General features: G+C 52.8%; 45 protein-coding genes and 4 tRNA genes (1 of these 49 only partly in view). 45 read left to right on the forward strand and 4 right to left on the reverse strand.

The annotated features are described in order from the left end of the window. The 3 genes in view from FCS97_RS04305 to ttcA are tightly spaced (at most 15 nt apart) and all read left to right on the forward strand, a layout consistent with a single transcriptional unit that may run on beyond the window. Positions 1-385, forward strand: partial view of an SDR family oxidoreductase gene (locus FCS97_RS04305; RefSeq protein WP_138516929.1) — the 3' portion only. 380 nt of this gene lie to the left of the window's left edge; the window shows 385 of its 765 coding nt (coding positions 381-765); its start codon lies off the left edge, out of view; it ends in the stop codon at positions 383-385. Continuing rightward, positions 382-774: a dihydroneopterin aldolase gene (locus tag FCS97_RS04310; protein ID WP_138516931.1), complete on the forward strand. Its 393-nt coding sequence runs from the start codon at positions 382-384 to the stop codon at positions 772-774. Before FCS97_RS04305 ends, FCS97_RS04310 begins: the two co-directional genes overlap by 4 nt. A 15-nt stretch (positions 775-789) precedes the next feature. Beyond that, complete coding sequence (gene ttcA / locus FCS97_RS04315; RefSeq protein ID WP_138516933.1) at positions 790-1662, forward strand: tRNA 2-thiocytidine(32) synthetase TtcA; 873 nt, start codon at positions 790-792, stop codon at positions 1660-1662. A 1-nt stretch (position 1663) separates the two neighbouring features. On the opposite strand, the gene ilvA is transcribed toward ttcA, so the two are convergent. After that, positions 1664-3184, reverse strand: coding sequence for a threonine ammonia-lyase, biosynthetic (ilvA, locus tag FCS97_RS04320; protein WP_138516934.1), 1521 nt, complete (start codon positions 3182-3184; stop codon positions 1664-1666). A gap of 174 nt (positions 3185-3358) precedes the next feature. Between ilvA and FCS97_RS04325 the strand changes: the two genes are divergently transcribed. The 10 genes from FCS97_RS04325 (at position 3359) to glmS (ending at position 13736) form a co-directional block, all read left to right on the forward strand. Continuing rightward, on the forward strand, positions 3359-3937 hold the full coding sequence (locus FCS97_RS04325) for an SPOR domain-containing protein (RefSeq protein WP_138516936.1): 579 nt from the start codon (positions 3359-3361) through the stop codon (positions 3935-3937). Positions 3938-3943: 6 nt separating this feature from the next. After that, positions 3944-4585, forward strand: coding sequence for a thiol:disulfide interchange protein DsbA/DsbL (locus FCS97_RS04330; protein WP_138516938.1), 642 nt, complete (start codon positions 3944-3946; stop codon positions 4583-4585). Positions 4586-4615: 30 nt separating this feature from the next. Next, positions 4616-5599: a septal ring lytic transglycosylase RlpA family protein gene (locus tag FCS97_RS04335; RefSeq protein WP_171035164.1), complete on the forward strand. Its 984-nt coding sequence runs from the start codon at positions 4616-4618 to the stop codon at positions 5597-5599. Positions 5600-5657: 58 nt separating this feature from the next. Next, positions 5658-6221: an ATP-dependent protease subunit HslV gene (gene hslV / locus FCS97_RS04340; protein WP_138516941.1), complete on the forward strand. Its 564-nt coding sequence runs from the start codon at positions 5658-5660 to the stop codon at positions 6219-6221. A 4-nt stretch (positions 6222-6225) separates the two neighbouring features. Further along, positions 6226-7557, forward strand: coding sequence for an ATP-dependent protease ATPase subunit HslU (gene hslU / locus FCS97_RS04345; protein ID WP_138516942.1), 1332 nt, complete (start codon positions 6226-6228; stop codon positions 7555-7557). Positions 7558-7644: 87 nt separating this feature from the next. Continuing rightward, positions 7645-8532 carry an acetylglutamate kinase gene (argB, locus tag FCS97_RS04350; protein WP_138516943.1) on the forward strand — a complete coding sequence of 296 codons (888 nt, stop codon included), beginning with the start codon at positions 7645-7647 and terminating at the stop codon, positions 8530-8532. Between the two features lie 41 nt (positions 8533-8573). Beyond that, on the forward strand, positions 8574-9224 hold the full coding sequence (locus FCS97_RS04355; protein WP_138516944.1) for a PhaM family polyhydroxyalkanoate granule multifunctional regulatory protein: 651 nt from the start codon (positions 8574-8576) through the stop codon (positions 9222-9224). Continuing rightward, positions 9225-10496, forward strand: coding sequence for an FIST signal transduction protein (locus FCS97_RS04360; RefSeq protein WP_138516945.1), 1272 nt, complete (start codon positions 9225-9227; stop codon positions 10494-10496). Positions 10497-10510: 14 nt separating this feature from the next. Beyond that, a complete protein-coding gene (gene glmU, locus FCS97_RS04365; RefSeq protein WP_138516947.1) occupies positions 10511-11878 on the forward strand; it encodes a bifunctional UDP-N-acetylglucosamine diphosphorylase/glucosamine-1-phosphate N-acetyltransferase GlmU in 1368 nt (455 codons plus the stop codon). Positions 11879-11894: 16 nt separating this feature from the next. Continuing rightward, positions 11895-13736 (forward strand): glutamine--fructose-6-phosphate transaminase (isomerizing), encoded by a 1842-nt coding sequence (gene glmS / locus FCS97_RS04370; RefSeq protein WP_138516949.1) that lies wholly within the window; start codon positions 11895-11897, stop codon positions 13734-13736. Here the strand turns inward: glmS and FCS97_RS04375 are convergent. Together FCS97_RS04375 and FCS97_RS04380 are read right to left on the reverse strand one after the other, a co-directional pair. Then, positions 13723-14544 (reverse strand): SDR family NAD(P)-dependent oxidoreductase, encoded by an 822-nt coding sequence (locus FCS97_RS04375; RefSeq protein WP_138516951.1) that lies wholly within the window; start codon positions 14542-14544, stop codon positions 13723-13725. The two genes, glmS and FCS97_RS04375, sit on opposite strands and share 14 nt — an antisense overlap. Positions 14545-14564: 20 nt before the next feature. Continuing rightward, complete coding sequence (locus FCS97_RS04380) at positions 14565-15461, reverse strand: alpha/beta fold hydrolase (RefSeq protein ID WP_171035165.1); 897 nt, start codon at positions 15459-15461, stop codon at positions 14565-14567. A gap of 136 nt (positions 15462-15597) precedes the next feature. Here FCS97_RS04380 and FCS97_RS04385 point away from each other — a divergent pair, with 136 nt between their 5' ends. Beyond that, positions 15598-16593, forward strand: a complete 996-nt coding sequence (locus FCS97_RS04385) for an AraC family transcriptional regulator (RefSeq protein WP_171035166.1) — start codon at positions 15598-15600, stop codon at positions 16591-16593. On the opposite strand, the gene FCS97_RS04390 is transcribed toward FCS97_RS04385, so the two are convergent. Beyond that, entirely contained in the window at positions 16543-17766 is a 1224-nt protein-coding gene (locus FCS97_RS04390; protein WP_171035167.1) for an AmpG family muropeptide MFS transporter, read from the reverse strand. The two genes, FCS97_RS04385 and FCS97_RS04390, sit on opposite strands and share 51 nt — an antisense overlap. 50 nt (positions 17767-17816) lie before the next feature. Here FCS97_RS04390 and FCS97_RS04395 point away from each other — a divergent pair. The 31 genes from FCS97_RS04395 to rpl5 form a co-directional block, all read left to right on the forward strand. Next, positions 17817-17902 (forward strand) — tRNA-Tyr (locus FCS97_RS04395). Positions 17903-17955: 53 nt separating this feature from the next. After that, a tRNA-Gly gene (locus FCS97_RS04400) sits at positions 17956-18029 on the forward strand. Between the two features lie 17 nt (positions 18030-18046). Next, positions 18047-18121 (forward strand) — tRNA-Thr (locus FCS97_RS04405). 49 nt (positions 18122-18170) lie between these two features. After that, on the forward strand, positions 18171-19364 hold the full coding sequence (gene tuf / locus FCS97_RS04410) for an elongation factor Tu (RefSeq protein WP_138516957.1): 1194 nt from the start codon (positions 18171-18173) through the stop codon (positions 19362-19364). 14 nt (positions 19365-19378) lie between these two features. Beyond that, positions 19379-19454: transfer RNA gene (locus FCS97_RS04415), tRNA-Trp, on the forward strand. 57 nt (positions 19455-19511) lie between these two features. Then, positions 19512-19895 (forward strand): preprotein translocase subunit SecE, encoded by a 384-nt coding sequence (secE, locus tag FCS97_RS04420; RefSeq protein ID WP_138516959.1) that lies wholly within the window; start codon positions 19512-19514, stop codon positions 19893-19895. After that, positions 19895-20428: a transcription termination/antitermination protein NusG gene (nusG, locus tag FCS97_RS04425; RefSeq protein ID WP_008248014.1), complete on the forward strand. Its 534-nt coding sequence runs from the start codon at positions 19895-19897 to the stop codon at positions 20426-20428. Before secE ends, nusG begins: the two co-directional genes overlap by 1 nt. A gap of 115 nt (positions 20429-20543) precedes the next feature. Beyond that, positions 20544-20975 carry a 50S ribosomal protein L11 gene (gene rplK, locus FCS97_RS04430; protein WP_105028056.1) on the forward strand — a complete coding sequence of 144 codons (432 nt, stop codon included), beginning with the start codon at positions 20544-20546 and terminating at the stop codon, positions 20973-20975. Then, the gene (gene rplA / locus FCS97_RS04435) at positions 20976-21674 is read left to right on the forward strand and encodes a 50S ribosomal protein L1 (protein WP_105028057.1); all 699 of its coding nucleotides are present in this window, start codon (positions 20976-20978) and stop codon (positions 21672-21674) included. A 211-nt stretch (positions 21675-21885) separates the two neighbouring features. Continuing rightward, on the forward strand, positions 21886-22416 hold the full coding sequence (gene rplJ / locus FCS97_RS04440; protein ID WP_138516961.1) for a 50S ribosomal protein L10: 531 nt from the start codon (positions 21886-21888) through the stop codon (positions 22414-22416). Between the two features lie 47 nt (positions 22417-22463). Beyond that, positions 22464-22841 carry a 50S ribosomal protein L7/L12 gene (rplL, locus tag FCS97_RS04445; protein WP_105028059.1) on the forward strand — a complete coding sequence of 126 codons (378 nt, stop codon included), beginning with the start codon at positions 22464-22466 and terminating at the stop codon, positions 22839-22841. Between the two features lie 138 nt (positions 22842-22979). Then, complete coding sequence (gene rpoB / locus FCS97_RS04450) at positions 22980-27089, forward strand: DNA-directed RNA polymerase subunit beta (RefSeq protein ID WP_138516963.1); 4110 nt, start codon at positions 22980-22982, stop codon at positions 27087-27089. A 23-nt stretch (positions 27090-27112) separates the two neighbouring features. After that, positions 27113-31342: a DNA-directed RNA polymerase subunit beta' gene (gene rpoC, locus FCS97_RS04455; protein WP_138516965.1), complete on the forward strand. Its 4230-nt coding sequence runs from the start codon at positions 27113-27115 to the stop codon at positions 31340-31342. 143 nt (positions 31343-31485) lie between these two features. Continuing rightward, positions 31486-31869 carry a 30S ribosomal protein S12 gene (gene rpsL / locus FCS97_RS04460; protein ID WP_138517786.1) on the forward strand — a complete coding sequence of 128 codons (384 nt, stop codon included), beginning with the start codon at positions 31486-31488 and terminating at the stop codon, positions 31867-31869. Between the two features lie 104 nt (positions 31870-31973). Continuing rightward, entirely contained in the window at positions 31974-32444 is a 471-nt protein-coding gene (rpsG, locus tag FCS97_RS04465; RefSeq protein ID WP_008253357.1) for a 30S ribosomal protein S7, read from the forward strand. A gap of 18 nt (positions 32445-32462) precedes the next feature. After that, a complete protein-coding gene (fusA, locus tag FCS97_RS04470) occupies positions 32463-34565 on the forward strand; it encodes an elongation factor G (protein WP_138516967.1) in 2103 nt (700 codons plus the stop codon). Positions 34566-34599: 34 nt separating this feature from the next. Continuing rightward, positions 34600-35793, forward strand: a complete 1194-nt coding sequence (gene tuf, locus FCS97_RS04475; RefSeq protein WP_138516957.1) for an elongation factor Tu — start codon at positions 34600-34602, stop codon at positions 35791-35793. 99 nt (positions 35794-35892) lie between these two features. Next, positions 35893-36204, forward strand: a complete 312-nt coding sequence (gene rpsJ, locus FCS97_RS04480; protein WP_008253393.1) for a 30S ribosomal protein S10 — start codon at positions 35893-35895, stop codon at positions 36202-36204. 99 nt (positions 36205-36303) lie between these two features. Further along, positions 36304-36948, forward strand: a complete 645-nt coding sequence (rplC, locus tag FCS97_RS04485) for a 50S ribosomal protein L3 (RefSeq protein ID WP_138516969.1) — start codon at positions 36304-36306, stop codon at positions 36946-36948. A gap of 10 nt (positions 36949-36958) precedes the next feature. Next, positions 36959-37579 carry a 50S ribosomal protein L4 gene (rplD, locus tag FCS97_RS04490; protein WP_008253364.1) on the forward strand — a complete coding sequence of 207 codons (621 nt, stop codon included), beginning with the start codon at positions 36959-36961 and terminating at the stop codon, positions 37577-37579. Further along, positions 37576-37872 (forward strand): 50S ribosomal protein L23, encoded by a 297-nt coding sequence (gene rplW, locus FCS97_RS04495; protein WP_138516971.1) that lies wholly within the window; start codon positions 37576-37578, stop codon positions 37870-37872. Before rplD ends, rplW begins: the two co-directional genes overlap by 4 nt. Position 37873: 1 nt before the next feature. Beyond that, complete coding sequence (rplB, locus tag FCS97_RS04500) at positions 37874-38701, forward strand: 50S ribosomal protein L2 (RefSeq protein WP_138516973.1); 828 nt, start codon at positions 37874-37876, stop codon at positions 38699-38701. 15 nt (positions 38702-38716) lie between these two features. Next, positions 38717-38992 carry a 30S ribosomal protein S19 gene (gene rpsS, locus FCS97_RS04505; RefSeq protein WP_105028066.1) on the forward strand — a complete coding sequence of 92 codons (276 nt, stop codon included), beginning with the start codon at positions 38717-38719 and terminating at the stop codon, positions 38990-38992. A gap of 10 nt (positions 38993-39002) precedes the next feature. Continuing rightward, positions 39003-39332, forward strand: a complete 330-nt coding sequence (gene rplV, locus FCS97_RS04510) for a 50S ribosomal protein L22 (RefSeq protein WP_130557584.1) — start codon at positions 39003-39005, stop codon at positions 39330-39332. Positions 39333-39341: 9 nt separating this feature from the next. After that, positions 39342-40148, forward strand: a complete 807-nt coding sequence (rpsC, locus tag FCS97_RS04515) for a 30S ribosomal protein S3 (RefSeq protein ID WP_105028068.1) — start codon at positions 39342-39344, stop codon at positions 40146-40148. A 14-nt stretch (positions 40149-40162) separates the two neighbouring features. Continuing rightward, positions 40163-40579, forward strand: coding sequence for a 50S ribosomal protein L16 (gene rplP, locus FCS97_RS04520; RefSeq protein WP_008253343.1), 417 nt, complete (start codon positions 40163-40165; stop codon positions 40577-40579). 3 nt (positions 40580-40582) lie between these two features. Further along, positions 40583-40777 carry a 50S ribosomal protein L29 gene (gene rpmC, locus FCS97_RS04525; protein WP_008253344.1) on the forward strand — a complete coding sequence of 65 codons (195 nt, stop codon included), beginning with the start codon at positions 40583-40585 and terminating at the stop codon, positions 40775-40777. Continuing rightward, positions 40774-41046, forward strand: a complete 273-nt coding sequence (rpsQ, locus tag FCS97_RS04530; RefSeq protein ID WP_008253346.1) for a 30S ribosomal protein S17 — start codon at positions 40774-40776, stop codon at positions 41044-41046. Before rpmC ends, rpsQ begins: the two co-directional genes overlap by 4 nt. 108 nt (positions 41047-41154) lie before the next feature. Then, on the forward strand, positions 41155-41523 hold the full coding sequence (gene rplN, locus FCS97_RS04535) for a 50S ribosomal protein L14 (protein WP_008253348.1): 369 nt from the start codon (positions 41155-41157) through the stop codon (positions 41521-41523). Between the two features lie 7 nt (positions 41524-41530). Continuing rightward, entirely contained in the window at positions 41531-41845 is a 315-nt protein-coding gene (gene rplX, locus FCS97_RS04540) for a 50S ribosomal protein L24 (protein ID WP_008253350.1), read from the forward strand. Between the two features lie 10 nt (positions 41846-41855). Then, positions 41856-42169 (forward strand): large ribosomal subunit protein uL5 (gene rpl5 / locus FCS97_RS16655; RefSeq protein ID WP_246065824.1); only part of this gene is annotated, 314 nt, incomplete at its 3' end.

The raw sequence follows: 42169 nt of genomic DNA on the forward strand, positions 1-42169 counted from the left end.
GCACGTGCCTGACAATGAACAGGCAGTTGTTGTAAACCTGCTCGATCAAAAACTGAAAAATTTGAACCCCGATTTTTTAAGTTACACCCTGACCAAAGCCGGGCTTGAAACCGCCACCACCATGTTGGCGATGGAATTGGCACCGAAGGTGCGCGTGGTGGGCGTGGCACCCGGCCTTACCTTGATTTCCCACTTGCAAACCGATGCGCAGTTCGAGAGTACTCACCGAATTTCGCCTTTGAACAAATCTTCCGAGCCCCAGGACATCGCCAACACGGTTCTGTTCCTGGTGCAAAGCCGCGCAATCACCGGCACCACCATTCTTGTGGACGGCGGGCAGCATTTGGTGCCCATGGCGCGCGATTTCAGCATGATGACACCATGACAGACTGGTTTTTTGATTCTCGCCTGGCCGACTGCAGACGCGTTTTCATACGCGACTTCGATGTGTCGGCTGCCATTGGGGTATTTCCCCAAGAGTTGGGCCGTACGCAGGCTGTGCGCATCAACATCGATTTTTGGGTGAAGTGCGCCTCAACTCCTTCCGAGCGCGACCTGCTGGTCGATGTGGTGGATTACGATTTCGTGCGCCCTGGCATTCATGGCCTCATTCAATCGGGTCACATCGGTTTGCTTGAAACTTTGGTCGACAAAACCCTGGTGCTGGTGCTTGAGCACCCCAAGGTGGTGGCCGCCCGCGTACGCGCTGAAAAATCCGAGGTTTACCCCGACTGCGAATCCGCAGGCGTTGAGGTATTCCGCTTCAAATCCTAGAACGCTGTTTTAACCATGCAAACCATCACGATTTTCCCCAACAAGGCTGAGCAAAAAGAGGCCTTTGAGTTCAACAAGCTTGAGAAACGCCTGACCAAACAAGTGGGCCAGGCCATTGCCGACTTCAATATGATCGAAGACGGCGACAAGGTCATGGTGTGTGTCTCGGGTGGCAAAGACAGCTATGGTTTGCTCGATATATTGTTGTTGCTGCGTCAGCGCGCGCCCATCAATTTCGACATTGTTGCCGTGAATCTGGATCAGAAACAGCCCGGCTTTCCCGAAGAAGTGTTGCCCAACTACTTGCGCAGCATCAATGTGCCGTTTCACATCGAAGAACAAGACACTTATTCGATTGTGAAACGTGTGATTCCCGAAGGGAAAACCACCTGCTCGCTGTGCTCGCGTTTGCGCCGCGGTATTTTGTACCGTGTTGCCTCTGAACTTGGCGCCACCAAAGTGGCCTTGGGGCATCACAAAGACGATATTTTGCAAACCTTGCTGCTGAACCTGTTTTATGGTGGTCGAATCAAGGGCATGCCGCCCAAGCTGGTCAGTGACAACGGTGAGCACACGGTGATTCGCCCATTGGCGTATTGCCGAGAGCGCGATTTGGCCCGTTATGCCGAAGAAAAGAATTTCCCGATTATCCCGTGCAACTTGTGTGGCAGTCAGGAAAACCTCAAGCGCAAGGAAATGGCAGCGTTGTTGAAGCAGTGGGAAAAACACAACCCGCGCTGGATCGCCAACCTGTTTACCTCGCTTTCCACGGTGGTGCCTTCGCACCTGATGGACCGCAAGCTGTTTCCGTTTGAAACCATTCGCCCTGGCGCAGCGCTTGAAGAAGGCGCAGGTGACAAAGCGTTTGATGCGGATGACGAGTGCTAACTCACTTCAAAAACAGTTTGTAGGCCGGGTTCTCGGTTTCGTTCACCGCCGGGTAGCCCAGCTGCTTCACAAACTTGTCGAATTCAGCATGGTCAGCTGGCGGCACCTGAATACCCACCAAAATACGACCGTAGTCGGCACCGTGGTTGCGGTAGTGGAACAGGCTGATATTCCACCCAGGGTTTAGTGCGGTTAAAAATTTCGTCAACGCGCCGGGTCGTTCGGGGAATTCGAAGCGGTAAACCAGTTCATGATCGGCCAGGTTAGAACGGCCGCCCACCATGTGGCGCAAATGCAGCTTCGCCATTTCATCGTCAGTCAGGTTCAGTGCATCAAAGCCCGATGCAATAAAGCGCTGTTGCAATTCATCGGCCTGTGCGCGACTGCCAATTTGAATGCCCACAAAAATATTGGCTTTGGCTGAATCTGACATGCGGTAGTTGAACTCAGTCACATTGGTGGGTCCCAACAAGTCGCAAAACTTTCGGAAGCTGCCGCGTTCTTCAGGCACCGTGATTGCAAAAATTGCTTCACGCTGCTCACCCACCTCGGCACGCTCTGCCACAAATCGCAGGCGATCGAAGTTCATGTTGGCACCGCAAGAAATTGCAATCAGGGTTTGGTTGTGCAAGTCCATCTCGGCGGCATACTGTTTCAAGCCGGCCACAGCCAGCGCCCCCGCGGGCTCCAGAATGCTGCGCGTGTCCTGAAACACGTCTTTGATGGCCGCACAGGCTTCATCGGTGGTCACCCGCACAATGCCGTCCACGTACTTCTCGCACAGGCGGAAGGTTTCTTCGCCCACCAGCTTCACCGCTGTACCGTCTGAAAACAGTCCAACTTCGGCCAAAGTCACACGTTTGTGTTGTTCCATGCTTTGTGCCATGGCATCCGAATCCACGGTTTGTACACCAATAATCTTGATGTCCGGGCGCAACTGCTTCACGTAAGCGCCCACGCCCGCCGCCAAGCCACCCCCGCCAATCGCAATGAAAATGGCGTGTATCGGGCCTTGGTGTTGGCGCAAAATTTCCATACCCACAGTGCCTTGGCCAGCAATCACATCGGGGTCGTCAAAGGGGTGCACAAAGGTCAAGCCCTTGGCTTGTGCCAGTTCTGCGGCATGTCCGGCGGCATCGCTGTAGCTGTCGCCAAACAGAACCACATTCACCCAATCGCCGCCAAAGCGCTTCACCGCGTCAATTTTCAGGGCGGGTGTCGTGGTGGGCATGACAATGGTGGCCAGGCAGCGCATTTTTGCAGCAGAAAGCGCAACGCCTTGCGCGTGGTTGCCCGCAGAAGCGGCGATCACACCCCGTTCCAGTTGAATCGGGCTTAAGTGGGCCATTTTGTTGTAAGCGCCGCGCAGCTTGAAGCTGAACACTTCTTGCATGTCCTCACGCTTGAGCAGCACCTCATTGGCGGTGCGAACCGACAAGGAATGGGCACGTTCCAACGGAGTTTCAACGGCCACGTCGTAAACCTTGGCGGTCAGTATGCGTTTTAGATAGTCAAGACCCACAAAGCACCTATTTATTGCAAATTTTTAAGCAAATTTCGAGCTTTTGCCCATGAAGGCTACACTTTACAGTATGAGGGCAATCCCAAAAGCCGGCTTGCGCGTTTGGGCCGCATCTGCTGGTCGCCTTCGGGCATAATTTAGGCTCAGTTTCTCAAGGACAGGTTCGAACCCCCAATGGCATCCACGAAATCATCAAAACCCAAAGCGAAACCTCAAGTCAGAAAATCCCTAGGAAATACGATTCCGGCATTCGTGTTCGGCATGGTGTTCGGGCTTTTGATTGCGCTGGGTGTGGCTTTGTTCGTCAGCAAGTCCCAGTTGCCATTTTCTGGTGCTGAAACACAGGGTGCTGTGCCCAATGTATCGCCCGGTCCAGGCAACAGCCCGCCAGATCCCAATACAGCAATTTATGGCAAGGCCAATGCCAATCAGGGTGGTGTCGTTACCATTGATCCATTTCAGCAGGGTACGGAACCTCAGGCCGGTGACAACACTCCAACCCAACAAATTGAACCTGTGGCCCAAACCATTTACTTTCTGCAATTGGGCAGCTTTCGCAATCGCGAAGACGCTGAACAATTGCGGGCACAACTTGCATTTGTGGGCACAGAATCCGAAATTGCCGTGGGCGAAGTCAACGGCAATGTTGTAAACCGCGTTCGTGTGGGGCCATTTGGCAGCGCGAACGAAGCCTATCAGGCCCGAATACCCCTTACGAAAGGCGGATTCGAGGCAACTGTGGTCAAGGAGTAAAAAAACATGAAACGTCGTGAATTGATTCAAAGTGCAGTGGCCTTGGGTGTGGTGGGTGCTTTGGGTGGTTTGTCCCCAGCCCTGGCCCAAGATGCAGGCGCTTTCCGGAAAGTGCGCCGGGAAGTTCCCCGTTCCACACCGGGCAAAATCGATGTGGTCGAATTCTTCTGGTACGGCTGCATCCACTGTTATAACTTCGAGCCCAAGGTGAATGCCTGGTATAAAAAATTGCCCAGCGATGTCGTCTTCACGAAAATTCCCATCGCTTACCAAAGCCAGCGCGTGAACTTTCAAGGCCACCAACGCCTGTATTACACACTGGAGACCATGGGCAAGCTCGACATGGCACACAGCAAAGTGTTCGAGGCCATGCACAAAGACAAAAAGCAGTTGGCCAACGATGAGCAAATTTTCGATTTCGCCGAATCCATCGGTTTGAAGCGCGAAGAATTCGCCAACGTATTCAAGTCGTTTGGTGTGAATGCGAAGTGTGCCCAGGCAAAAACCATTTTCGAAGCCTACGGTGCCGACGGTGTTCCCACCTTGGGTGTCGATGGCAAGTTCTTTACCTCCGCATCCATTGCTGGTTCTGAAGACAATGCCATTCGCGTTGCGGAAGCCTTGATTCGACGACAGCGTCAGGCCTGACAAGCAGAAGAAAAGATGAGGGAGGATTTTATGCGCAGTGGTGTTGTCCGGTTTGTCGCGCTTGCGTCGCTGTCATTAATCCTTGCCGCTTGCTCCAGCGTCCCTCTGGACAAACCCGTTTCGCCTCCCCCGGCGAAAACTGTGGCCAAGCCCTCGGTGCCTCCCCCTGTCAAACATGAGAACTGGGAGCCCGCGCCGCAGGGTGGTGGTTATTATCTGGACGACGGTCCCGGCGACTTGCGCCCTGCCAACCTTGACGACTTGCCATCCGCTGTGCCCCAGCTTGAGCCGATTGCAATTCGCAACACCCGCCCCTACACCGTGATGGGCCAAAGTTTTACGCCACAAACCTCGCTTGAAGAGCCCTACCGCCAAAAAGGCCGGGCCAGTTGGTATGGCAAAAAATTTCATGGTGCGAAAACCGCCAACGGTGAAATTTATGACATGCACCAAATGACAGCGGCACACCCCACTTTGCCTTTGCCCAGTTATGCCAAAGTCACCAACCTGGCCAACGGCAAATCTGTGATTGTTCGTGTGAATGACCGCGGCCCCTTTTTGCGTGGCCGAATTATTGATCTCAGCTATGCCGCGGCCTTTCAGCTGGACTACATCAAGCAGGGCAGCGCCGAAGTGTTGGTCGAGAAAATGACCCCCGATGCAATAGCCCAGTACCACGCCGAGAAAAACCGCAACAACCTGGCCAAAAACGGTGTGCAGGTCGAGCAGGTTGCATTGGACAACGCCTCTTCACTGGTGCCGGTGCACCGAACCCCCTTGTACCTTCAAATTGGCGCGTTCGGCAACAAAAACAACGCTGAGGCTTTGGTGTCTCAAGTGTCTTCCAATCACGAGGTTTTCGGCAAAGCCAGCCAAATTCTCTCCGAATCGGGCGTTCACCGCGTTTTGGTGGGGCCGTTCAGCAGCATTGATCAAGCCAACGAGGCCGCAATCGAGCTTAGCGCCTTTGTCCAGGTTCAACCGGTTATCAAACAAGACTTGATCCTGCCCTGATTGTCCCCATATCGGGACATCAGCGCTCAAAGCGCAACACCCCAACCAAAGGATAGGCATGGAGCAATATCACGGCACCACCATATTGTCAGTACGCAGAGGCAAGCATGTCGCGCTGGGCGGCGACGGGCAAGTCACCCTGGGTCATATTGTGGTCAAAGGTTCTGCAAGAAAAGTCAGGCGCCTTCATCACAATAAAATTCTGGCGGGTTTTGCAGGCGGTACGGCCGATGCGTTCACCTTGTTTGAGCACTTCGAAGCCCAACTCGAGAAGCACCAAGGCCACCTTTTGCGCGCGGCAGTCGAACTGGCCAAAGAATGGCGCACCGATCGCATGCTTCGCAGGCTTGAAGCCATGCTGGCCGTGGCCGATGAAAATCATTCCCTGATCATTACAGGCAATGGCGATGTGCTCGAACCCGAACAGGGTTTGGTTGCCATTGGCAGTGGCGGCGCCTACGCGCATTCCGCTGCAAAAGCCCTGCTTGAGAACACCGAACTGGCGCCCGAAGAAATCGTCAAGAAATCCCTGACCATTGCCGGCGAACTTTGCATTTACACCAACCAACATCACACCATTGAAGTGTTGGGTGCTCCTGAAGCATCTGGCAGCAAAGGTTAACACCATGACTCAACTTACACCTTCAAACATCGTTGAAGAACTCAACAAGAACATCGTTGGCCAGGATGCCGCCAAGCGTGCCGTAGCGGTCGCACTGCGCAACCGTTGGCGACGCATGCAGGTGCCCATGCCCCTGCGCCAGGAAATTACACCCAAAAACATTCTCATGATTGGGCCAACTGGCGTGGGTAAAACCGAAATCGCCCGTCGCTTGGCCAGGCTGGCCAATGCCCCTTTCATCAAGATTGAGGCAACCAAGTTCACTGAGGTTGGTTACGTTGGGCGCGATGTGGACACCATTATTCGTGACCTGATTGAAATCGCTTTGAAGCAGGTGCGGGAAGAAGCGCAGCTAGGCGTGGTCGAAGAGGCGAAGTCTGCTGCCTTCGACCGTGTGCTGGATGCCTTGCTGCCGCCTGCCCGTGATTTCGGCTTTACCGAAAAAGCCCCCGAGCCCGATGAGAACCGAACCCGCATTCGTTTCCGGGAGAAATTGTTCGCCGGCGAGCTGGACGACAAGGAAATTGAAATTGAAGTGGCCGCCGCGTCGCCCTCTCTGGATGTGGTGGGCCCACCCGGCATGGAAGAGCTCACCGGGCAGCTGCAGTCCATGTTCCAGAACATGTCTGGTGGCAAGAAAAAACTGCGGAAAATGAAAGTGTCCGAGGCGCTCAAGGCAATTCAGGACGAAGAAGCTGTCAAGCGTGTGAACGAGGAAGAAGTACGTGCCAAGGCGATCGCCAAGGTTGAGCAAGATGGCATCGTGTTTCTCGATGAAATCGACAAAATTGCAACCAAGGCCGATGGGCGGGGTACCGACGTCTCGCGCCAAGGCGTTCAGCGCGATTTGCTGCCCTTGGTTGAAGGCACCACAGTCAATACCAAATACGGCATGATCAAAACTGACCACATTCTGTTTGTGGCCAGTGGCGCATTCCACCTGTCTCGTCCGTCCGACCTTATTCCTGAACTGCAAGGGCGTTTTCCGATTCGGGTTGAGCTGGAATCGCTGACCGTTGAAGATTTCAAACGAATCCTGACCAGCACCGACGCTTGTCTTACGGAGCAATACAAAGCCCTGTTGGCAACCGATGGTGTCGAGCTTGAATTCACCGACGAGGGCGTCCGCCGCTTGGCTGAAATCGCATTCACCGTGAATGAGAAAACCGAGAACATCGGGGCGCGTCGTTTGTACACCGTCATGGAGCGTTTGCTTGAAGAGGTGGCATTCGAAGCCAATGGCCAGGCAAAACAGGTGAAGATTACAGCCGAGTTTGTGGACTCCAGGCTGGGTGAGGCCGCCAAATCCGAGGATCTTGCCCAATTCATCCTCTAGAATCCGTCGATCGGCATTCTCGTCATCATTGTCCGGGTAGATTCGCTTTAAAATGAATTCTGTGCCCAGTTTTTACCCGGACAATTCATGACCACTGACAATCTCAACTCAGCCATCAAAGCCAAAGTTCTGTCCGAGGCTTTGCCCTACATTCGTCGTTTTCACGGCAAAACCGTGGTGGTCAAATACGGCGGCAACGCCATGACCGATGTCAACCTGCAAAAATCCTTTGCACACGATGTGGTGTTGCTCAAGCTGGTGGGCATTAACCCAATCGTGGTTCACGGCGGTGGTCCTCAAATTGACGAGGCCCTGCGCCGCATTGGCAAGCAGGGAACCTTCATTCAAGGCATGCGCGTGACCGACGAAGAAACCATGGAAGTGGTGGAGTGGGTGCTGGGTGGGCAGGTGCAGCAAGACATCGTCATGATGATCAACGAGCATGGCGGCAAGGCAGTGGGCTTGACAGGCAAAGACGGTGGGCTGATTCAGGCTCGCAAAATGAAACTGGCCGACAAAAGCGAACCGGGCAAGTTTCATGACATCGGTTTTGTGGGTGAAATTGCATCCATTGACCCGGCAATTGTAAAGGCCTTGCAGGATGACGCCTTTATTCCTGTTATTTCACCCATTGGTTTTGGCGAAGACGGCATGGCCTACAACATCAACGCCGACCTCGTCGCTGGCAAAATCGCTGAAATTCTGAAGGCTGAAAAACTCATCATGATGACGAACACGCCCGGCGTGCTTGACAAGGACGGCAAGCTGCTCACCGGGCTGACCGCCAAGCGGATTGACGAATTGTTCGAAGATGGCACCATTTCAGGCGGAATGCTGCCCAAGTTGTCTTCTGCCATTGAGGCGGCAAAAAGCGGAGTAAACTCAGTTCACGTGGTAGACGGTCGTGTTCCACACTGCCTTCTGCTTGAAATTCTGACAGACCAAGGCGTGGGCACCATGATTCGCAGCCACTGATAGATTCAGCAAGGCAATCCGCGTCAAACGCAGGGGGAAGCATGTCGAACAAAAGAATACCCAATTTGTCGGTCACCGATGGATTTGATTTCGTCAAGAAAATCTGGGGAAGTTTGCCGATCCCCAGCGTCATGAATCCGACCACCGATCTCGATGAGCTCGACAAGCGAATCTCCGATCTCAAAGCCGTCGAGCAATGGCTGAATGTCAATCTCAGCATGCTTCGCGCCACCATTCAGGGCCTTGAAGTGCAGCGCGGTACCATCGCCACCATCAAGTCGTTCAGTTCCAACCTGGGCTTGGGTGGTGATCGCACAAGCGATGTGAATCAAGCTGTGAATGAAGAAATTATCCGAAATGCCATGCAGGCTGCAGTGGCGCCGCCTGTGCCACGTGTAGAACCGGTTGCGCCCAAGATTCCCGATCCTGAGCCTGCCACAACTGCGCCCAGCGACGCAGCCACTCAGGAGTCAACCAAGGCCATCGTCTCCAACGCCACAGCATGGTGGGGATTGTTGCAAGACCAGTTCAACAAGGTGGTGGCCACTGCTGCCATGGCAGGCAATGGGCCCGATGCGGGTTCAAAAATCACGGAGCCCGCCAAGAAGCCGGTCAAACCCAAAGCCAAGCGCGCGGCCACACCTCGTAAAAAAACAGCAAGCAGCACTCGCCCTGCACGAACAAGGACCTAGATGTTTCGTTTTGGCCACGCCACACACCCCAACTGGAGAGAAGCACTTGAACTCGTGTTGGTGCAGCTCGAAGGCCAAATGCAACTGGAGCAGTTCGCAAGCGACATTTCCCGGCCACAAAAGCTGGGTTTGATCTACGCGACAGAGGCTTACGCAGATAACATGCCGCAAATTCTCCAGGGCTTGCGCCAGCGAACGGGCGTCAAAGAATGGGTTGGTGGTTTGGCGCCAGGTGTGTGCAGCAGCGGTGTGGAGTATTACCAAGAGCCTGCGCTAGCGGTCATGTTGATGGAGTTTCCCGCCGATTCTGCGCGTGTGTTTTCAGGCAAGTTGCCTTTGCCCAAGCCCGGTAGCGTCACGGCCTCTGGGCGCGATGCCATGTTTTCCGCACTCATTCACATCGATCCTCTGACCGAGGACATTGACGATTTGCTGGACGATCTGTCGCTCAAAGTCAGCACTCGCCAAATTTTTGGCGGTTTGGTGTGCGCTGGCACAGCCAACACGCACATTGCGCTTGAGCCCCTGTCCGGTGGCGTGTCAGGTGTGGTGTTTGCCAATGGATTACCCATCGAGGTACGCATGACCCAGGGTGTTCAAGTGGTGGGTACGGAGCACGAAATTACCGGAATTCGTGGCAATTTTGTGGAAGAACTCGACGGCATGCCAGCGCTCGACGTGCTGCTTGCCGATTTGGGGTTGCAACCCGACTCAGACGAAGGTGATCCCGCCAGTCAGGCTGCCGAGGTGTTGGCCAAACGTTTTGCCCATGGCCTCTTCGTTGGGCTTACCGACCGAGCACTTGCAGAATCGATTGCGTTGAAGGGCTTAACGGCAGGCCGCTCCGAGGCCCATCAGCTGAAAGTTCGTCCAGTGGTGGGCATGGACCCCAACAAGAAATCGCTGGCTGTGGCCGAGGATTTCAAACTGGGCGATCGCTTGTCTTTTTGCACCCGGGATGAAAATTCTGCTCGGGTTGACCTCACTCGCATGTGTGCGGAACTGCGCGAAGACCTCGATGCACCTGCACCCAAACTCAACGAGCTTCAGGCCGCCGGATTTTCTGGAATCCATTCTCAGCGCAAACCGCGCGGCGCAGTGTACATTGCATGCAATGGACGGGGTGCCGCCTTGTTTGGCCTGCAAGGCGTTGAGCAGCAAATTGTGCGAGAGCAGTTGGGTGACATTCCCCTGATTGGTTTTTCAGCCAACGGCGAAATTTTCCGTGGTGCTTTGTATGGCTACACGGGTGTGCTGGCCTTATTTTTCTAATTTTAATTATTGATATGAATATTCTGATACTCGCCGCTGGCAAGGGCACCCGCATGAAGTCAGCCCTGCCCAAAGTGTTGCACCCGGTGGGTGGCCAGTCCATGCTGGGCCGCGTGGTCAGCACCGCCATGCAATTTGACAATCCAAATGTGGTGGTGGTTGTTGGGCACGGCGCACAAGCCGTTCAAAATCATTTGTCCTCACAGTCCGGCATTCAATTTGCCACGCAGTCAGAGCAGCTGGGCACCGGCCATGCGGTTCAGTGTGCAAGCCCGGCCTTGGCTGATCATCCTGTCACCTTGATTTTGTATGGCGACGTTCCTCTCATTCAGTTTGAATCCTTGCTGCCCTTGGTTCAGGCCGCGCAAGCGGGGCAGATGGGATTGATGACCTTGAACATGTCCAATCCACACGGCTACGGCCGCATTCTTCGCGATGCAGAAGGGGCAGTGGTTGGCATTGTTGAGCAGAAAGACGCCACTGCCGCACAGTTGGCCATCACCGAGGTCAACACGGGCATTCTCGCCTGCCCCACTGCCCAATTGAAAAACTGGGTTAGCAAGCTCAGCAACAACAATGCCCAGGGCGAGTATTACCTCACCGACATCATCGCAATGGCGCATGCAGAGGGTCTCTTGGTTCGCACTTGCCAACCGGGACAAAGCTGGGAAGTGTCAGGTGTCAACTCCCGTGTTCAACAGGCCGAGCTTGAGCGCATCTGGCAACTTCACCAAGCTGAAAAATTAATGATCGAAGGTGTCCAGCTGCTCGATCCCGCACGGATCGATTTGCGCGGCACGCTGCACTGTGGCGCAGATGTATCCATCGATGTTGGCTGTGTGTTTCAAGGCGATGTCACCTTGGGCGATGGTGTATCGATCGGCCCGTACTGCGTGCTCAACAATGTCAGCATTGCAGCCGGTACCCGCATCGAAGCTTATTCGCATCTTGCTGATGCCACCGTGGGCGAAAAGGCGGTCATCGGCCCCTATGCGCGTTTGCGCCCTGGTGCCAAATTGGGCAACGAAGTCCACATCGGCAATTTTGTCGAAGTCAAAAACGCCAGCATTGCCAAGCAGTCCAAAGCGAATCACCTGGCCTACATTGGCGACGCTCAAATTGGAGAGCGTGTGAATGTCGGCGCAGGCACCATCACCTGTAATTATGATGGCGCCAACAAGCACCTCACCATCATCGAAGACGATGTATTCATTGGTTCTGACACGCAATTGGTTGCACCGGTCACCGTAAAAAAAGGGGCCACACTCGGGGCGGGTACCACCCTCACGAAAGATGCACCCGAGAGCGCGCTCACCGTGTCACGTGCCAAGCAAATTACGATCACGGGATGGAAACGCCCCGTCAAATCAACCAAAAAATAAAGGAATACCTCACACCATGTGCGGAATCGTCGGCGTACTCTCCAAAACCAACAGCGTGCCAGTGTTGATCGATGGCCTGAAAAAACTTGAATACCGCGGATACGACTCGGCCGGCTTGGCCATTCAGTCCGATACCGATCAATCCATTCATCGCGCGCGCAGCGTGGGCCGCGTGGTTGAACTCGATTCCAGCACCAAAACACTGAGCGCACGCATGGGTATTGCCCACACCCGCTGGGCCACGCACGGCGTACCCAGCGAGCGCAATGCACACCCTCACATCAGTGAAGGGCAGGGCGTGTCAGTCAGTGTGGTGCACAACGGAATCATTGAAAATCACGAGGAAATCCGCAAGGCGCTGACCGCCGAAGGTTACGTGTTCCAATCCGACACCGACACCGAAGTCATTGCCCACCTCACCCACAAGCATTTGGTTCAGGGGTTTGAGCTGAGGGCTGCCGTACAAGCCACAGTCCAAAAGCTGGAAGGTGCTTTTGCCATTGCGGTAATTTGCAACACTGCACCACTCACTTTATTGGCTTCCAAAAAAGGTGCGCCTCTCTTGGTGGGGCATGGCGAAGGCGAATACTTTTTGGCTTCAGATGCCTCTGCGCTAGTGGCTTACACCAAACAAATTACCTACCTCGAAGAAAACGACGTGGTGCAATTGCAAACCACCGGGGTTTCATTTTTTAATGGCACTGGTCAGCAAGTCGAGCGGCCCATTATTGAAAGTCAGCTGTCCGCCGATGCGGTGGAGCTGGGCCCCTATGCCCACTACATGCAAAAGGAAATTTACGAGCAGCCGGGGGCAATCGCGGCCACGCTCGAGATGGTCAGCAATGCGTCTGCGGTTAAGCCCGAGTTGTTCGGCGCAGAAGCGGGCAATATTCTTCCCGGCATTCAACAAGTGCTTATCTTGGCATGTGGCACCAGCTATCACGCTGCATCTGTTGCGCGCTATTGGCTAGAGTCGATTGCCGGCTTGCCCACCAATGTTGAAATTGCGAGTGAGTATCGCTATCGCACCAGTGTCAGTTTGCCCAACACCCTGGTCATCACGATTTCACAGTCTGGTGAAACTGCGGATACCCTGGCAGCGCTCGAGCACGCCAAATCTCAAGGCATGGTGAATGCGCTGTCCATTTGCAATGTGCCGGAGTCCGCGCTGATTCGCGCCAGTAACTTAAAATTCCTGACACGCGCAGGGCCCGAAATTGGTGTGGCATCCACCAAAGCTTTCACCACGCAGCTTGCTGCGCTTTTCACTTTCACCTTGGTCATGGCCAAGTTGCGCGGCAAACTCACCGTTGCGCAAGAAAAAACCTTGCTCACGCAACTGCGCCACTTGCCTTCGGCCATGCAAAACATTTTGGCGCTCGAGCCTGAAATCAAGGCCTTGGCAGCCAGCTTTGCAGAGAAGCGTCATGCCTTGTTTTTGGGGCGTGGCGTGCATTACCCCATTGCCATGGAAGGTGCATTGAAACTGAAGGAAATCAGCTACATTCACGCCGAGGCGTATGCAGCAGGGGAACTGAAGCACGGCCCCTTGGCGCTTGTAGATGCAGACATGCCAGTGGTGGCGGTTGCCCCCAAAGACACGCTGATCGAAAAGTTGAAGTCGAACTTGCAGGAAGTTCGCGCACGTGGTGGCGAGCTTTACATTTTTGCAGACCGCGACACCAAAATCGAAAAAGCCGATGGCGTGCACGTGATCAACCTGCTGGATCACGCCGGGCATTTGTCCCCGATTTTGCACACCTTGCCATTGCAACTGTTGTCCTATCATGTGGCGCTGGTGAAGGGCACTGATGTGGACAAACCCCGCAACCTGGCGAAGTCGGTTACCGTCGAGTAAGCGACTCACTCTCTTCGGCCTTGAATTTTTTCAAGGCTTGTTCCGAGCCCTGTAACCTGCTCAAGCCCTCTGCCACCCGGTGAAATAAACCGGGTGCCAACACAAGTGGGGCAATGGTTTTGGGCGCGATAATTTTACGCTGGCGTTTTTCAATGCCGCGGTACATCGCATCAATCACCTGCTTTGGTTCAATGGCACCAAATGCACCTTTGTGGCCGCCCCACAGCACGCCTGCATTCACTTCTTGAATCATGGCGGTGTTGGTAAACGTCGGGTGTACACAGCCCACGTCAATGCCGTCCAGTGCAAGCTCTTGGCGCGCAACATCCGCCAGCGCCTCAACCGCCGCTTTTGATGCCGCATAATGCCCCATCAATGGGGTGTGAATTGCAGCAGCCAGTGAGGAAATAACTTGCAAATAACCCTTGGTCTCGCGCAGGTAAGGAATGCCAGCGCGAATGGTGTTGAATGCGCCATTCACATTCACCTGCATCACAGCATCAAAATCAGCGGGGTTCATGTGTTCAATTGAACCCATTTTCAAAATGCCCGCATTCACAACCACCACATCAATCCGGCCAAAACGTTCTTTGCACTCCGCCATCGCAAGCTCAAGGTCAGCAGGCTTGCACACATTGGCCTGGCAGCCGGCAATTGCCTCGCCGCCCAATGTTTCCACTTGCTCGAACACGGCTTCAGCATTCAAATCCACAATAAAAGCCTTGCCACCCTTGCTAAGCACTTTCGCAGCCAAACCGGCACCAAGACCTCGAGCACCACCAGTAATAAACACCACTTTGTTTTTCATCTTGTTTGCCACCAATTCAGTTAAAGCGATTCAATAAAAGAAATACAATCCGCTGCGAAACGATCGGGCGTCTCTTCCATCGGAATGTGGCCCACCTCTCGATACACCTTCAGTTCAGAGTTTGGAATATCCCGGTTGAACCGCCCTGCCATTTCAATGCTCACCCATCGGTCGTCGCCGCCCCACACAATCAATGTCTTGCACTGAATTTCCGGCAAACGTTCCGAACCTAGCTCACCATCCGTGAATACACCCACCATCTGGCCCACGGCGCTTCGGTTCGGTTTGTGCATAAACAGCTCAAGGTATCTGTCCAGCACTTCCTTTTTAAGTTTGCGTTTGTCGCCGTACACATCCCGCACAGCCATTCGCAACAAAAACGCGGGCACCGTGTATCTGGTCAGCCAAGCAATCGGTTTGATCGTGAACAGGGTGATGTAAATCGGCAATGGCTGCTGGTAACCCACCGCGTCAGAAATAATCAAGCCTCGCACCCGCTCCGGGTGTCTTTGAGCCTGGTCCCAGCTCAAAAAACCACCAAATGAATTGCCGATCATGACGCATTTTTTAATCGCCAACTCATCCAGCACGGCATCGACGAACTGCTGATAAAAGGCCACATCCATTTTCCGAATATTGCCTTTCTCGTCCACTGCAGGCCCTGTCAAACCGAATGGGGGCAAATCGAAACGAATAATCCTGAATTGTTTGCTCATGTGCGCGCAAACATCGCTCCAGGTGTGCAAGCTGGCGGCAAAACCGTGAATCATCACCACATCCGGCCCACTGCCCTCAATACTCACATGCACTTTGATGCCCATACAGTCGAGAAATATCGATGTGGGCAAAGCATGTTTCTCAATCAGTGTTTTCTTGTCGGGACCGGCCCATCCAAACTCATTCAGCAATTGGTTCAAGCAATGTCTCCTGTGGTTTTGTTTCATGACAGTGTAGAAGCCACACACCCTGCCAGAACTTGATTACAATCAACCATGGTTGATATTTCCGGACAAAACCCGCACCCCTATGCCAGCTCGCCGAACCGTTGTTAGCGTGAAAATCCTCAGTGAACTGGGCGTAAGGCTCGGTTCTACGCGCAGTGCGCTGCTCACCGGCTCTTCCATATTGCCAGCCCAGCTCGATGATCCCCATGTTGAAATCGATCCTGATCAAGAATTGCAAGTGATCCACAATCTGGTTCGTCTGCATGGCAAAGTGCCTGGGCTGGGGCTTATGGCTGGCTCCGAATATCACCTGACCACCTATGGCATTTGGGGCTATGCCTTGATCACCAGCCCAACTTTCAGACAGGCTGTCGAGCTTGGCTTGCGATACCTTGATCTAACCTTTGCCTTTTCCAAAGTCGAGCTGACCTTGGGCAATGGTCTGGCATCCATGGTGTTGTCCGTGGATCATTTGCCCCCGGCGGTGCGTTCATTTGTCGCCGAGCGGGATTGTTCCGCCATTCAGGTTTTGCAGCGTGAATTGTTTGGTGTCACCTTGCCGTTGCGCGCAGTTGAATTTGCATTTGCGCCCAATGCACCCATGGCGCAGTACGAGGCCATGTTCGGCTGTATTCCGCAGTTCAATGCTGCCGTCAACCGGGCGACATTCGATGAGCAATGGCTGAACTTGCCCCTGCCCAAAGCCAACGAGCACAGCGCCAGATTTTGTGAAACCCAGCTGGACAATCTGCTGTCCCGCCGAATGCAAAGGGGGGGTGTGTCCGCCTGGTTGCGCAACAAATTGCTTGCTGATTTGTCGTCTTCCCCGAGCCTTGCCCAAATTGCCACCGATCACTTCATGACCGAGCGCACCCTGCGCAGGCGGCTCACGGACGAGGGCACCAGTTATCGCGACTTGCTCGCCGAAGTGCGTCAAACCATGGCCGAAGAACTGCTGAGTTCAACCGGGCTCAGCGTGTCAGAGGTCTCCGCCCGGCTGGGCTATTCATCACCCTCGGCATTTATTCACGCCTTCCAGAAATGGCACAACTGCTCACCTCGCCAGTTTCTGGATGCTCGATCGAAGCAAATAAAGCGCGATTAGCCCAGGCAGGGCGGCCAGCGTCGAGAAAACGAAAAAATCGCTCCATCCATAGGCGTCCACCACATACCCAGCAGGGGCTGCCAAATAAACACGACCCATGGCTGCAAGCGATGAAAGCAAAGCGTATTGCGTGGCCGAGAACTCTTTGCTGCACAGGCTGGTCAGCAAACCCACAAAGGCCGCCGTGCCCATGCCGCCACACAGGTTCTCGACAAATACTGCTCCCCCCATCGCCCAAATATTCGGCTCGATAACCGAGAGTACCCAAAACGACAGATTGGACACGGCTTGGAAAATACCGAAAAGCATCAACGAACCATACAAGCCCATCCGGGTCATCAGTGCCCCGCCCAGGAATGCGCCCATCAAGGTGGCAATCAGGCTCACTGTCTTGTTCACCGCTCCCACCTCGGTCAATGTAAAGCCCAGTCCCTTGAGCAAAAATGCGGTGGTCAATGATCCTGCAAATGCGTCCCCCACTTTGTAAAGCACAATCAGCAGCAAAATCCAGATGGCTGCTTCTTTGCTCATAAAGTTGCGTGTCGACTCTTTCACAATGTCAAACAGCTTTCTTTTTAGCTCGCGTTTTGCCAGGTCCTCAGGCGTGTCAGCTGTAGGGCTCAAGGCGGTAATCACGGCGCAGGCTGCAATCAGCCCTGCCATCAAGAGGTAAGTGCCAGTCCAGCCCAAGTATTCGCCAGCCAGTATCAGGGCCAGTCCACCCGACACCAGCATGGCTACCCGGTAGCCAGTCACGTAATAAGCTGCGCCAAGGCCCCGTTCCGGGGCAGGTAACAGGTCGGTACGGTAGGCGTCAATTGCCATGTCCTGGGTCGATGAACAAAAGGCGATTGCCACTGCCACCGCTGCAACGGTCCAGGCAGAGTGGGCATCCACAAATGCCATGGCAGCAATCAGTCCAGCGCAAGCCAATTGCATCAACGCAATCCAGCCTCGCCTTTGATCAAAAAAACCGGGCTTCAGATAATCCAGAAAGGGCGACCACAAGAATTTGTAGGTGTAGGGAAATCCCACCACGGCATACAAACCAATGGTTTTGATGTCCACATTTTCAACTGCGAGCCAGGCTTGCAGGGTGCTTCCTGTCAGCGCTAGTGGTAGTCCACTCGAAAAACCGAGAATTAATATACAAATAAGACGGAAAGGGGGCATGAGGTGTTGACGTTGTTTAAAAAAGCATCCATAATCCGGGGTTCTCTTTTGGAGAGATGCCCGAGTGGCTAAAGGGGGCAGACTGTAAATCTGTTGGCTTACGCCTACGTTGGTTCGAATCCAACTCTCTCCACCAAGAATTCAAGCAGTTTAACCGAGTGCGCCCTTGAAAAGGGGTTCACAAGGTGTGCGGGTGTAGCTCAATGGTAGAGCTGAAGCCTTCCAAGCTTAAGACGAGGGTTCGATTCCCTTCACCCGCTCCAGGCTTTAATAGAAAGTTGCTCATGTGGCTCAGTGGTAGAGCACTCCCTTGGTAAGGGAGAGGTCGGCAGTTCGATCCTGCCCATGAGCACCATACCGTTATAACCGCACTCGCATCGTTGGGTGCCCGCACCGAGGTCGTCATGGCAAAAGAAAAGTTTGAGCGTAAGAAGCCACACGTAAACGTTGGAACGATTGGTCACGTGGACCATGGCAAGACAACATTGACAGCGGCGATCACAACAGTATTGGCGCGCCTGAGCGGCCATGGTGAAGCCAAGGGCTACGACCAGATTGATGCGGCGCCAGAAGAGAAGGCACGCGGCATTACGATTAACACAGCGCACGTAGAGTACGAGACTGAGTCACGTCACTATGCGCACGTGGATTGCCCAGGCCACGCCGACTACGTCAAGAACATGATTACCGGTGCAGCGCAGATGGACGGCGCGATTCTGGTGTGTTCAGCAGCCGACGGCCCCATGCCCCAGACACGTGAGCACATTTTGTTGGCCCGTCAGGTTGGCGTGCCTTACATCATCGTGTTTTTGAACAAGTGCGACATGGTGGACGACGAAGAGTTGTTGGAACTGGTTGAAATGGAAGTGCGTGAGTTGTTGTCTTCCTACGACTTCCCGGGCGACGACGTGCCAATCGTAAAGGGTTCAGCCAAGCTGGCGCTGGAAGGCGACACAGGCGATCTGGGCGAAGGCGCGATCAAGCAGTTGGCCGAAGCACTGGACACCTACATTCCGACACCCGAGCGTGCCATTGACGGCGCGTTCCTGATGCCAATCGAAGACGTGTTCTCCATCTCCGGTCGCGGCACCGTGGTAACCGGTCGTATCGAGCGCGGTATTGTGAAGGTTGGTGAAGAAATCGAAATCGTGGGCATCAAGGACACGGTCAAGACCATTTGTACCGGCGTTGAAATGTTCCGCAAGTTGCTGGACCAGGGTCAGGCGGGTGACAACGTGGGTGTGTTGCTGCGTGGTACCAAGCGTGAAGACGTGGAGCGTGGTCAGGTGTTGGCCAAGCCAGGTACGATCAAGCCGCACACAGGCTTTAGTGCCGAAGTGTACGTGTTGAGCAAAGAAGAAGGTGGCCGTCACACGCCATTCTTTAACAACTACCGTCCACAGTTTTATTTCCGTACAACCGACGTAACAGGCTCAATCAGCTTGCCTGCGGACAAGGAAATGGTACTGCCAGGCGACAACGTGTCGATCAATGTTGAATTGATTGCCCCGATCGCGATGGAAGAAGGTCTGCGTTTCGCGATTCGCGAAGGTGGCCGTACGGTAGGTGCTGGCGTAGTTGCCAAAATTACCAAGTAATATTCGAGTTTTTTAGGGCAATAGCTCAATTGGCAGAGCGTCGGTCTCCAAAACCGAAGGTTGTGGGTTCGATTCCCTCTTGCCCTGCCAAATTTGGTAGGACCGTCGCCGCTGAAGCGATTCAGCGGCGGTTTACATTTTAAAAATATGGCACAAAACGACATTCAAACAGTATCTACAGGGCAGGACAAGCTGATGCTTGTGCTGGCGGTTGCCTTTGCAATCGGCGGTGCGGTGGCTTATCAGGTTTTGTCAGCAGAAGATTTCTTCATTCGCCTTGGCGTTGTCTTGTTGGGTGTTGTGCTGGCGGCAGGCAGTTTTCTGCTCTCTCAAACCGGCAAGCGGTTTGTGGGATTCGCCAAAGATTCCGTGAACGAAGCCAAGCGCGTTGTTTGGCCCACCCGCAAGGAAGGTATGCAAATGACCGGTGTGGTCTTTGTATTCGTGTTGATCATGTCGATCTATCTTCTTCTGGTGGACAAAACGCTTGAGTGGGTGTTCTACGATCTGATTTTAGGGTGGACAATATAATGTCAAAACGCTGGTACGTGGTGCACGCTTACTCAGGACTTGAGAAGAGTGTGCAGCGAGCACTGCAGGAGCGCATTGACCGTTCCGAGTTTTCGGACTTGTTTGGCCAAATCCTGGTTCCCTCCGAAGAGGTGGTTGAAATCAAGGGCGGTCAAAAGTCCATTTCCGAGCGTCGTTTCTTCCCGGGCTATGTGCTGGTTGAAATGGAAATGACCGATGACTCCTGGCACTTGGTCAAGAACACACCAAAGGTCACTGGCTTTGTGGGTGGTACGGGCAATCGCCCCACGCCAATTTCCCAGAAAGAAGTGGACAAGATCATGCAGCAGATGCAGGAAGGCGCTGAGAAGCCGCGTCCGAAAGTATTGTATGAGGTCGGTGAAATGGTTCGTGTCAAAGAGGGTCCTTTTGCCGATTTCAATGGCAACGTTGAAGAAATTAATTACGAGAAAAGTAAGCTGCGAGTGTCTGTCACCATTTTTGGTCGTGCCACACCCGTTGAGCTTGATTTTCATCAGGTTGAAAAGGTTTGACCTGAAAGCTGCACGTTTTCCCGCCGCCTGTATTTAATTGCTGACAGGAAGCACGGTAATTCAAGCAATAAGAGGAGCGGCCTTTGGCTGCGCTTGAACTCACGGAGAAATTTCAATGGCCAAGAAAATCATTGGCTTTATCAAGCTGCAAGTTCCGGCTGGTAAGGCAAACCCATCCCCACCCATCGGTCCAGCATTGGGTCAGCGTGGTCTGAACATCATGGAATTCTGTAAAGCGTTCAATGCCCAAACTCAGGGCATGGAGCCAGGCTTGCCAATTCCAGTGGTGATTACTGCATTCGCAGACAAGTCCTTCACGTTCATCATGAAGACTCCTCCTGCGACTGTGCTGATCAAGAAAGCAGCCAAAATCACGAAGGGTTCACCACGTCCTCATTTGGACAAAGTGGGCAAAATTACTCGTGAGCAGGCTGAAGAAATTGCAAAAACAAAAATGCCTGACCTGACCGCTGCTGACATGGATGCTGCCGTGCGCACCATCGCTGGTTCAGCTCGCAGCATGGGCATTGTGGTGGAGGGTCTATAAATGGCTAAGTTGTCTAAACGCACTCAAGCATTGCGCGCAAAAATCGATCGCAATGCGGTATACCCCGTAGATCAAGCCCTTGGTTTGATCAAAGAAACTGCAACTGCAAAGTTCGACGAGTCTGTTGACGCAGCCATTCAGTTGGGCGTTGATGCACGTAAATCTGACCAGGTTGTTCGTGGTTCAGTGGTGTTGCCTGCTGGTACTGGTAAAACAGTTCGCGTGGCTGTGTTTGCGCAGGGCGCAAAAGCGGAAGAAGCCAAGGCCGCCGGCGCTGATATCGTGGGCATGGATGATCTGGCTGCCGAAGTTAAAGCAGGCAACATGAATTTCGACGTGGTGATTGCCTCCCCCGACACCATGCGTATCGTGGGTACCTTGGGTCAAATTCTGGGTCCACGTGGCCTGATGCCAAACCCAAAGGTTGGCACGGTAACTCCTGATGTGGCCACAGCGGTTAAAAACGCCAAGGCAGGTCAAGTACAGTTCCGTACCGACAAGGCCGGCATTATCCATTGCACAATCGGTCGCGCTTCTTTTGATGTCGAAAAGCTGAAGTCCAACTTGTCCGCTTTGCTGGACGCGTTGAACAAATCCAAGCCAGCATCGTCCAAGGGTGTGTACCTGAGAAAAATTGCCGTATCCAGCACCATGGGTGGTGGTGTACGCGTTGACCAGACATCCGTGTTGGGTCAATAAAGAACTTTGGGCTGTGAATCCTGATTCGTCAGGGTTTGCAGGTTGTCAAAGACCGTTGGAAATTGAGGGTTTGTAGTTTAAATCCGATTTTTTAAAAAACCATCCAACCTAGATGGCGGTCCCGAGTAAAAGTAATGAATGAATGTTCAAAGCTTGATTTCGGTCGCCTGTTTTAAACAGTGCAATAAGCGCTTCTTTTTGGAGAAAGACCGTGGCATTGAATCGCCAAGAAAAAGCAGCAGTCATTGAAGAGATCACTGGTCAATTGGCCAGCGCTCAAGCAGTGGTTGTTGCTGAATATCGTGGTCTGTCTGTAGAAAGTGTGACGCAGCTCCGCAAGGATGCTCGTGCAGCAGGTGTTTATTTGCGTGTTCTGAAGAACACGTTGGCAAAGCGAGCCATTGCCGGTACAGCCTTCGAAGGTCTGTCCAGCAAAATGGCTGGCCCGCTGATTTACGGTATCAGTGCTGATCCCGTGGCAGCAGCCAAAGTGTTGGTCAATTTCGCGAAGACAAACGACAAACTCGTTCTGACCGGCGGTGCGCTGCCAGGTCAGGTGATGGGTGCAGATGGTGTGAAGGCCCTGGCCACCATGCCAAGTCGTGACGAGCTTCTGTCGAAATTGCTGGGCACGATGCAAGCACCTATCGCGACATTCGTACGTACGCTCAACGAAGTACCTACGAAATTTGTTCGCGGTGTTGCTGCCGTTCGTGATCAGAAAGAATCGCAAGCTGCTTAACTTTTTTCAAGATAGCCGAATCAAACTTTTAACTGGAGAATACTCAAATGGCAACTAAAGCCGAAATCCTCGACGCCATCGCTGGCATGACCGTACTCGAACTGTCCGAACTGATCAAAGAAATGGAAGAGAAGTTTGGCGTTTCTGCCGCTGCTGCTGCTGTTGCAGTTGCTGCTGCTCCTGCTGCTGGTGGTGCTGCTGCCGCTGAAGAGAAGACAGAATTCGACGTAATTCTGACTGCTGCTGGCGAAAGCAAAGTAAACGTAATTAAGGTAGTTCGCGCACTAACAGGTCTGGGCCTGAAAGAAGCGAAAGACCTGGTTGACGGCGCGCCCAAAGCTGTTAAGGAAGGCGTTTCCAAAGCTGAAGCCGATGACGTCAAGAAGCAACTTGAAGAAGCTGGTGCAAAAGTCGACGTTAAGTAATGTCGGTTTTTGAAATGCCCGGGGGTTTTTGCCTCCGGGCTTTTTGCGCTTGAAAGAGCGATTACAAACTAGAGTGTGTTAAGCCATGTGTAGAACACATGCATATCGCTTAATCCGCTCGACATCAGGACAGAAAATATGTCTTACTCTGCCACCGAGAAAAAACGCATACGCAAAAGCTTTGCGAAACGGCCTCCAGTTTTGGATGTACCGTACCTTCTCACCACTCAACTTGACTCTTACACTGACTTTCTTCAATTGGGTCTCCCCGTTGAAAAGCGTGCAGAACAAGGGTTACAGGCAGCATTTCAGTCTGTATTTCCAATTGTTTCGCACAACGGCTATGCCCGCTTGGAATTCGTTCAGTACGCACTGGGTGAACCTGCTTTTGACGTCAAAGAATGTCAGCAGCGCGGCTTAACCTTTTGCTCGCCACTGCGTGCACGCGTGCGCTTGGTGCTGTTGGACCGTGAGGCCAGCAAGCCCACGGTGAAAGAGGTCAAGGAGCAGGAAGTGTACATGGGCGAATTGCCGCTCATGACACAAAACGGTTCTTTCGTGATCAACGGTACCGAGCGTGTGATCGTGTCTCAGTTGCACCGTTCCCCCGGTGTGTTTTTCGAACACGACCGTGGCAAAACCCACAGCTCTGGCAAGTTGCTGTTCTCGGCTCGTATCATTCCGTATCGTGGCTCTTGGCTCGATTTCGAGTTTGATCCCAAGGACATTCTGTATTTCCGCGTAGACCGCCGTCGCAAGATGCCAGTCACGATTTTGCTCAAAGCCATTGGCATGAACAATGAGCAAATCCTGTCCACCTTCTTTGAGTTTGATCAGTTCGAGATCAAATCGGAAGGCGCCTCTATGGATCTCGTTACTTCGCGCCTGAAAGGTGAAGTTGCGAAATTCGACATTGTGGACAAGGCTGGCAAGGTTCTGGTTCAGAAGGACAAACGCATCAACGCCAAGCACATTCGTGACATCGAAGCAGCTGGCTTGAAGAAAATTTCTGTACCCGAAGACTTCCTGATTGGCCGTACATTGGCCAAAAACATTGTCGATGCAAGCACCGGTGAAGTGGTGGCCTCCGCCAATGACGAAATCACCGAAGAAATCATGGGCAAAATCCGTGATGCAGGTGTGAAAGTGGTTGAAACCATTTTCACCAACGAACTGGATCACGGTGCCTATATTTCGCAAACCCTGCGCACCGATGAAACAGCGGATCAAACCGCTGCGCGCGTTGCGATTTATCGCATGATGCGCCCAGGCGAGCCACCCACGGAAGAAGCGGTGGAAATGCTGTTCAACCGTCTGTTCTACAGCGAAGATTCTTACGATCTGTCGCGCGTGGGTCGCATGAAGTTCAACCGCCGAGTTGGCCGTCCTGAAGTGGAAGGTGCAATGGTGCTGCAAGACGACGACATCTTGGCCGTTATCAAGATTCTGGTTGACTTGCGCAACGGCAATGGCGAAATCGACGATATCGATCACTTGGGTAACCGTCGTGTTCGCTGCGTAGGCGAGCTGGCTGAAAACCAGTTCCGCGCTGGTTTGGTGCGTGTTGAGCGTGCAGTGAAAGAGCGTTTGGGTCAGGCGGAAGCCGAGAACCTCATGCCGCACGACCTGATCAACTCCAAGCCAATCTCTGCTGCAATCAAGGAGTTCTTCGGTTCTTCCCAGTTGTCGCAGTTTATGGATCAAACCAACCCGCTGTCTGAAATTACGCACAAGCGTCGCGTTTCAGCCTTGGGCCCTGGCGGTTTGACCCGTGAGCGCGCAGGCTTTGAAGTTCGTGACGTGCACACCACCCACTACGGTCGTGTGTGCCCAATCGAAACGCCTGAAGGTCCAAACATTGGTTTGATCAACTCCATGGCGATGTTTGCTCGTTTGAACGAGTACGGCTTCCTGGAAACTCCTTACCGCAAGGTTGAAGGTGGTGTGGTCTCCGATGAAATCGTCTACCTGTCAGCCATCGAAGAAGGTCGTTTCGTAATTGCCCAGGCGAACGCGGAAATTGACGAGAAAAAGCGCTTGGTCGGTGACCTGGTGTCTTGTCGTGTGGCCGGCGAATTCGAATTGATGGACCCGTCTGGCGTTGAGTTGATGGACGTTGCACCAGGCCAGATCGTGTCTGTTGCTGCATCACTCATTCCATTCCTGGAACACGACGATGCAAACCGCGCCTTGATGGGTGCCAACATGCAGCGTCAGGCCGTTCCCTGTCTGCGTCCCGAGAAGCCATTCGCGGGTACAGGTATTGAGCGCACTGTGGCTGTTGACTCGGGTACAGTGATCGTTGCAGACCATGGTGGTGTTGTTGATTACGTCGATGCAAACCGCATCGTGATTCGCGTAAACGACAATGAAGTGGAAACAGGTTCCGTGGGCGTAGACATCTACAACCTGACCAAGTACACACGTTCTAACCAGAACACCAACATCAACCAGCGTCCAATCGTGAACAAGGGCGACATCATTGCCAAGGGCGATGTAATTGCGGATGGTGCATCGACTGACCTGGGCGAATTGGCCTTGGGCCAGAACATGCTGGTCGCTTTTATGCCTTGGAACGGATACAACTTCGAAGATTCGATTTTGATCTCTGAGCGCGTTGTTGCTGAAGACCGTTACACCTCAATTCACATTGAAGAGTTGTCAGTGGTTGCCCGCGACACCAAGCTGGGTTCCGAAGAAATCACACGCGACATTTCCAACCTGTCCGAGGCCCAGTTGTCACGTCTGGATGAGTCCGGCATCGTGTACATCGGCGCTGAAGTGCAGGCGGGCGATGTCATGGTCGGCAAGGTAACGCCAAAAGGCGAAACCCAGCTGACTCCCGAAGAGAAACTGCTGCGCGCCATTTTCGGTGAAAAAGCATCTGACGTAAAAGACACATCCCTGCGCGTGCCTTCTGGCATGACAGGTACTGTGATCGACGTACAGGTCTTTACCCGTGAAGGTATCGTTCGCGACAAACGTGCCCAGTCCATCATTGACGATGAACTGAAGCGCTATCGCCTCGATTTGAACGACCAAATGCGCATTGTTGAAGCTGATGCATTCAGTCGTATTGAGCGCTTCCTTGTTGGCAAAGTCGCCAACGGTGGTCCAGCCAAGCTGGCCAAGGGCAGCAAGATTACCGCTGAATACCTGAAGGAAGTCGATCATCACCACTGGTTTGATATTCGTCTCGCCGAAGAAGAAGCGGCGGGTCAGCTCGAAGCGCTGAAGAAGTCGATTGAAGACAAGCGTCACCAGTTCGACCTGGCTTTTGAAGAGAAGCGCAAGAAGTTGACACAGGGCGATGAACTGCCACCGGGCGTTCTGAAGATGGTCAAGGTTTATCTGGCGGTCAAGCGTCGCTTGCAGCCAGGTGACAAAATGGCCGGTCGCCACGGTAACAAGGGTGTGGTCTCGAAAATCGTGCCTGTGGAAGATTTGCCGCACATGGCCGATGGTCGTCCTGTGGACATCGTATTGAACCCCTTGGGCGTACCTTCCCGTATGAACGTGGGTCAAATTCTGGAGACCCACCTGGGTTGGGCCGCGAAAGGTATCGGCGATCGCATCAATGAAATGCTGCGTGAACAAAATGCGGTAGCGCGTCTGCGCGAATACCTGCACAAGGTATACAACGGTACTGGTACCACTGTTGATCTTGATTCCCTGAGCGATCAGGAAATCATCAACATGAGTAGAAACCTGACCAAGGGCATGCCATTCGCCACGCCAGTGTTCGATGGTGCAAACGAGGAAGACATTCTTGAAATGCTTCGCTTGGCTTACCCCGACGAAGACCCCCGCGTGCAGGCCTTGGGCCTGAACGAATCCAAAACCCAAGTGACCTTGTACGACGGTCGCACAGGTGATGCATTCGACCGCAAGGTTACCGTTGGTTACAAGCATGTGCTGAAACTTCACCACTTGGTGGATGACAAAATGCACGCCCGTTCAACCGGACCATACTCTCTGGTCACGCAGCAGCCATTGGGTGGTAAAGCCCAGTTCGGTGGTCAGCGTTTCGGTGAGATGGAAGTGTGGGCTTTGGAAGCATACGGCGCATCGTACGTTCTGCAAGAAATGCTGACTGTGAAGTCAGACGACGTGAATGGTCGTACGAAGGTGTATGAGAATTTGGTCAAAGGTGATCACACGATTGATGCCGGTATGCCGGAATCTTTCAACGTACTCGTGAAAGAAATCCGCTCACTCGGTATTGATATTGATCTGGACCGTAATTGATCGGTCGCGACGGAGGTATTTAAATGAAAGCTTTATTAGATCTGTTTAAGCAGGTCCAGCAAGACGAGCAGTTCGACGCAATCAAAATTGCGATCGCATCGCCCGACAAAATCCGTTCGTGGTCTTTCGGTGAAGTCAAAAAACCAGAAACCATCAACTACCGCACCTTCAAGCCCGAGCGTGATGGTCTGTTTTGTGCCAAGATTTTTGGCCCAATCAAAGACTATGAATGTTTGTGTGGCAAGTACAAGCGCCTGAAGCATCGTGGCGTAATTTGCGAGAAGTGCGGTGTTGAAGTCACTTTGGCCAAAGTGCGTCGTGAGCGCATGGGCCACATTGATTTGGCCTCGCCTGTCGCGCACATCTGGTTCCTGAAGTCTTTGCCGTCCCGTTTGGGTATGGTGCTGGACATGACTTTGCGGGACATCGAACGTGTGCTGTACTTCGAAGGTTTCGTGGTTGTTGAGCCTGGCATGACACCGCTGAAGCGCGCGCAGTTGCTGACCGAGGAAGATTACCTCGCCAAGCAGGAAGAATATGGCGATGATTTTGTGGCTTTCATGGGTGCTGAAGGCATCAAGGAATTGTTGAAGTCCATCGACATTGATCGTGAGGTTACAACCTTGCGTGACGAGTTGGGTACCACCAATTCCGAAGCCAAGATCAAGAAAATTGCCAAGCGCCTGAAAGTGCTTGAAGGTTTCCAGAAATCCGGCATCAAGCCCGAGTGGATGATTCTGGAAGTGTTGCCGGTGCTGCCACCAGAATTGCGTCCATTGGTGCCGCTCGATGGTGGTCGTTTTGCAACATCTGATCTGAACGATTTGTATCGTCGAGTCATCAACCGAAACAACCGCTTGAAGCGTTTGCTGGAATTGAATGCGCCTGACATCATCGTGCGCAACGAAAAGCGCATGCTGCAGGAAGCCGTAGACTCGCTGCTTGACAACGGTCGTCGCGGCAAAGCCATGACAGGCGCCAACAAGCGTCCATTGAAGTCATTGGCCGACATGATCAAAGGCAAGGGCGGCCGTTTCCGTCAAAACTTGCTGGGCAAGCGCGTGGACTACTCCGGTCGTTCCGTGATTGTGGTGGGTCCTCAGTTGAAACTGCACCAGTGTGGTTTGCCCAAGCTGATGGCACTTGAGTTGTTCAAGCCTTTCATTTTCAATCGCTTGGAAGTGATGGGTATTGCTACGACCATCAAGCAAGCCAAGAAATTTGTCGAAAACCAGGAACCCATTGTTTGGGACATTCTGGAAGAAGTGATTCGCGAGCATCCGGTCATGTTGAACCGTGCGCCAACGCTTCACCGTTTGGGTATTCAGGCTTTCGAGCCTGTACTGATTGAAGGCAAGGCCATTCAGTTGCACCCATTGGTTTGTGCGGCGTTCAACGCCGACTTCGACGGTGACCAAATGGCGGTACACGTGCCTTTGTCTCTGGAAGCTCAGATCGAAGCACGCACCCTGATGCTGGCCTCCAACAACGTGTTGTTCCCGGCCAACGGTGATCCTTCGATTGTTCCTTCACAAGACATCGTGTTGGGTTTGTATTACACCACCCGCGACAAAGTGAACGGCAAGAACGAGGGCATCATGTTCTCGGACGTGGGCGAAGTAAATCGTGCCTACGACAACAAGGAAGTGGAACTGGCCACCCGCGTGACTGTTCGCGTCACTGAATACGATGTGAACAAGGAAACTGGCGAAAAAACATCCAAGCGTACACGTTATGAAACAACCGTGGGCCGCGCCTTGTTGTCTGAGATCCTTCCACCAGGTCTGCCGTTCTCCTTCATTGATCGTCCTTTGAAGAAAAAAGAAATTTCCCGCCTGATCAACGCGTCTTTCCGTCGCTGTGGCCTGCGAGAAACTGTCATTTTTGCCGACAAGCTGATGCAGTTTGGTTTCCGCATGGCAACTCGTGGTGGTATTTCGATTGCCATGGGTGACATGGTTGTACCCGCCCAGAAGCAGGTCATCATTGCCGCAGCCGAAGCAGAAGTGAAAGAAATTCAGTCCCAGTACACGTCCGGCTTGGTAACCCAAGGCGAGCGTTACAACAAGGTTGTGGACATCTGGGGCCGCGCAGGTGACCAAGTGGGCAAAGCCATGATGGAGCAATTGGCCACTGAGCCAGTGACCGATCGCAATGGCAATGAAGTTCGTCAGGAATCGTTTAACGCGATTTACATGATGGCCGACTCCGGCGCCCGTGGTTCTGCAGCGCAGATCCGACAGCTGGCTGGTATGCGTGGTCTGATGGCCAAGCCGGACGGCTCCATTATTGAAACACCGATCATCGCGAACTTCCGCGAAGGTTTGAATGTGTTGCAGTACTTCATTTCAACCCACGGTGCACGTAAAGGTCTGGCCGACACGGCGTTGAAAACCGCAAACTCCGGTTACTTGACGCGTCGTCTGGTTGACGTGACCCAGGATTTGGTCGTGGTTGAAGACGATTGTGGTACCTCCAACGGCGTGGCCATGAAGGCCCTGGTCGAGGGTGGTGAAGTCATCGAAGCCTTGCGCGATCGTATTTTGGGTCGTGTTGTGGTCGCTGACGTGGTCAATCCTGAAACTCAGGAAACCGTGTTTGAAGTGGGCAAGTTGCTCGACGAAGATGCGGTTGAACTGATTGATCATTTGGGCATTGACGAAGTACGCGTGCGCACCCCGCTGTCGTGCGAAACACGTTACGGCCTGTGTGCCAAATGCTACGGTCGTGACTTGGGTCGCGGTTACTTGGTCAACAACGGTGAGGCTGTGGGTGTTATTGCTGCCCAGTCCATTGGTGAGCCAGGTACCCAGTTGACCATGCGTACCTTCCACATTGGTGGTGCTGCTTCACGCGCCGCAGTGGTGTCCAGCATTGAGGCCAAGTCGAACGGTGTTATCCGTTTCACGGCCACCATGCGCTATGTGACCAACGGCAAAGGCGAGCAAATCGTGATTTCCCGCTCGGGTGAAGTCTTGATCACGGACGACTTTGGTCGTGAGCGTGAGCGCCACAAAGTGCCTTACGGTGCCACACTGGCGGTTCTCGATGGCAATCAGGTCAAGGCTGGTGCGATGCTGGCCACCTGGGATCCATTGACACGTCCAATCGTGACCGAGTATGCCGGTAAAATCCGCTTCGAGAACATCGAAGAAGGTGCAACCGTTGCCAAGCAGATCGACGACGTAACTGGTTTGTCTACTCTGGTGGTTATCGATGCCAAACGTCGTACAGCCGGTAGTAAGGGCGAACGTCCCCAGGTGAAGTTGATCGATCCTCAGGGCAACGAAGTGAAAATCGCGGGTTCCGATCACTCTGTGAACATCAGCTTCCCGGTCGGTGCGCTGATTACCGTGCGCGACAACCAGGACGTGTCCGTGGGTGAAGTTCTGGCCCGTATTCCTCAAGAAAGCCAGAAAACCCGTGACATTACAGGTGGTCTGCCTCGAGTGGCTGAATTGTTTGAAGCCCGCTCACCCAAAGACGCCGGCATGCTGGCCGAAGTCACAGGTACGGTTTCCTTCGGTAAAGACACCAAGGGTAAGCAGCGTCTGGTCATCACTGACCTGGACGGCGTGTCTCACGAGTTCCTGATTCCCAAAGACAAGCACGTACTGGTGCACGACGGCCAGGTGGTGAACAAGGGTGAGTCCATTGTGGACGGACCAGCAGATCCACACGACATCTTGCGTTTGTTGGGTATCGAAGCACTGGCTCGTTACATTGTTGACGAGGTTCAGGACGTTTACCGTTTGCAAGGCGTGAAGATTAACGACAAGCACATTGAAGTGATTGTGCGTCAAATGTTGCGTCGCGTCATCGTGGATGATCCGGGTGAAACAGGTTTCATCCCGGGCGAGCAGGTTGAGCGCTCCGAGCTGTTGGATGCGAACGACAAAATGCGCAGCGAGAACAAGCGTGAGGCAACTTACCAAAACATTCTGCTGGGTATTACCAAAGCGTCCTTGTCGACCGATTCGTTCATCTCGGCTGCTTCCTTCCAGGAAACAACCCGCGTATTGACCGAAGCGGCCATCATGGGCAAGCGCGACGAATTGCGTGGTCTGAAAGAAAACGTGATTGTGGGTCGCCTGATCCCTGCGGGTACGGGCATGGCCTTCCACAAGGCACGCAAGGACAAGGAAGGGCGTGAGGCTGAAGAGCTGCGTCTGATGGAAGCTGAGCACGATCCACGTGCGCAAGCCGAGGCCCTGTTTAATTTGCCAGCCTCAGAGGGTTCTGACGAAGCCTAAGTTGTTGACAGAAATGTGAAAGGTCATATGAAAACATGGCCTTTCTCATTGACCCGCGCTTGTGTTTTGGAATACAATCGCGGGCTAAATTGGCTGCGGGCACGCCCGTAGCCCTTTTGTTTTTTTTAACCGGAACTGGAACTATGCCAACCATTAATCAACTAGTGCGTAAACCGCGCACCAGTGTGACCATGAAGAGCAAAAGCCCCGCGCTTGAGGATTGCCCTCAAAAGCGTGGCGTGTGTACTCGTGTTTACACAACAACTCCAAAAAAACCAAACTCTGCGCTGCGTAAAGTGGCCAAAGTTCGCCTGACCAACGGCTTCGAAGTGATTTCCTACATTGGTGGTGAAGGCCACAACTTGCAGGAACACTCTGTGGTGTTGATCCGCGGCGGTCGTGTGAAAGACTTGCCTGGTGTGCGTTATCACATCGTGCGTGGCTCACTTGACTTGCAAGGTGTTAAGGACCGTAAGCAAGCTCGTTCCAAGTATGGATCGAAGCGTCCAAAAGCTGCTAAGGGCTAATTTAGCCAATTTAAAACCGCATTCCGTGCGGCACACATTTGGTGTGTCGAGTAAGCAGATGCATAAGTGGGATTGCCCACGCTGAAGATAAAGGAATAGTCAAGATGCCACGTCGTCGCGAAGTGCAGCGCAGAGAAGTGCTGCCAGATCCAAAGTTTCAAAGCACAGAAGTCGCCAAATTCATGAACGTCATCATGTTGTCTGGCAAGAAAGCTGTTGCAGAACGCATTATTTACGGTGCTTTTGACAGCATCTCAACCAAAGCTGGTAAAGACCCACTCGAGGTGTTCAACGCCGCGATCAACAACGTAAAGCCTGTTGTTGAAGTGAAGTCTCGCCGCGTCGGTGGTGCGAACTACCAAGTTCCGGTGGAAGTTCGTCCCTCACGTCGTTTGGCGTTGGCCATGCGTTGGGTGCGTGAAGCAGCCAAGAAGCGTAGTGAAAAGTCCATGGACCTTCGCCTTGCAGGTGAACTGCTAGAGGCTGCTGAAGGTCGCGGTGGTGCGATGAAGAAGCGTGATGAAGTGCACCGCATGGCAGAAGCCAACAAGGCCTTCTCGCATTTCCGATTCTAAATTTAACTGGAGTAGCAAATGGCTCGTAAGACGCCCATTGAGCGATATCGCAACATTGGTATTTCTGCGCACATTGATGCGGGAAAAACCACAACGACTGAACGTATCCTGTTTTACACAGGCGTAAGTCACAAGATTGGTGAAGTGCACGACGGTGCTGCCACCATGGACTGGATGGAACAGGAACAAGAGCGCGGTATTACCATTACCTCTGCGGCAACAACCTGTTTCTGGAAGGGTATGGATAATTCCTACCCAGAACACCGTTTCAACATCATCGACACACCCGGACACGTTGACTTCACGATTGAAGTTGAGCGCTCCATGCGCGTGCTCGATGGCGCTTGCATGGTTTACTGTGCGGTGGGTGGTGTTCAGCCTCAGTCAGAGACTGTATGGCGTCAAGCCAACAAATACAAAGTGCCCCGTTTGGCCTTCGTGAACAAGATGGACCGTACCGGTGCCAACTTCTTCAAAGTGGTTGAGCAGATGCGCTTGCGTTTGCGCGCAAACCCAGTGCCCATCGTGATTCCGATTGGCGCCGAGGAAAAATTCCAGGGTGTGGTTGATTTGATCAAGATGAAAGCCATTTACTGGGACGAAGCAAGCCAGGGCATGAAGTTTGATTACCGCGAAATTCCAGCAGAGCTGCAAGAAGAAGCTGCGAAGTGGCGCGAGCAGATGGTGGAAGCCGCTGCTGAAGCCTCTGAAGAGCTGATGAACAAGTACCTCGAAGAGGGCGACTTGTCTGAAGCCGAGATCGTTCTCGGTATTCGTACTCGCACCATTTCGACTGAAATTCAGCCGATGTTGTGCGGCACTGCGTTCAAAAACAAGGGTGTTCAGCGAATGCTCGACGCCGTGATCGATTTCCTGCCTTCACCTGTGGATATTCCACCTGTGTCGGGCACCGATGATGACGAAGAGCCAGTGGTTCGTCATGCCAACGACGATGAAAAGCTGTCTGCCTTGGCATTCAAGCTGATGACCGACCCGTTCGTGGGTCAGTTGACTTTTGTTCGCGTGTATTCCGGTGTGTTGAACAAGGGCGACTCTGTATACAACCCCGTGCGTGGCAAGAAAGAACGTATCGGCCGTATCGTTCAGATGCATGCCAACAACCGTCAGGAAGTTGAAGAAATTCGCGCTGGCGACATCGCTGCTTGCGTGGGTTTGAAAGATGTAACTACCGGTGAAACGTTGTGTGATCCCTCTGCCATCATTACTCTGGAACGCATGGTCTTCCCAGAGCCAGTGATTGCTCAGGCCGTCGAGCCAAAGACAAAGACTGACCAGGAAAAAATGGGCATCGCTTTGGGGCGTTTGGCTGCTGAAGATCCTTCCTTCCGTGTTCGCACCGACGAAGAATCTGGCCAAACCATTATTGCCGGTATGGGCGAATTGCACCTCGAAATTATCGTGGATCGCATGAAGCGTGAATTTGGTGTTGAAGCCAACGTAGGTAAGCCACAGGTGGCTTACCGTGAAACCATTCGCAACACTGTCAAGGAAGTTGAAGGCAAGTTTGTTCGTCAGTCGGGTGGTCGCGGCCAGTATGGTCACGTGGTGCTGCGCGTTGAGCCCAACGAGGCCGGCAAGGGTTTTGAGTTCCTTGATGAAATCAAGGGTGGTGTGGTTCCTCGCGAATACATCCCTGCGGTGCAAAAGGGTATTGAAGAATCCTTGAGCAATGGCGTATTGGCTGGTTATCCGGTGGTTGACGTCAAGGTGGCATTGCACTTTGGTTCATACCACGATGTTGACTCCAACGAAACAGCGTTTAAAATCGCTGCTTCCATGGGTTTCAAGGAAGGCATGCGCCGTGCAAGCCCAGTGCTGCTCGAGCCAATGATGGCTGTTGAAGTCGAGTCGCCAGAAGATTACGCCGGTACGGTGATGGGCGATTTGTCCTCACGCCGTGGTGTGGTTCAGGGTATGGATGACATTCCTGGTGGTGGTAAGGCAATCAAGGCTGAAGTTCCCTTGGCTGAAATGTTTGGTTATTCCACAACATTGCGTTCCCTGACACAGGGTCGCGCAACGTACAGCATGGAATTCAAGCACTACAGCGAAGCTCCCAAAAACGTTGCTGACGCTGTTATCAGCGCCCGCGCCAAATAATTGAATTTAAAGAACTGAGAAAGAGGTATTTGCAATGGCAAAAGAAAAGTTTGAGCGTAAGAAGCCACACGTAAACGTTGGAACGATTGGTCACGTGGACCATGGCAAGACAACATTGACAGCGGCGATCACAACAGTATTGGCGCGCCTGAGCGGCCATGGTGAAGCCAAGGGCTACGACCAGATTGATGCGGCGCCAGAAGAGAAGGCACGCGGCATTACGATTAACACAGCGCACGTAGAGTACGAGACTGAGTCACGTCACTATGCGCACGTGGATTGCCCAGGCCACGCCGACTACGTCAAGAACATGATTACCGGTGCAGCGCAGATGGACGGCGCGATTCTGGTGTGTTCAGCAGCCGACGGCCCCATGCCCCAGACACGTGAGCACATTTTGTTGGCCCGTCAGGTTGGCGTGCCTTACATCATCGTGTTTTTGAACAAGTGCGACATGGTGGACGACGAAGAGTTGTTGGAACTGGTTGAAATGGAAGTGCGTGAGTTGTTGTCTTCCTACGACTTCCCGGGCGACGACGTGCCAATCGTAAAGGGTTCAGCCAAGCTGGCGCTGGAAGGCGACACAGGCGATCTGGGCGAAGGCGCGATCAAGCAGTTGGCCGAAGCACTGGACACCTACATTCCGACACCCGAGCGTGCCATTGACGGCGCGTTCCTGATGCCAATCGAAGACGTGTTCTCCATCTCCGGTCGCGGCACCGTGGTAACCGGTCGTATCGAGCGCGGTATTGTGAAGGTTGGTGAAGAAATCGAAATCGTGGGCATCAAGGACACGGTCAAGACCATTTGTACCGGCGTTGAAATGTTCCGCAAGTTGCTGGACCAGGGTCAGGCGGGTGACAACGTGGGTGTGTTGCTGCGTGGTACCAAGCGTGAAGACGTGGAGCGTGGTCAGGTGTTGGCCAAGCCAGGTACGATCAAGCCGCACACAGGCTTTAGTGCCGAAGTGTACGTGTTGAGCAAAGAAGAAGGTGGCCGTCACACGCCATTCTTTAACAACTACCGTCCACAGTTTTATTTCCGTACAACCGACGTAACAGGCTCAATCAGCTTGCCTGCGGACAAGGAAATGGTACTGCCAGGCGACAACGTGTCGATCAATGTTGAATTGATTGCCCCGATCGCGATGGAAGAAGGTCTGCGTTTCGCGATTCGCGAAGGTGGCCGTACGGTAGGTGCTGGCGTAGTTGCCAAAATTACCAAGTAATACTTGGAATGAGCCCGCATCAATTGTTTGGTGCGGGCAATTTTGAGGTGAGCCAAAAGTCAAGTTTGGTCACACTCTTTTAGCTCTTTAGGAAAAAACATGAACAACCAAAAAATTCGTATTCGTTTGAAAGCATTCGACTACAAACTGATTGATCAGTCTGCACTCGAAATCGTGGAAACAGCCAAGCGCACTGGCGCTGTTGTGAAGGGTCCAGTTCCTTTGCCCACACGAATCAAGCGTTTCGATATTCTGCGTTCACCCCACGTGAACAAGTCTTCGCGCGACCAGTTTGAAATCCGCACCCATCAGCGTTTGATGGACATTGTGGATCCGACGGACAAAACTGTCGACGCGCTGATGAAGCTGGATCTGCCTGCTGGCGTAGATGTAGAAATCAAGTTGCAATAAATTTAATTAACGCATATAATCTTCGGCTAACCTTTTCAAAAGGTTAGCTTTAGATAGAATTTAATCATTCGGCCAATCGTAGCCGAAATTGGAGAAATCATGAGTCTAGGCCTTATTGGTCGCAAGATCGGCATGATGCGCATCTTTACAGACGCGGGTGTTTCTATTCCCGTAACTGTCGTTGATGTGTCTTCTAACCGTGTTGCGCAGCTCAAAACACTCGAACAAGATGGCTACACAGCCGTTCAGTTGGCCTACGGGTCCAAGCGAGCCTCCCGCGTTGTCAAGGCGCAGGCAGGTCACTTCGCTGCAGCTTCCATTGAAGCGGCATCTTCTCTCGTTGAATTCCGTGTTGATACAGCCAAACTTGCTGAGTTGCAGGTTGGTGCTGCTGTGTCGGCAGAAATTTTCGCGCCTGGTCAGAAAGTTGACGTCAGTGGCGTAACGCAGGGTAAGGGCTTCAGTGGTGCTATCAAACGTCACCACTTCAGCTCTCAGCGTGCATCCCACGGTAACTCAGTCTCGCACAATGCGCCTGGTTCAATCGGCATGGCTCAAGATCCAGGTCGTGTATTCCCCGGTAAGCGTATGGCGGGTCAGTTGGGTAACGTAAACCGAACCACCCAGAATCTGGAAGTGGTTCGCGTAGACGCCGAGCGTGGTCTGCTTTTGATCAAGGGCGCTGTGCCCGGATCGAAAGGCGGCCAATTGTTGGTTAAGCCAGCTGTCAAGGCAAAGGCGTAAGGGGAACCAGATGGAATTGAAAGTCATTAGTGATTCTGGGCAGGCCTCTCAAACTGTTCAGGTTTCCGATGTTGTGTTCGGTCGTGAGTACAATGAGCCGCTGATTCATCAGTTGGTTGTTGCTTATCAGGCCAATGCGCGTCAGGGTACACGTCAGCAAAAAGATCGCTCTGAAGTTCGTGCTTCCACACGTAAGCCTTGGAAGCAAAAAGGTACTGGCCGCGCGCGTGCCGGTGCGGTGTCCAGCCCATTGTGGCGTGGAGGCGGCAAAACTTTCCCGAACTCTCCCGATGAGAATTTCACGCAGAAGCTGAACAAGAAAATGTTCCGTGCCGGTGTTTGCTCCATCCTGTCTCAATTGAGTCGCGAAGGCCGTTTGGTTGTGGTCGAGTCCTTGGACTTGGAAGCACCGAAGACCAAGTTGCTTGATCAAAAATTGAAAGGCATGGGTCTTGATTCAGTCCTGATGATTGTTGATTCAGTGGACGAGAACTTGTACCTGGCATCCAGAAACCTGCCCAATGTGGCAGTGGTCGAGCCACGTTATGCTGATCCTCTTTCCTTGATTTATTTCAAGAAAGTGGTTGCGACTCGTGCAGCAATCGACAAACTGCAGGAGATGTACGCATGAACACCCAGCGTTTAATGAAAATTTTGTTGGCACCCATCGTCTCTGAAAAGAGCACCATGCTGGCCGACAAGTATGAACAAATTGCTTTCAAGGTTTGCACCACTGCAACCAAACAAGAGATCAAGGCCGCTGTAGAGTTGCTGTTCAAAGTTGAGGTTGAAGCTGTGCGTGTGGTTAACATTGCTGGCAAGCAGAAGCGCTTTGGCCGCACCATGGGGCGCCGCTCCGATGTGCGCAAAGCCTATGTTGCGCTGAAAGCTGGTCAAGAAATTAATTTCTCGGAGGCTGCGTAACATGCCATTAGTTAAATTAAAGCCAACGTCACCAGGCCGCCGCGCCATGGTGAAAGTGGTTCATCCGCATCTGCACAAGGGTGAGCCTTACGCACCGCTGCTTGAGAAGAAATCCAAGACTGCAGGTCGTAACAACAATGGTCGTATCACAACCCGTCACATGGGTGGTGGTCACAAGCAGCATTACCGCATGGTTGACTTCAAGCGCAACAAAGACGGCGTGCCTGCGAAAGTGGAAACCATTGAGTACGATCCAAACCGTACTGCGCACATCGCCTTGATCTGCTATGCAGACGGTGAGCGCGCATACATCATTGCACCTCGTGGCTTGCAGTTGGGTCAAACCGTTGTGAACGGTTCTGAAGCGCCGATCAAGATTGGCAATACGCTGCCGATTCGCAACATTCCCGTGGGCACCACTGTGCACTGCGTAGAAATGTTGCCTGGCAAGGGTGCTCAAATCGCGCGTTCTGCGGGTGGCTCTGCCATGCTGCTTGCTCGTGATGGCACTTACGCTCAGATGCGTCTTCGCTCTGGTGAAATTCGTCGCGTTCACATTGAATGCCGAGCCACCATTGGTGAGGTGAGCAACGAAGAGAACAGCTTGAAGAAAGTGGGTAAAGCTGGTGCGACACGCTGGAAGGGTATTCGCCCAACCGTGCGCGGTACTGTGATGAACCCGGTAGACCACCCGCACGGCGGTGGTGAGGGCAAGACCGGTGAAGGTCGTGTGCCGGTTAGCCCATGGGGCCAGCCAGCCAAAGGCTACCGCACTCGCAACAACAAGCGTACCAATTCGATGATTGTTCAGCGTCGTCACAAGCGTTAAGTGGGGTAAACAGATATGTCTCGTTCATTAAAAAAAGGTCCTTTCTGCGACGCCCACTTGATCAAAAAAGTGGAGGCTGCCGCAGCATCCAAGGACAAGCGTCCAATTAAAACCTGGTCCCGTCGTTCGACTGTGCTCCCTGAGTTCATCGGTCTGACAATCGCTGTACACAACGGCAAGCAACATGTGCCCGTGTACATCAATGAAAACATGGTTGGTCACAAGCTCGGCGAATTTGCGTTGACACGCACATTCAAGGGGCACGCGGCTGACAAAAAGGCCAAGCGATAAGGGGTAGGAAATGGAAACTCGTGCAATTTTGAAGGGTGTTCGCTTGTCTCCTCAGCGTGGCCGTATGGTCGCTGATTTGATTCGCGGTAAAAAGGTTGATCAAGCCTTGAACATTCTTGCTTTCTCGCCACAGAAAGCGGCATTGATTGTGAAGAAAGTGTTGGAAAGTGCAATTGCCAATGCTGAGCACAACGATGGTGCTGATGTGGATGAGTTGAAAGTGAAAACCATTTACGTGGAAGAGGGGCCTGTGTTGAAGCGCTTTACAGCGCGCGCCAAAGGCCGTGGCAATCGTATCACTAAGAAGACCAGTCACATTTATGTGACGGTTGGAAACTAAGGGGGTTACATGGGTCAGAAGATTAACCCTACCGGCTTTCGCCTCGCGGTATCGCGCAACTGGGCTTCTCGCTGGTACGCATCGAATCGTGATTTCTCCAAGATGCTTCTTGAAGACATCCAGGTTCGTGATTTCCTGAAGAAGAAGTTGAAGAATGCCTCAGTTGGTCGAGTGCTCATCGAGCGTCCTGCCAAGAATGCTCGCGTGACAATTTACTCTGCTCGTCCAGGCGTGGTAATCGGCAAGAAGGGTGAAGACATTGAATTGTTGAAGGCCAGCTTGCAGAAACTGGTGGGCGTGCCTGTTCATGTGAACATCGAAGAGGTTCGCAAGCCTGAAATTGACGCACAGTTGATCGCCGATGGTATTTCCCAGCAGCTTGAACGCCGCATTATGTTCCGTCGCGCCATGAAGCGCGCGATGCAAAACGCAATGCGCATGGGTGCTCAGGGCATCAAGATCATGTCATCCGGTCGTTTGAACGGTATCGAAATCGCACGTACCGAGTGGTACCGTGAGGGCCGCGTGCCCTTGCACACTCTTCGTGCTGATATCGATTACGCCACAAGTGAAGCTGCGACTACCTACGGCATCATCGGTATCAAGGTCTGGGTTTACAAAGGCGATACATTGGGTCGCGGTGATGTGGCTGCAGCGCCAGTTGAGGCGGAAAAAGAAGAGCGTCGTCCTCGTCGTCCTTCTACACGTCCAGCCGGAGCAGGTGCTCGCAAAGCGCGTAAACCCGAAGGTGCTAGCGCAGCAGCTAGTGGTTCAAACAAAGAGGAAGGCGCTGCCAGCACTTCCTCAGAACAGTAATCTAGGAGCGCATGATGTTACAGCCATCACGTCGCAAATATAGAAAAGAGCACAAAGGCCGCAATACCGGTCTGGCCACGCGTGGCGCAAGTGTTTCTTTCGGTGTTTACGGTCTGAAGTCCACTGGTCGCGGTCGTCTGACTGCTCGCCAGATTGAATCAGCTCGTCGAGCCATGGTTCGCCACATCAAACGTGGCGGTAAGATTTGGATTCGCGTGTTTCCGGACAAGCCAATTACCAACAAGCCTGCGGAAGTTCGTATGGGTAACGGTAAGGGTAGCGTTGAGTTTTACGTGGCTGAGATTCAGCCAGGTAAAGTCCTCTACGAGATGGACGGTGTGAGTGAAGAGTTGGCGCGTGAGGCGTTCCGCCTTGCTGCTGCCAAACTGCCTCTTCCTTGCGTGTTCGTAACACGTCAGATTGGGAGTTAAGCAATGAAAGCTTCTGAATTGCGCGGCAAAAGCGCTGCAGAATTGACGAAAGAGTTGGAAGAGTTGTTGCGCGCGCAGTTTTCCTTGCGCATGCAGGCTGCTACGCAGCAATTGACCAACAACTCCCAGTTGGCAAAAGTACGTAAAGACATCGCTCGTGTAAAGACAGTGATGACTCAATCGAAGAGGTCCGCATGAGCACCGAAGCGAAAGTAAGTTTGAAGCGTACCCTGGTAGGGCGCGTTGTTAGTGACAAGATGACCAAGTCGGTGGTTGTGATGGTGGAAAACCGGATCAAGCACCCGATTTATGGCAAGTACATCGTTAAGTCTCACAAGTACACTGCCCACGACGAAAGCAATGAAGTCGGCGAAGGTGATTTGGTTGAGATCTGCGAAGGTCGTCCTATTTCCAAGACAAAATCTTGGAGTGTGACCAAAGTGTTGGAGAAAGCGAAAATCATCTGATTTTTGTCTTGCTCAAGTAATTCAAGCCTGCTAATATAGCAGGCTATCTTTTCAACCCTTGCGGGACCAAAACTGGTTGCGAAAGCAATTAAGTTGGTTTGACAATCCATGATACAAATGCAATCACGGCTAGATGTGGCCGACAACACGGGTGCGCGTTCTGTAATGTGCATCAAGGTTCTTGGTGGTTCCAAGCGCCGTTACGCGGGCATTGGTGACATCATCAAGGTGTCCATTAAAGATGCGGCCCCACGCGGTCGTGTCAAAAAAGGCGAAATTTACAACGCGGTGGTCGTTCGTACGGCCAAGGGCGTTCGTCGCCCTGATGGTGCGTTGATTAAGTTCGACAGCAACGCAGCGGTTTTGTTGAATGCAAAACTCGAACCCATCGGCACCCGTATTTTTGGCCCAGTGACACGTGAGCTTCGCAATGAAAAGTTCATGAAAATCGTGTCGTTGGCACCAGAAGTTCTGTGAGGTAAATATGAACAAAATTCGCAAAGGCGATGAAGTGCTGGTTCTTAACGGCAAGTTCAAGGGAAAGAAAGGCGTTGTGCTTTCCCGTGTAAATGACGAATACCTCTTGGTAGAGGGCGTCAACATTGTTAAGAAGCATCAAAAGCCAAATCCTATGAAGGGAGATGTTGGTGGTGTTGTTGATAAGACAATGCCGATCCACCAGTCCAATGTCAGCTTGTTTGACAAAGAGACAGGTAAGCCATCTCGTGTAGCCATCAAGCAGGTGGATGGCAAATCCGTGCGAGTACTGGTGAAAACCGGCGCTCAGTTGGCAAACTAAGGGGGCCGTCGTGTCACGTTTTCAAGAGTTTTATAGAAACGAAGTGGTTGGTCAGCTGACCAAACAGTTTGGTTACAAGTCGGTGATGGAAGTGCCTCGCATTACCAAAATTACCCTGAACATGGGTGTGGGTGAGGCCGTCAATGACAAAAAGATCATTGAGCACGCTGTTGGCGATTTGACGAAGATTGCTGGTCAAAAGCCGGTGGTTACAAAGGCCAAGAAGGCGATTGCGGGTTTCAAGATTCGTGAAGGTTATCCAGTTGGTTGTATGGTGACTTTGCGCGGCGACCGCATGTATGAATTCCTGGATCGTTTGGTAAC

The organism is Limnobacter alexandrii (assembly GCF_005871185.1).
Lineage (GTDB): Bacteria > Pseudomonadota > Gammaproteobacteria > Burkholderiales > Burkholderiaceae_B > Limnobacter > Limnobacter alexandrii.

Bases quoted from the DNA above. Each gene is read 5' to 3' on its own strand.
- FCS97_RS04310 (WP_138516931.1), top strand. From the start codon at position 382: ATGACAGACTGGTTTTTTGATTCTCGCCTGGCCGACTGCAGACGCGTT.
- ttcA (WP_138516933.1), top strand. From the start codon at position 790: ATGCAAACCATCACGATTTTCCCCAACAAGGCTGAGCAAAAAGAGGCC.
- FCS97_RS04325 (WP_138516936.1), top strand. From the start codon at position 3,359: ATGGCATCCACGAAATCATCAAAACCCAAAGCGAAACCTCAAGTCAGA.
- FCS97_RS04330 (WP_138516938.1), top strand. From the start codon at position 3,944: ATGAAACGTCGTGAATTGATTCAAAGTGCAGTGGCCTTGGGTGTGGTG.
- FCS97_RS04335 (WP_171035164.1), top strand. From the start codon at position 4,616: ATGCGCAGTGGTGTTGTCCGGTTTGTCGCGCTTGCGTCGCTGTCATTA.
- hslV (WP_138516941.1), top strand. From the start codon at position 5,658: ATGGAGCAATATCACGGCACCACCATATTGTCAGTACGCAGAGGCAAG.
- hslU (WP_138516942.1), top strand. From the start codon at position 6,226: ATGACTCAACTTACACCTTCAAACATCGTTGAAGAACTCAACAAGAAC.
- argB (WP_138516943.1), top strand. From the start codon at position 7,645: ATGACCACTGACAATCTCAACTCAGCCATCAAAGCCAAAGTTCTGTCC.
- FCS97_RS04355 (WP_138516944.1), top strand. From the start codon at position 8,574: ATGTCGAACAAAAGAATACCCAATTTGTCGGTCACCGATGGATTTGAT.
- FCS97_RS04360 (WP_138516945.1), top strand. From the start codon at position 9,225: ATGTTTCGTTTTGGCCACGCCACACACCCCAACTGGAGAGAAGCACTT.
- glmU (WP_138516947.1), top strand. From the start codon at position 10,511: ATGAATATTCTGATACTCGCCGCTGGCAAGGGCACCCGCATGAAGTCA.
- glmS (WP_138516949.1), top strand. From the start codon at position 11,895: ATGTGCGGAATCGTCGGCGTACTCTCCAAAACCAACAGCGTGCCAGTG.
- FCS97_RS04375 (WP_138516951.1), bottom strand. From the start codon at position 14,544: ATGAAAAACAAAGTGGTGTTTATTACTGGTGGTGCTCGAGGTCTTGGT.
- FCS97_RS04390 (WP_171035167.1), bottom strand. From the start codon at position 17,766: ATGCCCCCTTTCCGTCTTATTTGTATATTAATTCTCGGTTTTTCGAGT.
- tuf (WP_138516957.1), top strand. From the start codon at position 18,171: ATGGCAAAAGAAAAGTTTGAGCGTAAGAAGCCACACGTAAACGTTGGA.
- secE (WP_138516959.1), top strand. From the start codon at position 19,512: ATGGCACAAAACGACATTCAAACAGTATCTACAGGGCAGGACAAGCTG.
- nusG (WP_008248014.1), top strand. From the start codon at position 19,895: ATGTCAAAACGCTGGTACGTGGTGCACGCTTACTCAGGACTTGAGAAG.
- rplK (WP_105028056.1), top strand. From the start codon at position 20,544: ATGGCCAAGAAAATCATTGGCTTTATCAAGCTGCAAGTTCCGGCTGGT.
- rplA (WP_105028057.1), top strand. From the start codon at position 20,976: ATGGCTAAGTTGTCTAAACGCACTCAAGCATTGCGCGCAAAAATCGAT.
- rplL (WP_105028059.1), top strand. From the start codon at position 22,464: ATGGCAACTAAAGCCGAAATCCTCGACGCCATCGCTGGCATGACCGTA.
- rpoB (WP_138516963.1), top strand. From the start codon at position 22,980: ATGTCTTACTCTGCCACCGAGAAAAAACGCATACGCAAAAGCTTTGCG.
- rpoC (WP_138516965.1), top strand. From the start codon at position 27,113: ATGAAAGCTTTATTAGATCTGTTTAAGCAGGTCCAGCAAGACGAGCAG.
- rpsL (WP_138517786.1), top strand. From the start codon at position 31,486: ATGCCAACCATTAATCAACTAGTGCGTAAACCGCGCACCAGTGTGACC.
- rpsG (WP_008253357.1), top strand. From the start codon at position 31,974: ATGCCACGTCGTCGCGAAGTGCAGCGCAGAGAAGTGCTGCCAGATCCA.
- fusA (WP_138516967.1), top strand. From the start codon at position 32,463: ATGGCTCGTAAGACGCCCATTGAGCGATATCGCAACATTGGTATTTCT.
- tuf (WP_138516957.1), top strand. From the start codon at position 34,600: ATGGCAAAAGAAAAGTTTGAGCGTAAGAAGCCACACGTAAACGTTGGA.
- rpsJ (WP_008253393.1), top strand. From the start codon at position 35,893: ATGAACAACCAAAAAATTCGTATTCGTTTGAAAGCATTCGACTACAAA.
- rplC (WP_138516969.1), top strand. From the start codon at position 36,304: ATGAGTCTAGGCCTTATTGGTCGCAAGATCGGCATGATGCGCATCTTT.
- rplD (WP_008253364.1), top strand. From the start codon at position 36,959: ATGGAATTGAAAGTCATTAGTGATTCTGGGCAGGCCTCTCAAACTGTT.
- rplW (WP_138516971.1), top strand. From the start codon at position 37,576: ATGAACACCCAGCGTTTAATGAAAATTTTGTTGGCACCCATCGTCTCT.
- rplB (WP_138516973.1), top strand. From the start codon at position 37,874: ATGCCATTAGTTAAATTAAAGCCAACGTCACCAGGCCGCCGCGCCATG.
- rpsS (WP_105028066.1), top strand. From the start codon at position 38,717: ATGTCTCGTTCATTAAAAAAAGGTCCTTTCTGCGACGCCCACTTGATC.
- rplV (WP_130557584.1), top strand. From the start codon at position 39,003: ATGGAAACTCGTGCAATTTTGAAGGGTGTTCGCTTGTCTCCTCAGCGT.
- rpsC (WP_105028068.1), top strand. From the start codon at position 39,342: ATGGGTCAGAAGATTAACCCTACCGGCTTTCGCCTCGCGGTATCGCGC.
- rplP (WP_008253343.1), top strand. From the start codon at position 40,163: ATGTTACAGCCATCACGTCGCAAATATAGAAAAGAGCACAAAGGCCGC.
- rpmC (WP_008253344.1), top strand. From the start codon at position 40,583: ATGAAAGCTTCTGAATTGCGCGGCAAAAGCGCTGCAGAATTGACGAAA.
- rpsQ (WP_008253346.1), top strand. From the start codon at position 40,774: ATGAGCACCGAAGCGAAAGTAAGTTTGAAGCGTACCCTGGTAGGGCGC.
- rplN (WP_008253348.1), top strand. From the start codon at position 41,155: ATGATACAAATGCAATCACGGCTAGATGTGGCCGACAACACGGGTGCG.
- rplX (WP_008253350.1), top strand. From the start codon at position 41,531: ATGAACAAAATTCGCAAAGGCGATGAAGTGCTGGTTCTTAACGGCAAG.